The 57,671-nt window shown below is 40.5% G+C and carries 56 protein-coding genes (2 of these 56 cut by a window edge); 27 read left to right on the top strand and 29 right to left on the bottom strand.

Annotation, left to right across the window (positions count from 1 at the left end; genetic code table 11):
- From BLT30_RS13940 to BLT30_RS13905, 8 genes are all read right to left on the bottom strand, one after another.
- Positions 1-1,314 carry the 5' portion of an acetoacetate--CoA ligase gene (locus BLT30_RS13940; RefSeq protein ID WP_089874139.1) on the bottom strand. 669 nt of this gene lie to the left of the window's left edge, so only the first 1,314 of its 1,983 coding nucleotides appear in the window; the start codon lies at positions 1,312-1,314; its stop codon lies beyond the left edge, outside the window.
- Between the two features lie 23 nt (positions 1,315-1,337).
- On the bottom strand, positions 1,338-1,625 hold the full coding sequence (locus BLT30_RS13935) for a YciI family protein (protein ID WP_089874138.1): 288 nt from the start codon (positions 1,623-1,625) through the stop codon (positions 1,338-1,340).
- 51 nt (positions 1,626-1,676) lie between these two features.
- On the bottom strand, positions 1,677-2,273 hold the full coding sequence (locus BLT30_RS13930) for a VOC family protein (RefSeq protein ID WP_089874137.1): 597 nt from the start codon (positions 2,271-2,273) through the stop codon (positions 1,677-1,679).
- A gap of 72 nt (positions 2,274-2,345) precedes the next feature.
- Positions 2,346-2,759: a nuclear transport factor 2 family protein gene (locus BLT30_RS13925; RefSeq protein ID WP_089874136.1), complete on the bottom strand. Its 414-nt coding sequence runs from the start codon at positions 2,757-2,759 to the stop codon at positions 2,346-2,348.
- Positions 2,760-2,878: 119 nt separating this feature from the next.
- Positions 2,879-3,586 carry an EthD domain-containing protein gene (locus BLT30_RS13920; protein WP_089874135.1) on the bottom strand — a complete coding sequence of 236 codons (708 nt, stop codon included), beginning with the start codon at positions 3,584-3,586 and terminating at the stop codon, positions 2,879-2,881.
- A gap of 30 nt (positions 3,587-3,616) precedes the next feature.
- Positions 3,617-4,018 carry a nuclear transport factor 2 family protein gene (locus tag BLT30_RS13915; protein ID WP_089874134.1) on the bottom strand — a complete coding sequence of 134 codons (402 nt, stop codon included), beginning with the start codon at positions 4,016-4,018 and terminating at the stop codon, positions 3,617-3,619.
- A gap of 10 nt (positions 4,019-4,028) precedes the next feature.
- Positions 4,029-5,819, bottom strand: coding sequence for an FAD-dependent monooxygenase (locus tag BLT30_RS13910; protein ID WP_089874133.1), 1,791 nt, complete (start codon positions 5,817-5,819; stop codon positions 4,029-4,031).
- A gap of 50 nt (positions 5,820-5,869) precedes the next feature.
- Positions 5,870-6,718 (bottom strand): fumarylacetoacetate hydrolase family protein, encoded by an 849-nt coding sequence (locus BLT30_RS13905; RefSeq protein WP_089874132.1) that lies wholly within the window; start codon positions 6,716-6,718, stop codon positions 5,870-5,872.
- A gap of 878 nt (positions 6,719-7,596) precedes the next feature.
- Here BLT30_RS13905 and BLT30_RS13900 point away from each other — a divergent pair.
- The 3 genes from BLT30_RS13900 to BLT30_RS13890 are packed head-to-tail and all read left to right on the top strand — an operon-like array spanning position 7,597 to position 10,016.
- Positions 7,597-8,355 carry an SDR family NAD(P)-dependent oxidoreductase gene (locus BLT30_RS13900; RefSeq protein WP_089874131.1) on the top strand — a complete coding sequence of 253 codons (759 nt, stop codon included), beginning with the start codon at positions 7,597-7,599 and terminating at the stop codon, positions 8,353-8,355.
- 55 nt (positions 8,356-8,410) lie between these two features.
- Complete coding sequence (locus BLT30_RS13895; protein ID WP_089874130.1) at positions 8,411-9,205, top strand: glucose 1-dehydrogenase; 795 nt, start codon at positions 8,411-8,413, stop codon at positions 9,203-9,205.
- Positions 9,206-9,248: 43 nt separating this feature from the next.
- Complete coding sequence (locus BLT30_RS13890) at positions 9,249-10,016, top strand: SDR family NAD(P)-dependent oxidoreductase (protein WP_089874129.1); 768 nt, start codon at positions 9,249-9,251, stop codon at positions 10,014-10,016.
- A 43-nt stretch (positions 10,017-10,059) separates the two neighbouring features.
- Here the strand turns inward: BLT30_RS13890 and BLT30_RS13885 are convergent, their stop codons facing one another.
- Complete coding sequence (locus tag BLT30_RS13885) at positions 10,060-10,839, bottom strand: helix-turn-helix domain-containing protein (RefSeq protein WP_317040539.1); 780 nt, start codon at positions 10,837-10,839, stop codon at positions 10,060-10,062.
- 177 nt (positions 10,840-11,016) lie between these two features.
- A complete protein-coding gene (locus tag BLT30_RS13880) occupies positions 11,017-12,057 on the bottom strand; it encodes an NAD(P)-dependent alcohol dehydrogenase (RefSeq protein WP_089874127.1) in 1,041 nt (346 codons plus the stop codon).
- Positions 12,058-12,307: 250 nt separating this feature from the next.
- On the opposite strand from BLT30_RS13880, the gene BLT30_RS13875 reads away from it, so the two are divergent.
- Complete coding sequence (locus BLT30_RS13875; protein WP_089874126.1) at positions 12,308-12,745, top strand: MarR family winged helix-turn-helix transcriptional regulator; 438 nt, start codon at positions 12,308-12,310, stop codon at positions 12,743-12,745.
- Complete coding sequence (locus BLT30_RS13870; RefSeq protein WP_089874125.1) at positions 12,742-13,164, top strand: organic hydroperoxide resistance protein; 423 nt, start codon at positions 12,742-12,744, stop codon at positions 13,162-13,164. The genes BLT30_RS13875 and BLT30_RS13870 overlap by 4 nt, the downstream gene beginning before the upstream one ends.
- 94 nt (positions 13,165-13,258) lie before the next feature.
- Here BLT30_RS13870 and BLT30_RS13865 read toward each other — a convergent pair whose 3' ends face one another.
- From BLT30_RS13865 to BLT30_RS13855, 3 genes are all read right to left on the bottom strand, one after another.
- Positions 13,259-14,005 carry a glucose 1-dehydrogenase gene (locus BLT30_RS13865; protein ID WP_175487196.1) on the bottom strand — a complete coding sequence of 249 codons (747 nt, stop codon included), beginning with the start codon at positions 14,003-14,005 and terminating at the stop codon, positions 13,259-13,261.
- A 64-nt stretch (positions 14,006-14,069) separates the two neighbouring features.
- Entirely contained in the window at positions 14,070-14,840 is a 771-nt protein-coding gene (locus tag BLT30_RS13860) for an SDR family NAD(P)-dependent oxidoreductase (protein ID WP_089874123.1), read from the bottom strand.
- A 75-nt stretch (positions 14,841-14,915) separates the two neighbouring features.
- Positions 14,916-15,818, bottom strand: coding sequence for a helix-turn-helix domain-containing protein (locus BLT30_RS13855; protein WP_089874122.1), 903 nt, complete (start codon positions 15,816-15,818; stop codon positions 14,916-14,918).
- Positions 15,819-16,653: 835 nt separating this feature from the next.
- Between BLT30_RS13855 and BLT30_RS13850 the strand changes: the two genes are divergently transcribed.
- On the top strand, positions 16,654-17,379 hold the full coding sequence (locus BLT30_RS13850; protein ID WP_089874121.1) for an MBL fold metallo-hydrolase: 726 nt from the start codon (positions 16,654-16,656) through the stop codon (positions 17,377-17,379).
- A 12-nt stretch (positions 17,380-17,391) separates the two neighbouring features.
- Here the strand turns inward: BLT30_RS13850 and BLT30_RS13845 are convergent, their stop codons facing one another.
- Complete coding sequence (locus tag BLT30_RS13845; RefSeq protein ID WP_089874120.1) at positions 17,392-18,285, bottom strand: helix-turn-helix domain-containing protein; 894 nt, start codon at positions 18,283-18,285, stop codon at positions 17,392-17,394.
- A 136-nt stretch (positions 18,286-18,421) separates the two neighbouring features.
- On the opposite strand from BLT30_RS13845, the gene BLT30_RS13840 reads away from it, so the two are divergent.
- The 17 genes from BLT30_RS13840 (at position 18,422) to BLT30_RS13765 (ending at position 36,886) form a co-directional block, all read left to right on the top strand.
- Positions 18,422-19,471: an efflux RND transporter periplasmic adaptor subunit gene (locus BLT30_RS13840; protein WP_037369485.1), complete on the top strand. Its 1,050-nt coding sequence runs from the start codon at positions 18,422-18,424 to the stop codon at positions 19,469-19,471.
- 9 nt (positions 19,472-19,480) lie between these two features.
- Positions 19,481-22,585, top strand: coding sequence for an efflux RND transporter permease subunit (locus BLT30_RS13835; RefSeq protein ID WP_089874119.1), 3,105 nt, complete (start codon positions 19,481-19,483; stop codon positions 22,583-22,585).
- Positions 22,582-23,361: a patatin-like phospholipase family protein gene (locus BLT30_RS13830; RefSeq protein WP_037369488.1), complete on the top strand. Its 780-nt coding sequence runs from the start codon at positions 22,582-22,584 to the stop codon at positions 23,359-23,361. The genes BLT30_RS13835 and BLT30_RS13830 overlap by 4 nt, the downstream gene beginning before the upstream one ends.
- Positions 23,358-24,704, top strand: a complete 1,347-nt coding sequence (locus BLT30_RS13825) for a TolC family protein (RefSeq protein ID WP_026752407.1) — start codon at positions 23,358-23,360, stop codon at positions 24,702-24,704. The genes BLT30_RS13830 and BLT30_RS13825 overlap by 4 nt, the downstream gene beginning before the upstream one ends.
- 12 nt (positions 24,705-24,716) lie before the next feature.
- A complete protein-coding gene (locus tag BLT30_RS18100; RefSeq protein ID WP_037369490.1) occupies positions 24,717-24,956 on the top strand; it encodes a hypothetical protein in 240 nt (79 codons plus the stop codon).
- A complete protein-coding gene (locus BLT30_RS13820; protein WP_317040537.1) occupies positions 24,910-25,950 on the top strand; it encodes a beta-ketoacyl-ACP synthase III in 1,041 nt (346 codons plus the stop codon). Before BLT30_RS18100 ends, BLT30_RS13820 begins: the two co-directional genes overlap by 47 nt.
- Positions 25,951-26,012: 62 nt before the next feature.
- Positions 26,013-26,633 (top strand): hypothetical protein, encoded by a 621-nt coding sequence (locus tag BLT30_RS13815; RefSeq protein WP_139166666.1) that lies wholly within the window; start codon positions 26,013-26,015, stop codon positions 26,631-26,633.
- Positions 26,634-26,666: 33 nt separating this feature from the next.
- On the top strand, positions 26,667-27,158 hold the full coding sequence (locus BLT30_RS13810) for a hypothetical protein (protein ID WP_026752410.1): 492 nt from the start codon (positions 26,667-26,669) through the stop codon (positions 27,156-27,158).
- Positions 27,159-27,253: 95 nt separating this feature from the next.
- Positions 27,254-28,360 (top strand): adenylate/guanylate cyclase domain-containing protein, encoded by a 1,107-nt coding sequence (locus BLT30_RS13805; protein WP_089874118.1) that lies wholly within the window; start codon positions 27,254-27,256, stop codon positions 28,358-28,360.
- 17 nt (positions 28,361-28,377) lie between these two features.
- A complete protein-coding gene (locus tag BLT30_RS13800) occupies positions 28,378-28,899 on the top strand; it encodes a hypothetical protein (RefSeq protein ID WP_026752411.1) in 522 nt (173 codons plus the stop codon).
- 72 nt (positions 28,900-28,971) lie between these two features.
- On the top strand, positions 28,972-30,231 hold the full coding sequence (locus BLT30_RS13795) for a cation:proton antiporter (protein ID WP_089874117.1): 1,260 nt from the start codon (positions 28,972-28,974) through the stop codon (positions 30,229-30,231).
- A gap of 330 nt (positions 30,232-30,561) precedes the next feature.
- On the top strand, positions 30,562-31,410 hold the full coding sequence (locus tag BLT30_RS13790; protein ID WP_089874116.1) for an RteC domain-containing protein: 849 nt from the start codon (positions 30,562-30,564) through the stop codon (positions 31,408-31,410).
- A 266-nt stretch (positions 31,411-31,676) separates the two neighbouring features.
- Complete coding sequence (locus tag BLT30_RS13785; RefSeq protein WP_089874115.1) at positions 31,677-32,030, top strand: helix-turn-helix domain-containing protein; 354 nt, start codon at positions 31,677-31,679, stop codon at positions 32,028-32,030.
- 26 nt (positions 32,031-32,056) lie between these two features.
- Positions 32,057-32,338: a helix-turn-helix domain-containing protein gene (locus BLT30_RS13780; protein WP_089874114.1), complete on the top strand. Its 282-nt coding sequence runs from the start codon at positions 32,057-32,059 to the stop codon at positions 32,336-32,338.
- 99 nt (positions 32,339-32,437) lie between these two features.
- A complete protein-coding gene (locus BLT30_RS13775) occupies positions 32,438-33,991 on the top strand; it encodes a DUF3945 domain-containing protein (protein WP_089874113.1) in 1,554 nt (517 codons plus the stop codon).
- A complete protein-coding gene (locus BLT30_RS13770; protein WP_089874112.1) occupies positions 33,921-36,005 on the top strand; it encodes a type IA DNA topoisomerase in 2,085 nt (694 codons plus the stop codon). Before BLT30_RS13775 ends, BLT30_RS13770 begins: the two co-directional genes overlap by 71 nt.
- Positions 36,005-36,886, top strand: coding sequence for an ORF6N domain-containing protein (locus tag BLT30_RS13765; RefSeq protein WP_089874111.1), 882 nt, complete (start codon positions 36,005-36,007; stop codon positions 36,884-36,886). The genes BLT30_RS13770 and BLT30_RS13765 overlap by 1 nt, the downstream gene beginning before the upstream one ends.
- Before the next feature lie 145 nt (positions 36,887-37,031).
- On the opposite strand, the gene BLT30_RS13760 is transcribed toward BLT30_RS13765, so the two are convergent.
- The 3 genes from BLT30_RS13760 to BLT30_RS13750 are packed head-to-tail and all read right to left on the bottom strand — an operon-like array spanning position 37,032 to position 40,505.
- Positions 37,032-37,970, bottom strand: a complete 939-nt coding sequence (locus BLT30_RS13760; protein ID WP_089874110.1) for a DUF4346 domain-containing protein — start codon at positions 37,968-37,970, stop codon at positions 37,032-37,034.
- A gap of 4 nt (positions 37,971-37,974) precedes the next feature.
- Entirely contained in the window at positions 37,975-38,595 is a 621-nt protein-coding gene (locus BLT30_RS13755; protein ID WP_089874353.1) for a nitroreductase family protein, read from the bottom strand.
- Positions 38,595-40,505, bottom strand: a complete 1,911-nt coding sequence (locus BLT30_RS13750; protein ID WP_175487195.1) for a heavy metal translocating P-type ATPase — start codon at positions 40,503-40,505, stop codon at positions 38,595-38,597. The genes BLT30_RS13755 and BLT30_RS13750 overlap by 1 nt, the downstream gene beginning before the upstream one ends.
- A 96-nt stretch (positions 40,506-40,601) precedes the next feature.
- Between BLT30_RS13750 and BLT30_RS13745 the strand changes: the two genes are divergently transcribed.
- A complete protein-coding gene (locus BLT30_RS13745) occupies positions 40,602-41,462 on the top strand; it encodes an AraC family transcriptional regulator (protein ID WP_089874109.1) in 861 nt (286 codons plus the stop codon).
- Between the two features lie 136 nt (positions 41,463-41,598).
- Here BLT30_RS13745 and BLT30_RS13740 read toward each other — a convergent pair whose 3' ends face one another.
- Positions 41,599-41,988 carry a RidA family protein gene (locus BLT30_RS13740; RefSeq protein WP_089874108.1) on the bottom strand — a complete coding sequence of 130 codons (390 nt, stop codon included), beginning with the start codon at positions 41,986-41,988 and terminating at the stop codon, positions 41,599-41,601.
- Between the two features lie 75 nt (positions 41,989-42,063).
- Positions 42,064-42,555, bottom strand: coding sequence for a Crp/Fnr family transcriptional regulator (locus BLT30_RS13735; RefSeq protein WP_245707183.1), 492 nt, complete (start codon positions 42,553-42,555; stop codon positions 42,064-42,066).
- 227 nt (positions 42,556-42,782) lie between these two features.
- Between BLT30_RS13735 and BLT30_RS18375 the strand changes: the two genes are divergently transcribed.
- From BLT30_RS18375 to BLT30_RS13720, 3 genes are all read left to right on the top strand, one after another.
- Positions 42,783-43,175: an MT-A70 family methyltransferase gene (locus tag BLT30_RS18375; protein WP_245707182.1), complete on the top strand. Its 393-nt coding sequence runs from the start codon at positions 42,783-42,785 to the stop codon at positions 43,173-43,175.
- A 309-nt stretch (positions 43,176-43,484) separates the two neighbouring features.
- Positions 43,485-43,922, top strand: a complete 438-nt coding sequence (locus BLT30_RS13725; protein WP_089874106.1) for a DUF1896 domain-containing protein — start codon at positions 43,485-43,487, stop codon at positions 43,920-43,922.
- A complete protein-coding gene (locus BLT30_RS13720) occupies positions 43,909-49,329 on the top strand; it encodes an N-6 DNA methylase (RefSeq protein ID WP_089874105.1) in 5,421 nt (1,806 codons plus the stop codon). Before BLT30_RS13725 ends, BLT30_RS13720 begins: the two co-directional genes overlap by 14 nt.
- Positions 49,330-49,412: 83 nt before the next feature.
- Here the strand turns inward: BLT30_RS13720 and BLT30_RS13715 are convergent, their stop codons facing one another.
- From BLT30_RS13715 to BLT30_RS13670, 10 genes are all read right to left on the bottom strand, one after another.
- A complete protein-coding gene (locus tag BLT30_RS13715) occupies positions 49,413-50,813 on the bottom strand; it encodes an MFS transporter (RefSeq protein WP_089874104.1) in 1,401 nt (466 codons plus the stop codon).
- Between the two features lie 16 nt (positions 50,814-50,829).
- Positions 50,830-51,831: an NADP-dependent oxidoreductase gene (locus BLT30_RS13710; RefSeq protein WP_089874103.1), complete on the bottom strand. Its 1,002-nt coding sequence runs from the start codon at positions 51,829-51,831 to the stop codon at positions 50,830-50,832.
- Positions 51,832-51,842: 11 nt separating this feature from the next.
- Entirely contained in the window at positions 51,843-52,775 is a 933-nt protein-coding gene (locus BLT30_RS13705; protein WP_175487194.1) for an alpha/beta fold hydrolase, read from the bottom strand.
- A gap of 11 nt (positions 52,776-52,786) precedes the next feature.
- Positions 52,787-53,554, bottom strand: coding sequence for an SDR family oxidoreductase (locus tag BLT30_RS13700; protein WP_089874101.1), 768 nt, complete (start codon positions 53,552-53,554; stop codon positions 52,787-52,789).
- A 4-nt stretch (positions 53,555-53,558) separates the two neighbouring features.
- Positions 53,559-54,059: a DinB family protein gene (locus BLT30_RS13695; RefSeq protein ID WP_089874100.1), complete on the bottom strand. Its 501-nt coding sequence runs from the start codon at positions 54,057-54,059 to the stop codon at positions 53,559-53,561.
- Positions 54,060-54,146: 87 nt separating this feature from the next.
- Positions 54,147-54,563 carry a DUF4345 domain-containing protein gene (locus BLT30_RS13690; protein ID WP_089874099.1) on the bottom strand — a complete coding sequence of 139 codons (417 nt, stop codon included), beginning with the start codon at positions 54,561-54,563 and terminating at the stop codon, positions 54,147-54,149.
- A gap of 14 nt (positions 54,564-54,577) precedes the next feature.
- Positions 54,578-55,462 carry a 3-hydroxyacyl-CoA dehydrogenase gene (locus BLT30_RS13685; RefSeq protein WP_317040536.1) on the bottom strand — a complete coding sequence of 295 codons (885 nt, stop codon included), beginning with the start codon at positions 55,460-55,462 and terminating at the stop codon, positions 54,578-54,580.
- An 85-nt stretch (positions 55,463-55,547) separates the two neighbouring features.
- Complete coding sequence (locus BLT30_RS13680; protein ID WP_089874097.1) at positions 55,548-56,282, bottom strand: SDR family oxidoreductase; 735 nt, start codon at positions 56,280-56,282, stop codon at positions 55,548-55,550.
- Positions 56,283-56,313: 31 nt separating this feature from the next.
- Positions 56,314-57,408 carry an alkene reductase gene (locus tag BLT30_RS13675; protein ID WP_089874096.1) on the bottom strand — a complete coding sequence of 365 codons (1,095 nt, stop codon included), beginning with the start codon at positions 57,406-57,408 and terminating at the stop codon, positions 56,314-56,316.
- 98 nt (positions 57,409-57,506) lie between these two features.
- A protein-coding gene (locus BLT30_RS13670) for a GNAT family N-acetyltransferase (RefSeq protein ID WP_089874095.1) crosses the window boundary here: on the bottom strand, positions 57,507-57,671 show its 3' portion. 315 nt of this gene lie beyond the right edge of the window; 165 of the gene's 480 nt are visible here — the last part of the coding sequence; its start codon lies beyond the right edge, outside the window; it ends in the stop codon at positions 57,507-57,509.

Raw genomic sequence — 57,671 nt, 5'->3', positions numbered from 1 at the left:
AAGCATCGGGTTTCCTGCCACAAATCCACTGCATATATCCGTACCTCCGCTTACAGAAGCCAGCCATACATCTTTTTTTACGTGTTCGTAGATCCATTGAGCACCGCTTAGAGAAAGAACTGAACCGGTAGAACCAATACATTTCAGTGAAGATAAATCATGCGTTTCCTTTGGGCTGATGCCTTTTTTCATACAGGAATGAATATACGATGCACTGACTCCAAAAGTAGTGAGCTGAACAGATTCGGCTAAATCCCACAACTTACTCATTGAAGGGTAGGAGACACTGCCTTCGTACAGTACTGCCGTTGCTCCTAAAAGCATGGAGGACTGCAATATATTCCACATAACCCAACCCGTTGTAGAATACCAGAAATACCGGTCGCCTGGTTGTACATTTCCATGCAATCCCAAAAATTTAAAATGCTCCAGTAAAATACCTCCATGACTTTGTGTTATGGCTTTAGGAATACCGGTGGTACCCGAAGAATACAGCACCCAAAGCGGAGAACTAAACGGAACTCTTTTAAAATGGAGTACGCAATCATGTTCTGTATTGACCACTTCTTCCCATACAGAAACGGGTATAGAAAACGATTGGGGAGCTATTGTATTGTCTTGACCCGTAAGAAGCAAATGTTTTAGAGAGGGGAGCTGTTGTGCGATTTCCGTAACAGCTTCCGATTTGTTGTAGTTTCGACCGTTGTAAGAGTAACCTGTGGTGGCAATCAAAACGGTAGGCTCTATCTGGTTAAACCGATCCAGCACGCTGTGTGTTCCAAAATCGGGAGAACACATCGACCAGACTGCACCGATGGAAACGGTAGCCAGCATTGCGATGGTAGCTTCCGGTGTGTTGCACAAAAAAGCCGCCACCCGATCGCCTTCCTGCACTCCTTCTTTGAGTAGAAAATGTTGTAAGGTAGCCACTTTGCTTTTTAACTCCCTCCAACTCATTTCATGGATTTCGCCCGCTTCATCACTGTAGATAAGTGCAGGTCTGGTATCGGCAGCATTTCTGAAAATATGTTCTGCGTAATTCAGGATTGTACCCGTAAACCAGTTGGCTCCGGGCATACTGTCAGTTGTTACAACCTGTTCTATTACTCCTTCATAAATCACTTCGTAGAACTCCCACAGGGAAAGCCAAAACTGATCATTACTGTCTACCGACCACTGCCATAAAGATTCATAATCATTAAAAATGAGTTGCTTTTCAGATTTGAGCCAATCAATAAAACGAGCCATCTCAGAACCATTATTGAATGACTCTGTAGCTTCCCACAAAATATTGTTTTCCCTGTTTAAACTCATTATTCCTAAAATCGATTAATTTATTATTTTATAAATTGTTCAAATTCTGCTGCATACTTAGTAGGGTTATACTCTGTAATATTGTACTCTACCACATCGTGTACAGCCAACGGATCTTCCTGTAGGAGGTGCTCCAATTCAATGCGGCTGCAATTATAGGCAATGATGAATCCCTGGGCTGGAGACCCGATTCTTCCGGATGCTACAAACTTTTTTTTCTCATAGCACTGATCCAAAAACTCCCGGTGTTCTGTTATATATTTTTCAGCTTCTTCAGGAGCTTTTTTGTTAATGACGTTAATTAAAAACATAATTCGTTTAATTCGTTATAGACTTACAAATGTTCTGTCAATCCGGATTGGTTACAATGCGGTGGTCAGGTGGCTAAAATCAAAAGGCGTTTCAGGCTTGTAAGCTCCCGCATAGGATTTTTTATGAATTTCCTTTAAACTTAAGCCTGAATCCAAATCAGCTTTCATTTCTTCCGGCACAAATTCTACTCCAATAGGATTTGCTCTGAAATCCTCAGAGGTTTGTAAAAAAATGGTAGATGCAGCCCAATCTTCGTGATTATCAATTTGCAGCTCGACCATGTGCCTGTCAGGATCTACATAATACATAGAAGTGGTCAATCCGTGATCTAAATTGAATAAGGGAACAATTCCGTGTTCTTTTAGTCTAAAGTAGGTATCTAACAAATCATTGAGTGAGTCGTATTCGTACGCGTGGTGTTGAAACGAAATGTGCTGGTATCTGTTGGGATCATCATCTAATTGCGGCGTGTTTATCATTGCAATCCTGTGATTTGATTCGTCATTGGAAAGGAATGCTGCCGCAGAACTTTGAAAATTTGCTTTCATGCCTAATACTAAGGCATACCAATCGATCATTTCTTGTAACTTATTGGTATTGAAGTTTACATGATGAAGTTTTGGTTTGATTATTTTATTGCTTGACATACTACTTGGATTAAATAAATTTATAACTGTTTTAATTGTTGATTTCGCTCGTTCACTTAAAGTTTTAGCTGATTAAGATGGAAACTGGCTTACATATTCCAGTACTTCAAAAGGGTCGAATCGTTCTCTTACCGTATGAATTTTCCCGTTTTTGATAAAGAAAATCAGTAAGTAATTGTTTTTGTAGGATGCCGAACCCGGTCCTTTGCCCTGTGATTCCGCTTCCATTACCACGCGGTCTTCTTCCGCCGTCAGATTTTTAATTTCAAATTTAAATTCGCTGAATCCGCCCAGAAATCCGCTGATGATTTCCCTGAATGCTGCCTTGTCTTTGAAACCGCCAAAGGAAAATTTGTCAGAACGGAATGGAATAGACCACGAGCCTTCCGCATCGCCAAGCAGATCCAATAATTTATCTACCGATCTGTCATTGAGGTACTGTGCCGCTTTGCGGACGATTTCTTTGTTTTTTTCTATATCAGCCATTGCTTTACGTTTTGAATTATTAATTATTTAGTTTTTTTATTGCTCTACCGAATGGTATGTAATGATGGACTACTGATTAATTCAATTTGATTCATTCGGTTTTCTTTATTGAACACTAATTACCGCCATCTTTCTGCCTGTGCCAACAAGATATGGCAGCCTTCCGTTTTTTTAATCAGCTTTTCAAAAGCCTCTTTATCTGCCTCGACGCCTTTTTGAAACGCGGTTCGGGTCGGCCACCATAGCTCACGTACTCCAATGAAAGCAGCGTTTTCATCTAAGACGTCTGCAGTAGGTATGCACCTTACGTGGCGCAGGGCTCCGATTCTTAATCCTAAACTTTCATCTTCATCAGAAATCCACTCTGTGTGTTCTTTACCAATGAAGTGCAATAGTTTAGTAGATATTGGCCTGTTTTCCGGAGAAAATAGCATATCAGCAGCCGATAATCCGGTTCCTGCTTTAGGATTTGAATACACAACGTCTTCCTTGGTGAGCAGAAACTGCAGGTTATCCAGATCTACGAAATTGGGTTCGTCATCAATAACGTGGTCTACCATAATGGGGTGTTCTCTGAAAGTAGAAGCATCATTCAGGCTATCAAACCACAATTCGGCTACTGCTCCGTATTTAGACTGAGAATTGTCTAAATAATCGGTATGGATCTGGTGGCTTTGCACATACCGCCTCATCGTGGAAATCGGATTTCCCAACGTACCGTGCGGATGACGATAGTAGTCATGAAAGGCTTCGTCGGTAAAATCTTTCCTTTTGGGAATGAGTGCCAGTACTTTAGCTGATCCTATATATTCATTTTGCGTGCTCATCGTTTTATCTTTTTAATGTTGAACTAAATGTTATGCTAATCGTTTCCATACTTCACCGAACTGTGAAGCATCAAAATATTCATCAATTTCAGTTATGAGACCTTCCTGATTTACCTTTACTACCAAGCATGCTTCCAACGAAGGCATTTCGGTACCGTCTTTAAATGTTCCTACTAAGGTATGTTGCTGCACCGCACCTCCATCAATTGCATGTCTTTTAATGTTTATATATTCGATGTTATTAGCCAAATCGAAAACGTTGGAGAGAAATGCTACATTATCTTCTCTATCCTGCGACTGTCGAGTACTACCATGCCATATTCTTACGTCATCATGATAGAGTTGTTTAATTTTTGCTCCATCTTTTTCTTTGAATGCAGTAGAAAATTTTTCAAGCGTTTGAATTCCTGTATTTTTTATTACTTGTGTCATGAATTCGTTTTTAGGCTTGAGCCGTTTCGGAAACAGAAATTCCCAATAATCGGGCAAATGCTGATTCTAAAGTTTGATATGGATTTTCGGAAATACAAGCGGTACGGAAAGCAATATGATTATCCGGTCTTACGATTACGACCCCGTCATCGTTGATGCCGCCATATAGTGCCCAATAACCGGATTTATCATTCCAACCTGTATCTTTTCCTATTTTTACGGTCTCAATATTCAGATCTGTTTCTTTAATTAACTTCTGAGCTGCGTCTATCCATTTATCACCTTTTTCACCTGTTATCAATACAAAATTCTCAGATGCTCCGGTAAAATCGTGGGTAGAAACTTCTTTTTCCGAAGATTTCAGCCAACTGTGCGGTAATCTGTGTCCCGGTCTTGTAGTGGGGATGTATTCACAACCCATCGGATCACTCAGAGGGGTATCCGTTCCATCCGGAATAACAGCACCATCTTCATATACAAAACCCATTTCCAAGTCGTGTGCCTGGCATTCGGTACGTTGTGTATCAAAGGTTTCTTTTACGCGTTGTCTTCTGGTTCTTCCCATCGGGGTATCGGAAAAAAGGACTTCGAATGCTACTTTATTTTGTTCTACAGGTGCTCCGGGTACCAAGCCTATTCCGGCATCCATTACAAAGTGATTCAAGAAAGTGAACATGGCCCAGTCTACATTACGCATGCCAATAGGTCTTCTTTCTTTTTCATAGGTATCCAGCAATGATTTATCAGCTTTGTTTTTCAATACCAGTGCTAATTTCCAAGCCAGGTTGTGGGCATCCTGAATGGCTGTATTCATTCCCAAACCGGTCGTAGGCGGATGGCGGTGTGCAGCATCTCCGGCTATGAAGATTCTGTCGAACTGATACCTGTCTGCCAGAACACCCTCTAATATCCAGCTGCTTATGGCATGTACATTTATTTCTAAATCGTCAGGTACTTTCAGTAATTGACGTACTCTTGGCACCATATTTTCTTTTGTGAATTCGGTTGGGTCATCTGGTCGAAACATAAAATGAATCACATATTCTTCTGATTTATCCCAGCTGGGACCCATTTTAGCCATGGCACCACTGCTCCATGAGTCACCACCCTCTGGATTAGTCAGGAAGGTAAGCAGTGTTTCCTCGTCCCAATATTTGTGCAATTCCGCTGAAAAATGGGTACTGACCATATTCAATATATTGGTTGGACCTTCCATTTTTACACCCAGTTTTTTTCCTATTGTTTTTCCACCGTCGGCAGCAATCATATAATCTGCTTTTACCACAAAGGTTTCATTTGTTTTTTTATTGGTAATGGTAGCGGTTATACCATTATCATCTTGATTAAATTCTATCAACTCGTGACTAAACAACAGCTGACCATATTTTCTATCTTCTGCGTGTTTTCTCAAAAGCGGTTCAAATCTGAATTGAGGATAGTTATTGGAAAGAATGGGACCGTCTTTGGCATATTTTTCTTTCAAGCTTCTTCCCCCGAATGCGTCTAACTCATAAATCACTTTACCGTCTAAGGTTCCGTCACCTCCAAAAGAAGTGCGGAATACAATTTTTCCCATATTGTCTATCGGGCAACCGACTTTCACCACGTCATCTGCGACTCCGTGCTGGCGGAGAATTTCCATGGTGCGTTGGTTGAGATAATGTGCCTTGGGTAAATGTGATGTACTTTCGTGTCGCTCTACTAAAAGGCTTTCAATTTTCAAGTCGGAAAGTAAAAGGGATGAAGTTAGGCCACATGCACCACCTCCGACAATAAGAACAGGTACTTTTATTTCTTTCATAATTTTGATTGTTTGCTTTTTATTAAGAATTTATTTTGTCAGAATATTGCTTAGGTTTCATCCGTAATATTGTTTTCCAGTACTCCGATTTTTTCAATTTCTACCTCACAAGTATCTCCGGGTTTCATCCATAACTGGGGTTTTCTTCCCCAGCCCACGCCAGATGGAGTACCTGTAACAATGATGTCTCCCGGTTCCAGTGTAATACCTTCACTGATAAGCGAGATTAAATACGGCACGTCAAAAATCAAATCTTTCGTGTTGGCAGATTGTACGACCTGTCCATTGAGCCGTGTCTCTAATTTCAAATTAGCTGCTCCATCTGGTATTTCGTCTGCCGTAACGATGTACGGACCAAACGAACCTGTCCGGTCAAAGTTTTTCCCCATAGTGAGCAAGGGCATCTTTAACTGATAGTCTCTTATCGAAGCATCGTTAAAAATAGAGTAGCCAAAAACGTGATCTAACGCTTTTTCTTTTGGAATATGTTTCCCTTTTTTACCTATAACAACGACCAGTTCCCCTTCAAAGTCCAACTGTTCGGAAACGGAAGGACGAATAATTTGCCCTTTATGGGCTGTCAGACTTGAACTGAGCCTTACAAACAAGGTTGGATACTCTTCCTTGTTATCTCCTCCAGCCTCAGCTACGTGTTCGGCATAGTTCATCCCTACGCAGATTATCTTTCCCGGATTCACCACAGGAGGTGTTAATGTTAAACTGTCAAAATCTAACGGCTTACTATCTGGCGATAATACTTTCGATATACTATCTTTATCGAAGTAGTTTTTTTCAATCAATTCTTTCAGGGATTGATTTGTATTTACCGCATAAGCTTTACCTTCAACAAGCACACCTAACCCTATTTTATCCTCACTTTTGTAGCTAAATACCTTCATTTTATTTTTTGTTTTTTATTAAAGTAAGTACTTACTTTTTACAAAAGTATAATAATAGGTAGATGGAAAAATGTACAAAAGCGGACTGTTAATGTACAAAAGCGGAAAGTTTCTTTTTATTTATAAGAAATGTATAATTTTAGTAAACCTGTAATCCTTGTTAAATTATCATAGATAACTAAAAAAATATAAATTGATAATTTAACAATATGGCATAACCATTAGTAGAATCGCTCAATAGGATTTTCTCAATGAGTATTTAATTTAAAGGTGTGGTGGTTCTTAATCTTTGACAGAAACAAAGGAGAACACTGAAAAATTGTGGGTGAATTACAGTGAGTACAGGTCTGATAGTTCTTTGGATAACATGACATATCTGGAATATAGGAACGGGTAAGATAGCGAGCCAATGAATGTTTTACCGGATTTGCAGAATGAAAAAATCACCCACTGATATTGGAGTTCAGCTATTTTATAAATTTTGAAGATAATTGGTTGTTATATAGGCTAAAAGATAAAATAGGCTTCACTATATACTTTGTTATTCAAAACGGCATTCTGGTCTTGCAGATGAATGACCATGTATTACAAAATCATTTTTTTGGATACTTATTTCTGAGATTTGGATAGTTCCAGTTCTATCCCTTTACGGAATTTTGTATAGTGGAGAATTATTACTATGACAGAACCCCAAAAAATAAGTTGTGAAAAATCCAAATGCCCGGAACCGGCATCTTGGACTATGATGTAAATATGGAAAAGTTGTATTGCTGTGTTTGTTCCAAAAAAGATTTATGGGAAAATTATCATCAAAATACAGGACAGAGATTAGTAACAGATTTTTGAAAAATCATTTATAGGGGATTAAAAAAAATAAAATGGCAGAAAGATTAGACAATACGGTTGCACTTGTTACAGGTGCTTCCAGTGGAATTGGAAAAGCAACGGCAATCCGTCTTGCTTCGGCAGGTGCAAAAGTGGTGCTGGTAGCACGAAGAATTGAACGGCTTAAAGAATTGAAACAACAAATTGAAACAATCGGCAGCGAGGCACTCCTAATCGAAGCAGACCTTACGTCGGCAGAAGCAGCTTCCGAAGCAATTGCTAAAACCCTTGCCCAATTTGGACGACTGGACACACTTATAAATGCGGCGGGCGTCATGCTAAACGGCCCCTCCCTGACATCACCATTGGCAGAGTGGGAACAGATGGTGGACATCAATCTAAAAGGGCTGATGTACATCACCAAAGAAGCCTTGCCACACCTTATCGAAGCGGTTGCAACAAGTCCGCGTGAGGTTGCGGACGTGGTAAATATTTCATCCGTTGGAGGTCGTTTTGCTACTTCACAGGTTGCTATTTACAACGCTACTAAGTTTGGCGTAACGGCAGCCTCCGAAGCGTGGAGACAGGAGTTCACCAAACAGTCCGTGCGTTTTTCAGTCGTTGAGCCTGGCGCAACTGACACGGAACTTTTTGAGCAGAAAGAGGGACAATGGGAAGGTTTTAAGACTATGTTCGGTGAAGTTGAACGCTTGCATGCGGCAGACGTTGCAGAGGCTGTTGCCTACATAGTTACCAATCCAAGACGTGTAGCTATCAACGAAATCGTTATAAGGCCAACAGATCAAGTGTAAAAAAAATAGATGGTAAGTAAAACATTGAGACTACGTTAAATTTTAGGTTATAAATATGAATAAATTATTTGAAAACAAAGCAGGCTTCGTAACGGGAGCTGCAGGCGGGATAGGAAGGGCTACAGCTATTGCATTTGCTAAAGAAGGCGCTAAAGTCGTTGTGAGCGACTTGGAGTCTATGAGGGAAAAATCGGAAGAAACCGTTCGGTTGATTACAGATTTTGGCGGGGAAGCATTATTCTTCCCTACAGATGTATCTGATGAGGAAAGTGTAAAAGCATTGGTCCAATTCACCGTAGATAATTTTGGGAGTCTAAATTTTACGCACAATAATGCCGGCATTATTAAAACGGGATTTACGGCGGACGTAGAACTCAAGGATTTTCAGCAGATACTAAATGTAGACTTAATCGGCGTATGGCTGTGCATGAAACATGCTATTAAATACATGCTTAAAAACGGTGGTGGAACTATCGTCAATACCGCTTCTGAAGCCGGATTGGTAGGATCACCTTTGGCAAGTCCCTATGTAGCGGCCAAACACGCCGTAGTAGGATTGACAAAAACAGCGGCTGGGGAATATGCTAATCTCGGTATAAGAATCAATGCCATCGCACCCGGTTCAATAGAAACGCCAATGGTATCGGCTTTGCCAAAAGAAGAGCAGGAAATGTATATGGCCCCTCAACCGATGCATCGCTTTGGAAAGTCGGATGAAGTAGCTGATGCGGTACTATTCTTGTCTTCAGAAAAATCAAGCTTCATTACAGGAATTACACTTCCAATTGATGGTGGTGCAGTTTCCAATGCACAATCTTATGATCCAAGTACAAGCCCAAGCGCCTTGTAAGTAAATACGAAACAAAAAATTTAATTAATAAAGAATAGAAAGCATGAACAGATTAAAAAACAAAGCAGCAATTATCACAGGTGCTGCATCAGGAATAGGTAAACAACAAGCCCTTCTTTTTGCAAAGGAGGGAGCAAAAGTAGCTCTTGGAGATTTGAACGAAGAAAAAGTGCAAGAAGTCGTTAAAGAAATTAAAGACAATGGAGGCGATGCAATAGGTTTTAAAATGGACATTACCAATAATGTAGATATAGATAATCTGATAGCACATACATTGTCTGCATTTGGAAAAATTTCTATATTATGTAACACAGCTGGTATGTACGACCAATTTCGGAATTTATTAGATACAGACGAGGCTTTTTGGAATAAAATTTTAGAAATTAATATTACTGGACTATACAAAGTTAACCAAAGAGTGTTACCTCACATGATTGAAAATAAATATGGAGTTATTGTAAATATTGCTTCTGGTGCTGCTGTAATCGGTGGTGGTGGTGGTATTGCTTATACATCTTCAAAACATGCCGTGGTTGGTTTTACCAAACAATTGAACGCAGAGTGGGGTTTAAACGGAATACGTGCCAATGCAATTGTTCCCGGATTAATCAATACACCAATGGTAAAAGGGGTTATCATGGATGATCCTAATTCGCCTATTATGGATACTCTAAAGAAAATTCCTGCTGGAAGATACGGAGAACCAAAAGAAGTAGCTGATTTGTCATTGTTTTTAGCATCTGATGATTCTAAATACATTTATGGTGCCATAGTGCCGATAGATGGCGGTATGTTTTCTACTTTAAGATAACTATTAGTGCTTTTTTATAGAAAGGAATACAGAAACACCCTGCTTAATTAGGATTGAGCAGGGTGTTTCTGTATTCCAAGGGTGTTTGCCGGGTCTTGTTTTTAAACAACTTATAAAATGAAGGTGCGTATTCAAATCCTAATTGATAGGCTATCTCATTTATGCTCAATGAGGTTATGGAAAGTAATTCTTTGGCCTTTTCAATGAGCTTATCTTGTATGAATTGCTGTGTCGTTTGTCCCGTGGTTCCTCGCAGCATATCACTTAGGTAATTGGACGATACATGTAATTGCTGCGCTACATATTGTACAGTGGGCAATCCTTTTGACAATTTGTTTGTATCCCGGAAGTAATCATTTAGGATTGCTTCCAAACGGGTTTGCAATTCGCTGTTGGCAGGTTTCCTGGTGAGAAATTGGCGGTTGTAAAACCGTTTGCTGTACTGTAACAACAATTCCAACTGAGCCATTATGACATCCTGGCTGAACTGATCGATATTGGTATTGAATTCAGTCTGCATCTGATGCAAAATACCTACCACCAGATCTTCCTCCTGTTTAGAAAGATGCAAAGCCTCGTTGATTTCGTAAGCAAAAAAACCATATTCCTTTATTGTGCCGGAAAGGTTATAGCCCAATAAAAAATCGGGATGAAAACACAGGCAAAGGCCTTCCGGCATAGCATCATCCGACCGGATATAGGAGAGCAATTGCTTTGGAGATACAAAAGACATCACACCTTCATCAAAATCATAAAAGCCTTGACCGTACTTTACTTTTCCCGGACAATTTTGTTTCACGGCGATCCAGTAAAATTCAAGCACAAAATTTTCCAAATTTTCAAGTGCATGGTTTGAAATATCCTCAAAATGGAATATGCTAATCATCGGGTGGCGAGGTTCTCTAAGCCCGAAAAAATTATGCAATTCAGAAATGGAACGGACAATATGCGGGGTGTTTTCTTTTTTCATTCTTTACAAATTTAACCTAAAAACAGCAGATTATAATGTTGCAATATCAATCACAAACCGATACCGGACATCTCCCTTTTCCATTCTTTCAAAAGCTTTATTTATGTCCTGAATGGCTATTAATTCAATATCTGCGGTGATGTTATTTTCAGCACAAAAATCCAGCATATCCTGTGTTTCTTTTAATCCACCTACACCCGATCCGGTAATTGCTTTGTCGCCCCAGGCCAAAGCGAAAGAGGAAATCTGCCAAGGGGTTACGGGTAGCCCCACGTTAATGTACACACCGTTGGTACGTAGTGCGGGAATGTAGGGATTAATATCATGATCGTTGGCAACGGTATCCAAAATAAAATCGAAACTGCGAAATACAGACTGCATTTGCTCTTTGTCTTTTGAAACGATAAAATGATGCGCTCCAAGTTCTTTTGCCGCCACTTCTTTGTTGGGCGACGTACTTAATACTGTTACCTCCGCTCCCAATGCGACGCCAAATTTTACGGCCATGTGACCCAATCCTCCAAGACCAACGACCGCCAGCTTGTGTCCTTTACCCACATGCCATTTGCGCAAGGGTGACCAGGTAGTAACACCTGCACACAAAAGAGGTGCTGCCCCTGCAAGATTTAACTTTTCAGAAATGTGTAACACAAATTCTTCTTTTACTACAATCGTATCGGAGTAACCTCCATAGGTCACTAAACCATCTCTTCCTTTACTATTATAAGTCTGCACCGCTCCTTCGTGGCAGGTTTGTTCATGCCCGTTTTCACAATCTTCACAATGTCCGCATGCGTCTACAATGGTGCCCACACCCGCCAGATCACCGGCTTTAAATCGGCTAACTTCATCGCCAACACCCACTACTTTCCCCACAATTTCGTGTCCTGGCACCATCGGAAAAACACCCGGTGCCCAGTCATTTCTAACTTGGTGCAGATCCGAGTGGCAAACCCCACAATACCAAATCTGAATTTGAACATCTTTCTCACCAAGGGAACGTCTTTCAAAGTCCCAAGGTGCTAATTTCTTATTGACATCTTGTGCCGCATAACCCCGTGATTTTATCATATTCTTAATATTTATAAGACAAAAGTAGACAAAACAGCAACGAATGTGTCTATCCAAATCTCGGATTATCGTATCCAAAATTTGTTTGAATAAAAACATTTACGCGATTTAATCTTTGGCTATCAGTTAATTAAAATATGTTTTTGAGTTACTTATCACTCATTTATTTGTATTTTAATTTTTATCAATTAAGTTGTGTGCAATTTAATTGATAAAAATATTTACCTTTGTTCCAAATAACAGAAATAAAATGGAGGACTCTTTAAAATTAGAACAGCAACTATGTTTTCCGCTTTATGCAGTTTCAAGGCAGATTACACAAGTATATAAGCCACTATTAGACGATTTGGACATTACCTATCCTCAATATTTAGCTTTAATGGTATTGTGGGAAAGCGGAAAGCAAACGGTCAATCAAATCGGCGAAAAGTTGCTGCTGGACAGTGGAACGTTAACCCCGTTGCTAAAACGCTTGGAGCAAAAAGAACTGGTCAGAAGGAAAAGAAGTGCAATAGATGAACGGATTGTGGAGATTGCTTTGACTTCAAGCGGGATCAAACTCAAAAAAAAAGCAGCGTGTATTCCTGTGAAGATGTTTGAACAATTAGGCATTTCTATGAAAGAAGCGGAAGCCCTAAAAAATATTTCTCATAAAATTTTAAATCAAATAAATAATCATTCAAAATGAAAGCAATGTACACAGCCGTAGCAACGGCAACAGGAGGCAGAAACGGACACGTAAAATCAGATAATGGCGTGCTGGACTTACAAGTAAGAATGCCTAAAGGATTAGGAGGCGCAAACGACGACTTTACCAACCCTGAACAATTGTTCGCCGGAGGATATGCAGCCTGCTTTGACAGTGCGCTGAACCTGGTTATCAAACAGGCGAAAGCCGCCACAGGCGAAACATCAGTTACTGCACAAGTAAGTATCGGACAAATAGAAAACGGGGGCTTCGGACTTGCCGTGGAGTTGGCGGTTAATATTCCGGGAGTAAGCATTGAAGAGGCACAGCAATTGGTGGAAAAAGCACACCAGGTTTGTCCTTATTCCAATGCAACACGTGGCAATATCGAAGTGAAGCTAAGTGTAACAAACAATTAATTCGCGTTAAGGCAATTTCACAAAACAGGCAGGGTAGTTATACCCTGCCTGTTTTCCTTATTCCGTATGTCCCGGTTCTTTTAGAAAGATGCTATCACTGGATGCTCATACCGCCATCAATAACCTGTTCTGTACCGGTAAGAAAAGAGGATTCGTCAGAAGCTAAAAAGATAACCAAATCACTTACTTCTTTTGCATCGGCCATTCTTGCCAACGGGATAGCATCTGCTGCTCCACTTCCATCTTCGTCTGTTGCTTCAACCATCATTGGTGTTTTGATATAACCGGGATGTACTGAATTGGCACGGATGTTTTCTTTGCCATATTCTACCGCGGCAGCTTTAGTAAGCCCTCTCACTGCGAATTTACTGCCCATGTACGCTAAACTCGGATACCCTGGAATAGCTACAATTCCTGCTACAGAGGAAATGTTGACAATAGAACCAATACCCGCCTTCTGCATGGAAGGTATCGTGTATTTCATACCATAAAATACCGAGTTTTGGTTGATTTCGATAACTTTAAGATATTCAGCTTCTGAGATTTCGGCAATGGTTTTAATTGGCCCCAATATACCTGCGTTGTTCACCAATACATTGACATATCCGAATTTGGCTTCGGCCTCTGCAACCACTTTTTTCCAGTCTTCAACGTTAGTCACATCCTGTTTTACAAAAAGGGCATTTTCACCCAGTTCCTCGGCAATTGCTTTCCCTCTTTCTTCATTCAGATCCGTGAGCACTACCTTTGCGCCTTCGGCAACAAATGTTCTTGCGTGCGATTCTCCCATTCCTTGTGAAGCTCCTGTTATGATGGCTATTTTTCCTGTTAAACGTCCCATAATAAATTTTATTTAAATAATTACTTTTTCTGTTCTTATAATGACAAGAATATATTGCTATAGTTTACCGCACCGACACTAATCCTCCATCTACCGGAAATAATTGACCTGTAATAAAATGGGATTCGTCACTAGCCAAAAATACCATTACAGGAGCAAGGTCTTTTTCGGGATCTCCGAACTTTCCTCCCAGCGGTATGGACAATTTTGTTTCATGATCGTGTGCCACCAAATCTTCGGGAGATAATGCGTCTCGGAATTTCTGGTACATAGGAGTAATCATATAGGGTAATACTGCATTTACACGAATACCATCAGGTCCCCACTGCTTTGCAACGGTACGCGTCCAAGTGTGTACAGCACCTTTTGTTGACCCATATAATGCATTGTTTATCTCGCCGGTAAACCCGGCTTCTGATCCGAAGTTTACGATGGTACCTTTACCATGTGGTTTCATAAGATGGTAGGCAACGCCATTTGTATTAATGGTACCTAATACATTGATGCGATACAGGAGCTCAAACAAACTTTCTTCCACATCCTCTGGTGCCGAATGTTTTTGAATTCCAGCAACGTTGACCAATACGTCCAATTTATTGCCAGACGCTTCAAGGGATTTTTGAAACACTTCTTCTACCTCAGTTCTTTTTGAAATATCACAACGAAAGTATTTTACGTTCCCATCGGATTCCTCGGCTACTTTTTGTCCCAATTCATCGTTAATATCAAGTGAGATGACATGTGCTCCTTCTGCTGCGTAAGCTTTAACAATAGAGGATCCAATCCCTTGGGCACCTCCTGTAACAATAATTGTTTTTCCTGTTAAACGTCCCATATTTTCTATATATTATATCAAAGATAAAGTTACGCCAAACAACCTCGTTTTTACTTACCCAAATATTGAAATTAATTACCCCTTTGTTGATTTTTGAGTAGGTAATATCTTTTTTCTGAACAGAGAAGGCGATATGGCAGTATGTCTTTTAAAGTATTTACTAAAAGATTGAATGCTTTCAAATCCCATTGCTTCTGCAATCTCACTTATCGTATGCTCTGAATAGGACAACAGTGATTTACTTTCGGACAACACAGCACTATTAATGATTTCAACAGGCGTTTGGTTGCACTGGTTTCTTATTAGCTTATGAAGGTAGTTGCGACTTATATTTAATTTCCCCGCATAAAAATCGATATTTCTCTCACTTATGTAATTTAATCCTACCAATTTTTTGAACTGATTGGAAAGCTCGGCTTCACGATGGCTTAATTCATACATATTGGGTTTATATTTCTCTAAAACGAAATCGGTTTCATTAATCAGTGCCAAAAGAATACTCTTGGCAGAATACGTCCATCGATCAGTTTTAGTCGCAGAAGCATCTAAAAAATCAATGGTTTTGCCAAAAAGGGAGACCATCTTATTATGGTCAGCTTTTGACAGGACAATATGTGATCCGAACTGACTTTTGAGAAAAGAGTGTGGAGCGATCGAAAAGAAACTTTCGAAAAGATAATCAATAAATTTTCTTGTAAAAAGTACAAATGCCCCCTTGGTCCCGGGAGCAAGATCCAGTATTTTCAATGTCTGATCAGGACGGTAGACAAGCAGAGAACGTGAGTCTATATGAAATTTATTACTATCAATTTCTATCAGCATACTGCCTGATTTTATTAATCCGTATGAAAAATAATCAGGTTTCATAGTAAATGGTTCGAAAATTTCAGGAATATCTGTGAGATACAAAAAATCCTCCGAAATATTCCAATCCAACTGTCTGTATGTGATAATGTTTTTAATGGAATAATTGTTCATAGTTTTAAATATAAAAAAATAAATATTTACACATCATTCCAAATTGTTAGATCAATCATTCTGAAACTCTACTATGGCTACAAGCCTTTAGCTATCATCTGCTCAGAGATAAGCCGGAATTTTGTAAAAACTGAATGAATCTCAAATAGAATTCATAAACGGATTGCAAAAACCTGTACTCCAAATTTAAACTAGATTATCAGCCTAATTTTTTTTGTATTCTTCTGATTGGTAGGTATTTATTTTATAAATTTGTTATATAGTAAAAGAAAATTTATTGACTAAACCGAAACAATAATATGCATTTGTCACAAAGTTAGACAAATAGAATATGAAAAATTAAAAACGGTCGTGGGATCCATACTTATTAATAATTTTGAAAGCACAGTAGAATTTTTATGAGAAGATTACTGGTCAAGAAATAAATGTTTCAGTTTTCCAAGATGATTATCAATTGAAAATGATCAACCATTTTGCGATTTTGAGAACTGTTGACAATCCTTAAGCTTTGGAAATTCCAAGGCTAATGAATGCCATCTTTTTTTGAAGATAAGCTTCAGTCTCATTAGAAAATTCTTGAAAAAGAATCCAGTGAAGTAATCATTCCTATCAACATGGTAAGCACTTGTAATCGCTTATAATAGAGTAAATTATCTTCAGCGTAATGATAAACAAACCTGTATGCAATTAAAAGATAATACCTTTTCTCGGTTGAAATCTTTCTTGCATTAAGATGTATAAAATTATATTGTTCCCAACCAAGTACCATTTAATGTTATATTAAATTTTAGCAACTTTAATATATAATAACATATATTATCATATAAATTAAGATATGAAAATTATTATAGTAAAAGAAGGTGATTTTATCGTGAATAACGAGCAGATTCTACCTCTAAAGGATGACTCAAATAATGGTAGGGAAAAGTTTGCCATTCAGTTTTTTGTGATTATTCTTGACAATGATTATATATTAATGGACACTGGAATAGGTAAAATTAATAATACTACCGCTGAGTTATTACGGCTTCGTGAAAATATAAAACCAAATCAAATTACTAAAATATTGATTTCGCATTTACACAAGGACCATATAGGAGGAATAGGATTCTGGAAAAATGAGGTTTTTAATTTCAATTTTCCTAGTGCTAAAATTTTCATTCAACGCAAAGAACTGGATTATGCATTGGAAAACAAGGATGATAACAAATATGATTATACTTTACTAAATCAATTGTTGGCATCTCCAAATGTTGTGTTCCTCTATAGTGATAAAGGAAAAATTGATGAAAATATTTTTTATCAGGTTTCCGGTGGTCATACGCCTTATCATCAGGTATTCTGGATCAAAGATGATGAAATCATTGTCTTTTATGGTGGTGATGATTTACCTCAAAAATCTTACTTGGATAGGAATATAATATTTAGAGAGGATTATGACGGGAAAAAAGCTTCGCTATTAAGGAAAAGATGGAAAATAGAAGCTCAGGATAATAAATGGACAATCCTATTTTATCATGATAAAGAAATTCCTGTTTTTAAAGTAAAAAAAGACAGATGATCTCTCTAAAACCTATTTCTCTCTGTACTGTAGCGGTGTCATACCAACCCTTTTCCTGAAATAGGAGCCGAAGAAAGAAGCGTTGGCAAATTCCAGTTCAAAGGCTATTTGACCCACTGTCATATCTGAACTTTTGAGCAATGCCTTGGCTGCCATAATAACCATTTCATCTATCCACTCCAGTACTGGCTTTCCACTTGTTTCTTTGATAACCTTTGCAAAATGTTTTGGTGTCAGGAACAACTTATCGGCATAGAACCGCACACTGCGCTCAGTTCTGTAATTTTCAAAAAGCAAGGCCATAAACCGCATATGAATATCTTCATTCCTATTTTGCGCTTTAGTGGTACTATCCATACTGCTGGCGTACAATTGCAATATCTGGTAGATAAGTGCATACAGCAAATTCTTGATTACTTCTTCTCTGTACGCGACATGCTGTTTTTGATACTGTTTTACAATAAGCTTGTGCACATCCAGCAAATTCCCGAATGAATCATCGTTCAGATGCAGGCAGGCTTGCTCCTCTACTGCCTTAACTATATACCCTAATTGGGTGGACAGCCTGATGTTGGAAATAAAATCGAACGTAAAAAACAGAAACTCCACTTTCAGGTCATCGCTCTGTTCCAGTATCTGAACAATGCTATTTGGCACAGCAATAAGCACGGTATTTTGACACACGTGATGTTCCGTAAGGTTTATCCTCACCTTGGCATTTCCCTTTACACAAAACACAAAGGCAATTCCATCCAGTATATGTGGGTGGTCCAGATCAAATGCATGCTCCCGCAAATCATTGGGGCTTTTGGAGACAATAAAATCTTTTGTTTCTGCTATCACATTTACGTGAAGTTGCCGGGCAAAGTGTTCTATGGAGATTTTACCGTAATCTTCTTTTTTCATCTTTATTTCTGATAAATACAAGCTACAAATATACAAAAACCGACCTTTTGAACATCATTAAGGAAAAATTGATTTAATCAGAGGTGCTTTTTGTTCAGAACTTTGCAACAGTTTAAAATTAAAACAGCAAAGAGATATGTATAAAACAGCGTTTCCCCTGGCAAAACACATCGGCGTCTTATCCTGTGTGTTCATCCTTTTTTCCTGCTCTTCCAAGGAAGAGAAAGCCGAAACCAAAGCAGTTCCGGTAAATGTGCAACAGATTAAATCAGATAACAATGCATACCCACAGGAATACATTGGCACTGTGGAAAGCGAGAATGCAGTCGATGTCAGCTTTCTTGTAGTGGGGACTATAGAACAACTATATGTGACTGAAGGACAAAAAGTTTCCAAAGGACAATTATTGGGAAGGTTAAATACCATTTCGCTGAAGAACGCACACGAACTGACATTGGCAACGCTCAAACAGGCAGAAGATGCCTACAAAAGAATGTCGGCAATGTATGAAAGCAAGAGCCTGCCTGAGATTAAGTTTATCGAGATAAAAACTCAGGTGGAACAGGCAAAAGCAAACGAAGCCATTGCCCGTAAAAATCTGCAGGACGGTAATCTATATGCTCCTCAATCCGGTGTTATCGGTACGCGCTACCTTGAACCGGGAGCCAATGTAATGCCCGGAACACCTGTGTTCAACATTATGGACATCAGTAGCGTAAAAGTAAAAACGGCTATCCCCGAAGGCGAAATATCAGGTATCCTTACAGGAAGTAAATGCGAGGTTAAAATCTCTGCACTTAATGATGAAACATTTGAAGGGCAGGTCATTGAAAAAGGCGTTGCCGCCAATCCGGTTTCACATACCTACGACATTAAGATAAAAATCAACAATACCACAGGGAAAATTATGCCCGGTATGGTATGCAGGACCTATTTGGGAAATAACAGGTATTCGGAAAGTGCCAGCATTATCGTTCCGATAAAAGCCGTGCAAGTAGACTATTCTGGCAAACGCTTCGTATGGCTCAAAGACAAGCAAAATAAAGCGGTATACAAAGAAGTAACGCTCGGTAATCTTTCCGAAAACGGGGTACGGATCACAAGTGGTCTGCAAGATGGCGACCAGCTGATTACCACAGGTTATCAGAACATCAGTAACGGAACATTGGTAACTGTAAAAAAATAATCCCGAAAAATGGAACATAAAAAAGAACATACAGGACTCATAGCCATGGCTATGAAGTATAACAAAATCGTACTGTTACTCATCAGCACGTTTGTACTTTGCGGTTTTTTTGCACTGTACAAAATGCCCAAACAGGAGTTCCCGATTTTCACCATCCGCCAGGGCGTGGTGGTAGGGGTATATCCGGGTGCTACGTCGGCAGAAGTGGAAGAACAGTTGACCAAGCCGCTTGAAAAATTTCTCTTTACCTACAAAGAAGTAAAGAAATCCAAAACCTACTCGCAATCGCGTGACGGCATTGTGTATGTGTTCGTGGAGTTGAATGATGATGTACAGAACAAAGATGAGGTCTGGTCGAAAATCAAGCACGGATTGTCCACCTTTAAGATGCAGTTGCCGTCCGGTGTTTTGGCACTCATTGCCAATGACGATTTCGGTGACACTTCAGCATTATTAATCGCACTCGAATCGGATACCAAAACCTATCGCCAGCTTAAAGATTATGTGGAAGCGTTGGAAAACAAGCTCCGCACGGTGGAATCGGTTTCTAACCTGCGACGATATGGTGTGCAGAACGAACAGTTGAGCATTTATGTGGACAAGGAAAAGGTAGCGAGTTACGGTATCAACATTTATAGTTTATATCAAACACTGCTGACCAAAGGAATGGTTGGGCCATCTGGGAATATAGATAATGACGAGATGGTGGTTCCAATCCATATTACACGGCCTTTTTCTTCCGAGCGTGATCTGGAAGAACAAATTGTTTATTCCGATCCGCAGGGAAATCATATCCGCCTCAAAGATGTGGCACAGGTAGTGCGTGAATACCCTGAAGCATCAAGCTATACGATCAGCAATGGCAAAAAATGCCTGATCCTTTCCACCGAAATGCGAGAGGGCTATAACATCGTGCAATATGGTAAAGATGTGGAAGTGGTGATGAAAGCGTTTGAGAAAACATTACCGGATGACGTCAAGGTGTTCCGGATTGCCGACCAGCCGGAAGTAGTAGACGCCTCTATCAACACCTTTTTAAAAGAACTGGCTATAGCCATTGCCGCAGTGGTATTGGTGGTCATGTTCTTGTTGCCTATCCGTGTGGCAGGTGTTGCTGCTTCCACCATTCCTGTTTCGATTTTTATATCATTGGCATTGATGTATGCTTTCGGAATAGAGCTGAATACCGTTACGCTGGCGGCATTAGTAGTAGTCTTAGGTATGATCGTGGACAATTCTATTGTGATTGTCGATAGTTACCTGGAAAAGCTGGATGAGGGAATCCCGAGATGGGATGCTGCCATAGAGAGTGCACAGGAATATTTTAAAGCGATATTGTCGGCAACGCTGGCTATCGGGATTACGTTCTTCCCTTTTCTGTTCACCCTTACGGGGCAGATGTATGATTTCGTCCTGGCGTTCCCATGGACGATACTTATTACCCTGGGGGTATCCCTTGCCGTTGCAGTACTCTTCGTACCCTACCTGCAATATTTGATTGTTACCAAAGGATTGCATTCGGAGCAGACCAAGGTCAAAAAGAACAAATCGTTCCTCGACTATGTACAGTTTGTGTATGATAAATTACTGGAGAAAGTATTTCAATTCCCCAAAACATCATTTCTCATAGGTGTATTGTCAGTTATCGGTGGCGTTGCCATGTTTATCAACCTGCCACTGAAACTTATGCCTGTTGCCGAGCGCAACCAATTTGCGGTGGAAATCTATCTGCCTCAGGCAAGTTCATTGGAGCAAACCGAAAAGGTAGCAAACGACATGAACCAGGTACTTGGCAAAGACAAGCGGGTAAAATCCATTACCGCGTTTATGGGTAGTGGGTCCCCACGTTTCCAGACAACTTATGCCCCTAAAATCGGTGGCTCAAACTTCGCACAATTCATCGTCAATACCGAGTCAAGCGAAGCAACAGAGGAAATCCTGGATGAATATGCTACCAAATATGCCCATTATTATCCCAATGCCTTTGTAAAGTTCAAGCAATTGGATTACCAGATTGGCGTGGATGCCGATGTGGAAGTGCGACTAAGCGGCGACAACATAGCCGACCTGAAGGAAGTTGCCGGAAAGATTCAATCAGCAGCCGGGAAAATGGACGAGCCGATACGGATCTATACCAACTACGAAGAAGTTTTGCCCGATATCCTCGTTGCATTGAATCCTGTAGAATCTAACCGTTTGGGCATAAGCGAAGGCATTCTGGGTGTAGGCTTGGCTTCACGTTTCGGCGGATTGCCCATTACCACCCTTTGGGAAAACGATTACCAGATACCTGTGGTGCTCAAATCGAAATGGGAACACAAAGATGCCGTGGCGGGAGACGTGGAAAACGAATACATTTCCGGATTGTTCTCTCCTGCCGTACCGTTAAGGCAGGTTGCCAAGGTAACTACCGAGTGGAACGAAGGGCAGATTGTTCGCCGTAATGGTGTACGTACCCTATCGGTTTACATTGATTTGAAACGTGGCGAAAAAGTAGGTGCCATGCAGACCAAAATCGAAAATCTGGTAAATGGTATGCAGGACGAAATCAAAGATAAAAATATCACGGTGACCTATGGTGGCGTAAAAGATTTTAACGATGAAACCATCCCTAAAATAGTATCGGCTTTAATAATGTCCATTGCTATTATCTTTTTCATTCTGGTATTCCACTTCAAAAAAGTAAGCCTGGCTTCGCTGGTATTTGCCTCTACCGCGTTCAGTATTTTCGGGGCGGCTTTCGGTATATGGGTCATGGGATTGGATTTCAGTGTTACGGCGGTGTTGGGCTTGGTAAGCCTGATCGGTATCATCGTGCGGAACGGTATTATTATGTACGATTATATCGAAGAATTAAGGCACAAACACAATATGCCTGTTTTGGAAGCCTGTATAGATGCAGGGAAACGCAGGATGCGTCCTATTTTACTGACTTGTCTGGCAGCATCAATGGGGGTTATTCCAATGATTATCAGCAAAAGTCCACTGTGGGCACCAATGGGAACCGTCATCTTTTTCGGAACGCTGATATCCATGGTTTTTATTCTTACCATGCTCCCGCTCATTTATTGGCTGGCGTATAAAAATGAAGGCCCTAAAAATGCAACGATATGATTGTGAACAATAAAATAGGCGTTACACTTTCCGGTGGCGGTTTCAGGGGCATAGCTCATTTGGGCATACTACAGTATATGCTGGAGCTGGGTATAGAACCTGATGCCGTTTCCGGCGCAAGTGCCGGGGCACTGGTCGGAGCGTTTATAGCAGCCGGATATTCGCCGGAAGAAATTTTCCAATTTGCCAAAAAGGAACATTTTTTCAACTATAAGAGCGTATTAAAAGGTGGAGGATTAAGTACGGACAGTTTTGAAAAGATTATTCGCACCCATATTCCACACGATAGTTTTGAAGGCTTAAAAATACCACTTTATGTATCAGTTACCGACCTTACGAATGCGCAATCCCTGATTTTCAACCATGGTAGCTTGTCTTTTGCCGTCAAGGCTTCCTGCTGCTTCCCATTGGTATTTCAGCCGGTTCTGTATGGTGAAGATACTTATCTGTGCGATGGTGGTTTGCTGAATAATTTCCCTGTGGAGCAAATAAGGGCTTCCTGTAATAAAACCATCGGCATCAATGTCAATCCGCTTAACAAACATCAGGGAAAATTCAGTTATACGGGGGTGGTGAGCAGGATTATCCGCATGGCCACATCCGGTATCACGGTAGATGGAAAAGCAGATTGTGATGTGTATATACAACCCGATGAATTAAACGGCTACAGTACGTTTGACATAAGAAAGATTGATGAATTATATCAATTAGGATACGCTCACGCTCAGAAATTCGAAAAAGAATTTTTAACACTTAAAGAAATTAAGCAAGAATGAAAAAGGTAATCATAGCAATATTTGCATTGGGTTTTTCGCTTAGCGGATACGCCCAAACACACCTCACACTCGAACAAAGCAAATCGCTGGCTTTGCAGAACAACAGCAAAGTGAAAAACAGCGAACTAGAGGTAGGTGCCGCTCAGGAAATAAAGAAAGAGGCCTATACCAACTATTTTCCTAAAGTGAGTGCCACGGCAATGGGAATGCAGGCAATCGACCCGCTGCTGGAAATGAAAATGCAGGGTGGCAATCTGCCTGTTTACGATGGAAACCCTGCCAACCTGGGCAACGCTACACAATTTGCCTATATGCCCGATGTAAATATTGGTTTGTTCAACCAGATGGCATTAGGCTATATCAATGTTTTACAGCCTGTGTATGCAGGTGGGAAAATCAAGACAGGCAATAAGATGACCGACCTGAATATTGAAGTAAAGCAAAAGCTGCAAAAATTGTCCGAGAACGAGGTGTTGCTTAAAACAGAGCAACAATACTGGCAGGTCATCGCTATTCAGGAAAAGCAGAAGACGCTCGATAACTATATCAAATTTCTGGACACGCTCTATAACCAGACCAATACGGCGTACAAAAATGGTGTCATCATCAAGAATGATGTATTGAAAGTGACCATTAAGCAAAGCGAATTGAAGGTCAATAAAACCCAGTTGGAAAACGGAAAAAAATTATCCCTGATGCAGTTATGCCAGACCATAGGAATGGAATATGACCCCGAAATCATCTTGGATGATAATCTCAATGACCTTTCCGTTCCCCAAACCTATTTCGTGTCCAATAGCGCGGTATTGCCCAACCGTGTTGAATACCAGCTTTTGGAAAAAGCGGTAACGGGTGCAAAGCTGGAAACACAATTGAAAAAAGGTGATTATCTGCCCACTTTCGGCGTAGGCTTGTCTGGCTATTACCTTGACCAGTTTGAAAGTAACCAGAAAGGCGCTTTTAACGGAATGGTGTATGCTTCTTTGTCTGTTCCCATCTCTGATTGGTGGGGCGGAAAACACAAACTAAATGAGCTGAAGTATAAAGAAAAAATCGCGCAAAATACGTTGAACGATAACAAAGGACTGCTTAACCTGCAAATGGAAAAAGCGTGGACAGACCTGACAGAAGCCGATAAGAAAGTGCACCTGATTGAAGAAACCTTGGCACAGACCATTGAAAACCTGAAAGTAAACCAGGACAGTTACAATAACGGCTTAATCCAGCTTTCGGATTTGTTGGAAGCACGGGCTTTGAAAGCTGAAACCGAAGATAAGCTCATCGAAGCGAAAAGCCAGTACAAAACAGCAATAACCAATTACCTGCTGGTAACAGGACGATGAAACATTAAGGAAATGCCAGTCAATCAACATACCTATTGGTTCAGGGTTACATTCAAGGAAAAGCTGGATGAGTTTTGGTTTAGTGAAGACCTGCTGGAAATAAGCCCAAGATCAACGTGTGAATTTATCGAAAGCACTAATATTATTAAAATATCAAACACTTTGCTTTCCGTTCGAGAAATCATGAGAGTTTTAGAATATTACCGTGTCCAGCACGCACAGCTATCCGATTGGGGCGAAGTGGATTTATAGTATAATAAGAATGGATTTAAAAGCTAAAATTACGGCAACAGGTGGTTTTGTGCCAACGAACCGCAGAACGAATAACTACCTGGCTAACATAACAGATACCAGTAATGAGTGGATTATTAAACGTACCGGGATAAAAGAGAGAAGAATACTTGCGGACGAGTTGGCTACTTCGGATATGATTGTTCCGGCAATAGAAGATTTGATGAAAAATACGGATATGTCGTTGCAGGAAATAGACTGCCTTATCGTGGCTACCTGCACACCCGATATGCCTATGCCGTCCACGGCAAATATTGTCTGCCGCAAGCTGGGACTGAAAAATGTTTTCGGGTTTGATATTAATTCAGCCTGTACAGGATTTTTGTACGCCATTTCTTTGGGCGCATCGCTCATTGAGAGTAGAAAATACCGGAATGTGATTGTAGCAGGAGCCGACAAGATGAGCAGTGTGACCGATTTGCAGGACAGGAGAACCAATATCCTCTTTGGAGATGGAGCGGGTGCAGTGCTGTTGCAACTTTCTGATGATGAAACAGGCATACAGGACAGTCTGCTGTGCGGAAACGGAGATGGAGCGGAAATGTTGCTTATTGAAGGAGGCGGTTCTCTTTATCCTGCATCAATGGAAACATTGGGCAGCAGAAAACATTTTATCCGGCAGGATGGTCGTGCCGTATTCAGAAACGCCATTGAAAAGATGACAGCCGTTTCTAAAGCATTGCTGGACAAGAATGCACTTAGCATCGATAATGTTGACTGGCTTATTCCCCATCAGGCTAACATGCGGATAATTGAAGCGGTCGGGAAAGAATTGGGAATAGACGCAGGCCGTGTAATAAGCAATGTACAGTATTATGGAAATACAACGGCGGCCACTATCCCTTTATGTCTGTGGGATTATAAGGATAAATTCCAAAAAGGAGATTTGTTGCTTCTTACGGCATTCGGAGCGGGCTTTACCTGGGGCGCAACACTTTTAAAATGGGGAATGTGAGTTCAACAAGGAAATATTTTTTTAATCAGTTCATATATATTAATTATTTAAATTTTAAAACAATGGGAAATTCAAAAGAAAATCAGAGCCCAATCTTGGTAAAGATTGCCAATCAGCTACTTAAAGACCAGCAGGAGCTGGATTCTTTAGCAGTACAGTTGTCGCTTGGTAAAGCCGAAGCAAAAGACAAATTTAAAGAGGTGAAAACAGAGTTTAGGGAAAAGTTGCAGGATCTAAAACACACACTTTCATCTGAATATAAGGACAGTCAAGATTGGGTTAAGGAGACCAACGTTGCAATAGATGAATTTGAAAAAAACCTGGAGGAAAGTGCCGAAGAAGTTTTTGAGGAAAGTAAAGCAAATATCCTGAAAGCGGCAGAAAATCTAAAGGCACAAATAAAAAGAAATCCTACATCGGAGAAATTATTTCTTTTGTACACCACTTATTATGAGAAAGCGCAGTTACAGTTAGATGTACTGGAACAAAACATACAGAATAAAAAAGCAGAATTGACCGATTCTTATAAGCATAGCATAGAGGAAGCCAAAAAATCCGCAAAGGCAATCATCGATAAGCTCAATGACAAAAAAGAGGAAGCAGATTTTAAGACCGAAATCTTTAAGAAGGAAATAGGTCAAGTTTACGAGCATTTAAAAAAAGCAGTAAAAGCACTTGGTTAAGTTTCAAAAATCAACACTTTAAAAGTTTTAACAATGAAAAAAACATTCTATGTAGTGGCTGCTTTAAGTTTTATGGTAGCAACCACCGGTTGTGGCAATAATTCCGGAGAACATCTGGACAATGCGAAACAACATGCCGAAGAAGCGGGTAAAGAGGTTAAAGAGGCCGTAAATGATGCCCGGGAAGAATCTGCCACAAGAGCTACGGCCGATTGGGAAAAATTTAAAACGGAATCTGATAGTTCCATTGTAGAAACCCAAAAGCGGATTGACGAACTAAAACTAAAAATAGAAAAAGCGGATAAGTCCCAAAAAGAAAGACTGAAGGCAAAACAACAAAAGTTGCAGCATGAACTGGATGCCGAGAAAGAAAAGCTCAGCCTTCGGTATTCCAAATTTGAAACAAAATCACAGCAACTGAGTGACAGTACAAAAGCTGTGACAGCAGCATTCAAACAAGAGTTTGAACATGATATGGAAAGGCTTGACAAGGCCATAAAAGTTTTTTTTGAAGATAAGCAGTAAATAATATAGAAAAAGGCGGCAATGCAACTGTTTGCTTCGCTGCCTTTTTCATATTCTAAAAAGAACGTTCAAATGAAAAATGAGATGCATCCGGTATGAAAAGGTTACAATTAAAAAAATGGAACTATAATAAAAAAATGTACAATTTGAAGGAATTGTTACTGATTGCGTTCCTATGGATTGGAGCAGCTCTGCTATTTGTTTTCATTAAAATAAATGACCTTTCTGAATTTCGTCTTACAGAAGTCTATCAAGTGCAGCATTGGGTGTCCACTGTTCGTATTTATATCATTGCATTTCTGCTGTCAGGGCTGATTAGTATCCCTATGGGCATTATGCACCTTTTTGTTTATCCTGCCATCAATAAACAAAGTTTCGGTTTTATATTACGTATTAGATTGTTGAACATATTACTGCTAATAGTTTTTGTTTCATTTTTTTACTATTTCTTCATTTTTAATGGGAACCTGCACTCCTTTAATTTCTCCTTGATAATGTCTATAAGTGTATATGCAGTATTGATAGAAAGTTTCATCACTATCATTCTGTTGTTAAAAAGGAATCTGGGAGTAGGCTTTTTCTCCGATTTTTTTAAAAGTAATTACCTAAACCCGAGTAAGGAAGAACGGGTTTTTATGTTCCTTGACATGATAGATTCCACGCCATTGATACAACATTTAGGATCCTATGAATTCAGTAACTTAATGCAGGACTGCTTTGCAGACCTTTCCGATGCAGTGATGGAATACAACGGAATAATTTATCAATTTGTGGGTGATGAAGCTGTAATAACCTGGAAAACAAAACACGGATTCAGGTTTAGTAACAGCCTTGATTTTTATTATTCGTACCTGTGCATATTGGAGTCAAAAAAGGACTATTATACTCAAAAGTATGGTGTTTTGCCAAAGTTTCGGGCTGCTGTAAATAGTGGAGAGGTAACCATTGCCCTAGTCGGTGATATTAAAAGAGAAATAGCCTATTACGGAAATGTATTGAACACGTGTTCGCGCATCCAGAAATTGTCGGATAACGGCCAAAACCAAATCATCATATCCGAAAGTTTTTTTAAGCATGTGCAATACAGCGACAACTATTCCTTTCTTGCCTTAACTGATTTAAAACTGAAAGGAATCCCAGATATTAAAACGGCTTATGTGGTGAAACCCATCCGTACCAACTTCAACCGCTCTGTGTTATAACTAAAAAAAGAGGGAAGATGGAAAAACTAATCACAATCATCTTTGAGGCAGAAGAGCATGCTATAGAAGCATCAAAAGCAATGGAGCAGTTGGCTGAAAACAAGGATATCGCCGTCGAAGAGTTATACATCCTTTATAGGAATGAACAAGGTAATATTATCATCAGAGATGCCCAAAATCAGGAGATACCCCAATCTGTTATAAACACATTTGTCGGAGGTATCATTGGGATATTAGGCGGACCTCTAAATGTTTTATGGGGTTTGACCAACGGTGCAGTAGCCAAAAGGATAAGCAACCTGCTCCGTTACAGCAAAACATCAAAGATGCTGGAAAGGGCATCCAAAACTATTACAAATGGGAAGACAGCTATCGTTGCCCACATTGATGAATACTGGGAAATTCCCTTGAATATGGCAATGGAACCGTTTAATGTAGCTATCAAAAGGCTGAGCATAGATGAGGAACTGGGAAAATATATTCTTTGGAAGCAAAAGGCAATTGAGAAGAAAAATATAGCAAGCAAGAAAAAAGAGTAATTGTAATCTCGAAAGAAACTATGTATTGGACAACGCTCAAAGTTTATTAATGAAATTTAGAAAAAAAATCCGATGGAATTATACTATACTATTTCTGTTTTTATCGTATTGGCTTCTTTGTTTGCCTATTTAAATTACAGATTTTTAAAGCTGCCCGGCACGATAGGGATTATGATTATTGCGATGTTGGTTTCTATGGGCATACGCTTATTTGGCGATCAATATTTTCCGGATACGACCAAAGACTTTTTTGAATTGATCCAACAACTTGATTTCAATGAGATGTTAATGGGGGCAATGCTTAATTTTCTCTTGTTTGCGGGAGCTTTACATGTGAATGTTTCAGATCTCAAAGAACAAAAATGGGCTATCGTGACCTATGCAACAGTTAGTGTCGTGTTATCGGCATTTATAATTTCAGGGTTGCTGTATTATATAGCTCCTTTTTTAGGACTGAAAGTTCCTTACATCTATTGTTTGCTCTTTGGAGCTCTTATATCTCCGACAGATCCTATTGTGGTTTTAGGAGTTCTTAAAGAAGCAAAAGTTCCGAAGCATATTGAAACTAAAATTACCGGAGAATCCCTCTTCAACGATGGTGTAGCGGTGGTGCTGTTTGCTGTTGTTTTGAAAATGGCGGTAGACACAGAATTTCACGCTACTTTCGAAAACGTATCGTGGTTGTTTCTAAAAGAAGCCGGAGGCGGTATTATCTTAGGATGCCTGTTGGGGTTGACGTCCTCCCGGATTATGAAGAAAGTTGATGATTACAAAGTTTGTGTTTTAATCACGATTGCCATAGTTATGGGCGGTTTTTTGATTGCCAAGCAATTTCATGTATCCGCCCCATTGGCAATGGTTATCGCCGGATTGTTGATAGGAAATTATAGCCGGAACGATCTGAAAAATGAGGAAACAAGAGATTACTTAGGCAAATTTTGGGAACTTATCGATGAAATAATGAATGCGATTTTGTTTCTTTTTATAGGCTTTGAATTGCTTTTGTTACCTGATTTACAAAAAAATCTGTTCTTAGGTTTTGTTGCCATTTTTATTGTATTAATTTCAAGACTATTGTCGATTTTAATTCCGCTCAAATCCATACTGAGAAAAAACACTTATACCAGAGGTTCTGTTATTACGATGGTTTGGGGAGGAATCCGTGGAGGTGTTTCGATTGCTTTGGTAATGTCCATACCTCAAAATGAATACAAAAATTTGATGCTGGAGATTACATACATCGTTGTACTGTTTTCCATCGTGGTCCAGGGGCTGACTGTAGGCAGAGTTGCAAAGAAGGCACTTGGAAAAGAGCCTGAAGAAAGTGTTTGAAAATATTTCCTTAGGCTAAAACTGATATTGGTCATATTGATAAATACTGGGAAATCACCCTTACAGTTGTTTAAGGTCAAAAAGTTGAATATAAATGATGAAATTTAGGGGTATATCATCGAAAAAGAAATAGAGTGAAAAAATAGTAGGCAAGCAACAGGCTAAGTACGTAATTTCTGTTTGAAATTGCTTACTGAATAGATAACAAAATTGCCCAAGTTCAAACCAACTTGGGCTAAATTTTCGATTACAATGCCAAATTTTGCATAAGAATTGAAGGGCTGTTACATCTCCAACAGGTAAGAAGCATTCCTTAATAAAATTGTCGCTATGAAACTTTCACTAAATAACATCATCTCTGAAATACACCGCAAGGAGGCTGATATTTCATCCCGAACATCCCGTCTGATAGACGAGGCATATCAAATGACATGTTACTTACAAGAACTTCTGAGCCTAACCAAGGAATATATTTCAAAAGAAGGCTTTAAGGATGAGGCCGAAGAAACCGGTTTCTTTCGCAACATAAAACCTCAAATTCTTGGTAAGCTGATTTATTACAACAAAGTATTTCGCATAGAAACATCTTGCCCGGTACATAACGGAAAAATGTACCGAACTTACTTTTCAAATCAATTGCACGAACTGAAACAGGAATATATAGAACATATCTGTAATTCAGAATTTTACAGATACTATCGTTCGGGAAGAACAGACCGGGACGATACCTACTTCAGATTAGGCAGAATAAATTACCATGATGGGTTGAATAGCTTTGTATTTGAAATTGACCCGAAGTTTTCTACCTATTACGATTACAAGATCGCACACATTATAGCAAATGAGCTACTTTACACTTATTTACTGACTAAAATAAGTCCCGAAGAAAATAGCACTAACCTTGGATTACACAATATAGAAAATACAAAGGATGTTTTTTGGACGGATTCAAAAAATGCACTCATCGAATTAATTTATGCATTATATGCTGCCGGGGTTATTTCCCACGGCAAGGTGGGCATCCGTAAAATTAGCTTAATCGCCCAAGTCTTGTTCCGTATTCCATTGAACGATTTACATCACGCTTTTCATCGGATGAAAGACCGGGCAGGAAGTCGCACGACGTTCTTGGACCAACTCAAATTATCGCTTGAAGAATATATGGACAAGACTTTGTAGAGTTTTTTAATCTTTTTCGAAGCAGTACATTTTTGTGTACTGCTTTTTTTTATGCCTTTTACACACTTTGCCCATATCTGCCAATTGGTATAACCAGCAAATTTGAACTTCTTTGTTTTGCCAACTTTCACAAAACCCTTAATTCATAAGGGATTACACGAATTGCAAAAATTTTCAAAAAAACCACCAAACCAATTGGCAAGACTTGGCGGACAAACTCTGCCACCCTTAGCAACTTTGCATAGTGAACATTAAAAAGCTATGCAATGCAAATAATAACTATCGAAGAAGAAGCGTGGAAACAGCTAAACAGCCGTATCAGTGCTATCACTGACTATCTGAAAAGACTGGAAGATACCAGCTATGATGACCTGTGGCTCAATAACCACGAGGTATGCCAATACCTGCACATCAGCGAAAAGACCTTGTGGCGTATGCGTACCAAAGGAGAGATAGCCTATTCCAAAATTTATGGGCAATACTTCTATACCATCGGTGCAATTAAGGATATGCTCAATGCCAATGCCGTACAGAGCAGTGACGAGTATGTGCAGGAGCTTATGGAAAAAGGCAAAAGCTATATTGAAAAAGGCAGAAAGCTAAAGACAGACAAAAAATAGGTATGACCCCTTAAAAGTATATCCCTATGAATATTGACAGAATGGACTTTTTGGCGTGGATGGAACGCATAATGAACCGCTTTGATATGCTTAGCGACCATATTGATGATTTACAAAAGAAACGCAATACCATTGACGGCGAAGAATTGCTTGACAACCAGGATCTGCTCCAAATGCTGAAAATCAGCAACCGCTCCCTGCAACGCTACCGTTCCATCGGGAAGCTGCCTTATTATACGATAAGTGGAAAACTGTATTACAAGCTGTCCGACGTACATCAGTTTATCAGAGAAAGTTTTACCAAATGAACGCCAATGAACGCCAAATACTGCCTTTGAGTGCCACATAGTGCAAAGCAGTGAACGCTTCTCTTACTTTCGGCACAAAACTTTAAAATTTTTCAAGTTATGAGTGAAGAAACAACAAATAAACAGGAAATGCCAGAACAACTATCGGACATATTGTTGGTGCTGGATAAAGAAAAAAAGAAAATTCAGGCAGTAAAAAGCATTGATGAAAACGGAAAAATGGAAACCGTTGACCCCACAAAAAAAAACCAAAATCAGTTTATGAGGGTGGATAAGTCCGGCGATATCTTTTCCAATTTCTTCTCCAACTTCTTCAGCCAGTTAAAGAACCCTACCAACTTCTCCTTTTTCAAAGTGCCAGCACCTATTGCCATCGATACGGCAAATGAGATGCAGAAGCAGGTGGATAGACCAACTCCCGAAGGCGAAAAACTGATGAAGGAGCACGAAGTAAAAATAGATCCTCAACAGGAGCAAAAACAAGAAAATAAAAAAGATATGGAAACAACACAAGCAACACCGGAAACAGGCGAATACCGCTTTAAGCCGGAACAGATTGATTGGGAAACAATGAACAATCTCGGATTGGGCAAAGAACGCCTTGAAAAAATGAATTTGTTAGACCCTTTGCTAAGGGGCTACAAGACTAACGAGCTTGTGCCGGTTAGCGTAAACCTGGGCGGCGCCATTGTCCGTACCGATGCCCGTTTGTCTTTACAGCCTACCGAAGACGGACAGGTTGTAGCAGCGATACACGGTATCCGTAAAGAACCCAACCTGAATTTTGAGTTTTTCGGACACAAGTTTACAGAGGAGGATAAAAAAAACCTGCTTGAAACAGGAAATATGGGACGTATAGTTGATTTGAAAAACTCCAAGACAGGTGAAATGATGCCCTCCATTGTGAGTGTGGACAGACTGACCAATGAGCTTATTGCTTTAAGGAAAGATTTAATAAAAATCCCCGATGAAATTAAAGGTGTGAAATTAGATGATGCACAAAAGCAAACCTTACTGGAGGGCAAGCCGCTTCAATTGGACGGAATGATTTCTAAAAAGGGAACCGAATTTTCTGCAACGGTACAGTTCAATGCAGACAAGCGTTATGTTGAGTTCCTGTTTGACAGGAACAACGCTAACAGGCAAACGCAAAGCAACGGGCAGAACAATCAACAAACCAATCAGCAAAGCCAACCGCAGGAAGCCCCAAGAACTTTCAGAGGCAAAGAATTGGACGATGAACAATATGGTAAATTCAAAGCTGGACAAACGGTTTATGTTGATGGACTGATTGATAAAAAGGGGCAAAAATACCAGGGTTATATCACGCTCAACAAAGAAACGGGAAAAACAGATTTCTCTTTTCAAAACCCTGATAAGCTCAAAGCACAGGCAAAACCTGTTGAAACCCATAAAACCCAAACAGCGGTTAATTCGGAGGGTAAAACCAATGAAGCGACCAAGAATATCAATGAGCCTTTGAAAACAGGACAGAAAAATCCTGACAGCAAAAAGCAACAAGAACAACAGGAAAAACCCGAAACTCCTGCAAAATCCAAAGGAAGAAAAAATGTAGTACAATATGAAAACAATCATTGCAGAAAAACCAAGCGTAGCAAGGGAAATAGCCGGACTTGTGGGAGCATCCGATAAAAAGGACGGCTACCTGACAGGGAACGGCTATTTTGTTACGTGGGCATTCGGTCATTTAATCGGATTGGGAATGCCCGAAGATTACGGGATTTCGGGGTTTGACAAAGCTGCTTTGCCGATACTTCCCAACCCTTTTTTACTGACCGTGCGGAAAGTAAAAAAGGACAAAGGTTATACAGTCGATGCAGGTGCATCAAAGCAACTGAAAGTCATCGAACAACTATTTAACCGTAGCAACAGCATTATTGTTGCTACCGATGCAGGACGTGAGGGCGAATTGATATTTCGCTATATCTACGAATACCTGAAATGTAACAAGCCCTTTGAACGCCTTTGGATTAGTTCACTTACCGAAAAAGCTATAAAACAAGGCTTTGATAATCTAAAAGACGGGGCAGTATTTGACGGATTGCATCAGGCGGCACAAGGCAGAAGCAGAGCCGATTGGCTTGTGGGTATTAATGCTACACAGGCGTTGAGCATTGCCGCAGGCAATGGCATCTATTCGCTCGGAAGAGTACAAACGCCTACACTGGCTTTGATATGCAAACGCTATCTGGAAAACAAGAATTTCAAGGTTAAGAATTATTGGCAGGTACAGTTGTTGCACAACAAAGAGCTGATAGATTTTAAAAGCCTTTCCAAAACCAAATGGGAAGATAAAAAGCAGGCTGATGATACCCTTAAAGCCATTCAGCGAAATGGAGCGGCAACTGTTATATCAGTAGAAACCAAAAGCGTTACAGATCAACCACCCTTATTGTTCGACCTTACGGGCTTGCAAAAGGAAGCCAACAAAAAATTGAACCTTTCTGCCGAAGAAACCCTCAACATTGCCCAAAGCCTTTACGAAAAGAAGTTTATCACTTACCCACGCACCGGAAGCAAATACATTCCTGAAGATATGTGGGCAGAAATTCCCAATCTCGTGAGAGCTTTGCAGGACAGGGAAGCCTGCAAGCAAACCGTATCAAAAATGAAATGGGGACGTTTCAATAAACGTATCGTGAACGATTTGCGTGTTACAGACCACCACGGATTATTGATTACAGACAAAATTCCTTCAGCACTGAACGCAAAGGAAAATGCCGTTTATGATATGATTGCCTTTCGATTGCTCGAAGCCCTTTCACAAGCCTGTATCAAAGAGCTAACCGATGTCGGTTTACAGGTATTGCATTACGATTTTACCGCAAAAGGCTGTAAGGTTATAGAAGCTGGCTGGCGTTCCGTTAAGGGAAGTTTCACGGACGATGATACCGAACCTTTACAGGATTTGCCCGAACTGAAAAAAGGCGATGAACTTAAAATAAAAGAAGCCTCCGTTCTCGAAAAGAAAACTAAACCCCCTGTGCTTTATACCGAAGCAGGGCTTTTGTCGGCTATGGAAAGTGCCGGAAAGGAAATCGAAAATGAAGACGAACGGAAAGCCCTGCAAAATATCGGTATCGGTACTCCGGCTACAAGAGCCGCAATAATCGAAACCCTGTTTACCCGAAATTATATCCAAAGGGAAAAGAAATCTTTGATACCAACCGAAAAGGGATTGCAGGTATATGGATTGGTCAAAGACCGTAAAATTGCAGATGTGGCAATGACTGCTGAATGGGAATTGGCTTTGCAAAAAATCGAAAACAACGAAGCGGATGCAGGTGCGTTCCAAAAGGAAATGGAACATTACGCTTCATCTATTACCGATGAATTGCTGCAAACTTCCATTGCCCGAAATAACCTGCCCAAATTGGTTTGCCCGAAATGTAAAAGCCAGCATTTGATTATCCGTGATAAGATTGTTAAATGTCCTGATGAAGTTTGTAGTTGGGTGCAGTTCCGCAATGTGTGCGGGGTTAAAATCGGTATCGCAGATATTGAAAACCTTGTCAATAAGGGTAGGACCAATCTCATCAAAGGAATGACGAGCAAAGCCGGAAAGAAATTCGATGCCTATATCGTATTAAATGAAGATTATAAGACTTCCTTTGAATTTGAAAAGAATAAACCTAAACAGAAATAATGGATAACAATATCATTACCCAAAAAGAAATCGAAAGCCAGATTTTCAGTATCAGAGGAAAGCAGGTAATGCTGGATACTGACCTCGCCAATATCTATCAGGTAGAAACAAAGGTTTTCAATCAGGCAGTAAAACGTAATAGCGAACGTTTCCCCGAAAATTTCTGTTTTCAGCTTACTCCCGAAGAGTGGGAAGTTTTAAGGTCACAAATTGTGACCTTAAACGCAGGAAGAGGTCAGCACCGAAAATACCTGCCCTTTGTATTTACGGAACAAGGTATAGCGATGCTTTCCGGTGTACTAAAAAGTACGGTTGCTATCAGCGTAAGCATAGAGATAATGAATGCTTTCGTGGAAATGCGAAGAATGCTTGTCAGCAATTCTGCTTTATTTCATCGTTTGGATAAGATTGAACTGAAACAATTGGAAGCCGACCAAAAATTTGAGGAAATCTTTAAAGCCCTCGAAAGCGGTAAACTGCAAAGCGAAAAAGGTATTTTTTATGATGGTCAAATTTTTGATGCCTATGCCTTTGTTTCCGATATTATCCGACGTGCCAAAACCACCATTATCCTGTTGGATAATTATGTGGACGACACGGTACTGACTTTGTTGGGGAAACGGAATGCCAATGTAACTGCCACTATCTATACCAAAAACATCAGTAATCAACTACGGTTAGACTTGCAACGCTACAATAGCCAATATCCGCCTATTGAAGTCGAGCTATTCTCGGATGCCCATGATCGTTTTTTAATTATTGACCATACAGAACTCTATCATATAGGGGCTTCACTCAAAGACCTGGGCAAAAAATGGTTTGCCTTTTCAAAGATAAATTCGGAGATAGGTAAAATGCTTAGTTTTTTGAACGGATTATAGCGTGAGGGATAGAAGCGGCATCCTTTTGTCGTGTTTTTGCGAACAAAAGATATAGCGGATAGCCTGACCCGTTCGCTTTTTTGCCACCACACAGCGGTTAATCAAAAAATACAAAGGGACACGCCCTGATTATTCATAGTGAAATTCAGCCTTTCTTTAACGATTGGTCTTGTGTGTATTTTAACCCAAGTTTTATAGCGGTTTCCGCTTTTGCCAATTCTGCACCCAAATAACCTGCGTGGCTCATTTGTGATACCAGGTCATTGTCCAATATTGCTAAAAGGATAGCTTCAGAAGAATGCCCTTTAATCATAAATCCTGCACGGTTATCCTTGTAATAATGTTTAACCGTAATTTCTCTTTTGGGATTATCAACGGTAATCACAAAAAAGCCTTTTTGGTCATAATCTAAGGGTATTCTTCGCCCACCCGGTTTAATTTCGGAAATGACCTCTTCCTTTAAACCCTCGCTGCCGCCAACTGTAAAATCTTTAAATATTTCTTTTTTACCTTTTATGTCATCAATAGCCTGCAAAATTACGTGCCCTTGCTTCTCATTTGTAAGGTTTATAAAATGGACCTGTTTTAGAAAATGGTTTATTTTCTGCATCGGCAAATTGTTCAGTACAGGAAAATAACCATCAGCATTTATAATACGCTTGTCTTTATCTACTCCGTAATGAAATAAACAGTCGAATGCCTGTCCTACTTTGAAAATCGGGCTTTCTTTTCCGCAAAGCAAAAAATATCGGATGTGGGGATTGGAAATGATGTTGAGGATAATTTTCTCGATACCCAAATTGGAGGTCATTACCGTGCCGATTATGGCGACGTTTTTAGAGAGTAAATCCTCGGTAGCAATCAGATTTTCTGAAGTTAGTGTGCAAACAGCAATATTTGCCTGTGCATTAATCACCGTATAACTTCCTGGATATAGGGGCCACTGATTACCTGCTTCCGTTCTTCGGCTTTTAAATCGTTCTTTAACCTTAGTCATCAAGTGAAACATCTTTACGGCAGCAGGATTTTCCCCCGCTTCATTGCTGGGGAAAATCCTGGCTAAAAAGTGCATCAGTTTTTTCATTCAATCACAAGGGCATTTCTATCCCGTTTATGCTGTTAATCCATTTTACCTTATTGCTTATCGGTTGCCGTTTTGAGATGGCAGTTACCCGTTTTTCCACATAACCGATATACAAAAATCCCAATAACCTGTCTTCGGTACCTAAACCGAAATGTGGTTTTGCTTCCTCAAAATAGGTAATGCCCGCTGTTGTCCAGTAACACCCTAAATCGTAAGCGGTAACACTAAGGAACATATTCTGAACAGCGCAGGCTACGGCTTCTATTTCCTCTATTTCGGGAAGTTTATGTGCAGCATTTCTTTTCATCCCGATAGCAATAACGTGTGAGGACATTAACGGGTATTCAATGAGTTTTTTGTACCTGTCCTCTTGGTAATTGTCGCCTGCAAACTGCCTGTAAATATCAGCCTGTAACTGTCCGAAAAATTTTAGTCCATCGCCTGAAAAAACGGAAAACCGCCACGGCTCTGTCTGTTTGTGGTTAGGTGCTCGGTTGGCATTTTCGAGTATTTGCCAAATAACTTCATCGGGGATGGCTTTCCCCTTTATGTACTGATAAGGATATATGCTTCTCCTACGTAAAAGAATATCATTGAACTGATCTACATTATATTTCTCCTGCATCATCTCAATAGTCTTAACCCGCTTAAAATAACCAAAACCGTACTTCCCTCGTGACCCACAACGCCCTCCGGAAGCGTTATCTGACCTTGCCCTATAAAATTCAGGGTAATCAGCGTCAACGCAACGGCAACGGCAAATACAATGTTTTGTTTGATGACACGGCTTGCCCTGCGGCCAAGATTGATGGCAAACGGAATGTTCTCAATATTATCGGCCATTAAAATAATGTCCGCCGTTTCCATTGCCACGTCGGTTCCACCACTGCCCATTGCTATGCCCACAGATGCCGTAGCCAAGGCTGGGGCATCATTCACACCGTCGCCCACCATTGCTACCTTTCCGTATTTTTTTTCCAGTTGTTTAATGGTATCCACTTTTTGTTCAGGCAACAGTTCCGCATATACTTCGTCTATGCCTGCCTGCTTTGCTATCGCATTGCCTGTTGTGCTTGTGTCGCCCGTCAATAAAGCGATTTTAATGCCTTTTGATTTCAGTTCCTCTATTACTTTTTTAGCCTGTGGACGTATGGTATCTTCAACCGATATTAAGCCAATGGCGTTTCCGTCGGCAGCTATAAAGATGACCGTTTTACCTTGCTCTTCAAGAAAAGTGGCATTTTTCAGGTCTTTGTCGCTGACGGAAATATCGGCAAGCATATCTCTTTTGCCGATTTTATATTCCTTGCCATCCAGATAACCGTGAACCCCCAAGCCGTGGACAGCCTGTAATTCTTCCGGTTTGGAAAGACTTAGTTTCTGATTGTTCGCCTCACGGACTATGGCTTTTGCTATGGGGTGTTCGGATAATGTTTCTACCGAAGCGGCAAGGTGAAGTAATTCCTGTTCGCTCATTTCTGTGAATGGTACAACATCTATTACTTTGGGCCTGCCAAACGTCAATGTCCCGGTCTTGTCAAAGGCAACCACTTTCACTCCGCCTATATTTTCAAGGTGAACACCTCCTTTGAACAGCACGCCTTTTCTCGCTGCATTGGATATTCCCGAAAGCATAGCCGGCATAATGGAAGACACGAGGGCACAGGGCGAAGCTACCACAAGAAAAATCATTGCCCGGTATATGGTGTCGTTCCACGTCCAGTTGAACAAGTAAGGTGGCAAAATCATTAACAATACCGCGACCGTTACCACAACTTTTGCATATATGCCCTCAAAACGTTCGACAAATTGCTGGCTTGGCGGTTTTTCATTCTGTGCTTCCTGTACCAGATGGATTATTTTGGAAAGCACGGTTTCCTCGGCGGGCTTGCTGACTTCAATTTCCAAAGCCCCCTGACCGTTAATGGTTCCCGAAAAAACCTCGTCGCCCGTTTTCTTATCCGCAGGAATACTCTCTCCGGTAATGGAGGCTTCATTAATAGCCGAATATCCTCCGACAATGATACCGTCTGCAGAGATGCGTTCTCCCGGACGGACCAATATCACATCACCTTTTTTAAGGTCTTCCACCTTTACGTTTTTTTCCATTCCGTTTTCAAGCAACACGGCTTCTTCGGGGCGAAGTTTCATAATGGATTTAATATCCTTGTTCGTTTTTTCCATCGTGTACTCTTCCAGTGTTCCACTTAGGGAAAAAATGAATATCAATATCGCACCGTCCATCCAGTAGCCTATCGCTACCGCACCGATAGCGGCGACAACCATTAGGAGGTCAACATCAAGATCCTTTTCTTTGAAAAGTGTGCTTAGTCCCTCAATGGCTTTCTGATAGCCTCCTATCACATAGGCTAAAAGAAAAAAGATAATTTCAACGGTGGACATATTTTGTTTGCCCGCCCACCAAGCCAGTAAAATGAACAGCAAACATAGTGCTGTCAGGATAGCTGATTTATGCTTTTCCCATATATCAGTATAGGACGATTTTATTTTGGTATCTACGGTTAATTCTGTCATCAGTTTTATTATGCGCTTTAAAAATTTATGCAAAGTTACCTTTTATATATAGGTAAAAACAGGTAAAAAAACGATATTTTTCAGTAGCTTTGCTGTATGAAATCATTGCAGTTATTTACCGATAAAGAAATTACGATCAAGGAATTAGCGTACAATAGTTCCGGCTTGCATAAGCACAATTTCTTTGAACTGATCTACGTGCTGGATGGTTCCGGAATACATAACATCAATAGCAACCGGTTTGCGTTTTCAAAGGGTGATGTTTTCCTGCTTACACCCGATGATGAGCACACCTTTGAAGTAAATACGCCTACCAAATTCTGTATCGTGGATTTTACCAAAGGTTTTTTTGTAAGGAACCGCAGGATAGATGATACAGAGGCTGGTGTGGGCAAATTGTATAAGCAACTGGAATACATCTTTCATAACCATCACAACATTAAGGGCAGCGTTATATCCAGTTCGGACAGAAGCATATTCAAAGCATTGATCGGCCAGCTTATCAAGGAAAAAAATAAAAGGCAGTTCTTCGATGAAATCATTATTCAGGACATTATTTTCCTCTTGCTCCATTTTATCGCAAGGAACATCCAGGAGAATATTTCTATATTCTCAAAGAGGGAAAATCCCAAAAGCAGGGTTCACGAGATTACCGCTTATATACAGCAGCATATATACGATAACGAACTGCTAAAAGTAAGCAGCATAGCATCGCATTTTGGCAAGTCTTCCGACCATTTAAACCGGTATTTTAAAGATGAAACAGGCAGTACCATCAAAGAATACATTATCCGCTATAAACTAAATCTGGTCAAGACTAGGCTTAAATTCAGCGATTTGACCATTTCAGAAATCGCTGGTGAACTGAATTTCACAGATGAAAGCCACCTGAATAAGATGTTTAAGGGTGCGTTCGGAAAAACTGCCAGGCAATATAAAAATGAGCTGAAACATTGATAATACGAAAACTTTGATCTATCAAAATCTTATTAAATAAATGACTTGCCTTTTCAAGAATGAATATTGAGATTGAATTGATAAGATATAGTTTTTACTCAAAGGTAAAGATTAGCCTTATTTAAGGGTACGAAAATTATTTTACAACTATAGCTTCTAACTCAACTTTCAGGGTTTCAAAAAGACTTTTTACTTCTAAAACTGTTGAAGATTGCTTTATTTTATTTTGAACAACCCAGTTTTTAATAATATCAAAATTTTGGAATAATTCTGAAGCCGAAGTTGTGTAGATGTTTAACCTAACGATATTTTTTAGTTCATATTCCGCTTGATAAATCACCTTTTCTAAATTTTCAATTGTTTGTTTTAGTTGCGACCGCATATCTTCATTACTTGATATTCCGTCATCGCTTATTGCTGTTTGTCCCGAAACATACAGTGTGCCTGTTGCATTTTTTACTTCTACGGCCTGCACATAATTTCTGGCATCTTGCCATTTCCAGGGATTGATGATTTTTTTCTCCATTGCTGTTATATTCAAAAAATTAATTACAGCACAAAATTCATCAATATGTTTGAGAAACAGCTGTGACGGAAATCACTATTTATGTTGCTTATATAACCTGCTCAAAGTCTCTCTGGATACTCCAAGATAGGAGGCAAGTACAGATTTAGAAATTCTTTGGCTTAATGATGGATAAATCTGTAAAAAGAGTTCATATCTTTCTTTTGGATTTAAAGTAAGAAGTGATAAAATTCTTTTTTGGTTGGCAATGTGACCTCTTATTGATTTAGCCAAAAAGTAATCGGTTAATTGGGTGAAATTTTGGCAAGCGGCAAAGAAATCATCATAGCTTAAACTGTAAGCCTCAGTATCTTCAATGCATTGAAGTGAGAAAACCGCCCTCTCTTTATTGTAAAATGCTGAAAAATCGGTTTCCCACCAATCTTCAAAAGCAAAAGACAGTATATGCTCTTTGCTATCATAATCTGTATAAAAAAGTTTTACCAGTCCGGATGAAATTAAGTAAACATCCTGCACATAATCATTTTCTTTTATAATAAAATCTCCTTTGGAAAACTTTTTCAACACAAGGCTTCCTTTAAGTTCAAAAAATTCTTGCTCTGTAAAAATATTAGTTCTGTTCATAAATATCTTGGCCGTAATTTAAATATGTTCCATTTATTGTTGCAAAAATAGAAATTAAAACCCTCGTTATCAACTTGCTTACGTCAAATCCTACCACTCAAAGCCAAACCCTGCCACTTTAAAATCCCTGCGTACTCTGCTTGATACTTTAGCAAAAAAGTACAGATCAAGTGAAGGAGAATGCTAAGAAATATGACATCATTTATGCAGATCCGCCCTGGCAATATAAAGTCTGGAGCAAGAAAGGTGCAGGCAGAAGTGCGGAAAGTCATTATCAAACCCAAAAACCTGATTTTCTAAAAAGGATGAACATTGATGTACTGTGTAAACCAAATTGCGTACTGTTGATGTGGGCTACTTTTCCTTGTTTGGAACAAGCATTGGAACTCGGAAAGTCTTGGGGCTTTACCTATAAAACAGTTGCATTTACATGGATAAAAACTAACATGAACAATAACAGGATTTTTGTTGGGATGGGATATTACACCAGGGCAAATGCTGAAATAGTCTTACTGTTTACCAAAGGGAAACCATTAAAAAGATGTGCTAAAGATGTTCCGTAAGTAATTATAACTCCCCGTGGCAGACATTCTGAAAAACCTGATGAGGTAAGGAAACGTATTGTTCGCCTGTTTGGGGATGTAACCAGAGTAGAACTCTTTGCAAGGAAAAATCCTATAGCCTGCAATAACGAAAACATTTTTAAGGGATGGGACGTATTCGGTAATGAAGTAGATAATTCAATAGAGATCCCCGAAGAGTAAGTTACGCCAAATCCTGCCTCCTAATGCCAAACCCTGCCACTTCTGCAAAGGCTTTTATCTACTGCTATAATTTTAGATTTCAAGTGAAATTCTAAACAAAATTATAGTATGGATACACAAAAAAAAGACCTGTCGTATTTCAGGTTACGACTGCAAGAATTATTAAATACCAGCTTTCCCGAAAAAGCAAACGACCAAAAATTTGTTGAGCAACGTTCCTCGTGGGCAGCCAATGCCTATGAAGGTGCTTTCAGTTCGGGAAATGCTATCGAGCAATGCAATGAAATTGCGAATTATATTCTGTTTGAAAACCTGCACTTCTCCAAATTCGACACCATATTTCAGGTAGTCTGCAACGAGTTCGATACCATAATGGCAGACGAGGAACTGCGACCGTTCGCCTTGAAAATGTTCCGTGTTTGCGAGCCTGTTTTCGCACGATATGAACTAACCGATGACTTCGCTTATCACACAGAGTACGACCTGCTCTATACTGAAATAACCGGAACTATCGCCATATGGATAGAGGAAAATGGGCTTCAGTAAAAAGCAACATCTCCAACAGAACATTGATGCCCTGCGAATTGCCTTTAAACTGGAAAAGGAGAACCGGCAAGCCACCGTAGGCGAAAGACTGCTCATGCTGCAATACAGTGGATTTGGCGGTCTTAAATTCGTGCTGAACCCCATAGCGAATGAAATAGACATCAACCATTGGAGAAAGACAGAACACGACCTATTCCCGCTTACGCAGGAACTCCACCAACTACTCAAAGAAAATTCAGCAGACGATAAGCAATACCGCAGATACGTGGATAGTATGAAAAGCTCTGTATTAACGGCTTTTTATACACCGCCGCAGGTCATAGATGCGATTTCCGAAACGTTGCGTGAAAGCGGTTTGAACATTGATACATTCCTTGAACCCTCAGCAGGTACCGGCTCATTTATCCAATCTTTTTCGGAAAATCAGAAAGCCAATGTTACTGCTTATGAAAAGGACTTACTCACGGGCAAAATCCTAAAACAGCTTTATCCCGAAAGCAATATCCGTATAAGCGGTTTTGAAGAAATCCCCGAAAAGGAAAAAAATAGTTACGATGTAATCGCCAGCAACATTCCGTTTGGCGATACTTCCGTCTTCGACCTTTCTTATTCCCGAAGTAAAGACCCTGCAAAAGTGCAGGCAGCCCGAAGCATACACAATTACTTTTTTCTGAAAGGAACCGATATGCTCCGTGATGGTGGTGTACTGGCGTTCATTACTTCGCAAGGGGTATTGAACAGCCCTTCTAATCTTGCCATTCGTGAAGCATTGATGAAAGAGCATAAGCTGGTATCTGCCATCAGGTTGCCCAATAATCTTTTTACAGAATATGCAGGTACGGAGGTCGGAAGTGATTTGATCATCCTCCAAAAGCGTATCGGAAAAAAAATGCTATCCAAACGGGAAATGCTTTTTTGTGATACCCGCACCAATTCGGAAGGAATATCAACCAATTCCCTGTTGGACAATCCTGTGCTTGTCGTTCATACAAAGTCCTACACAGGAACAAATCCTTATGGAAAGCCTACGCTTATTTTTGAGCACGAAGGCGGTGTAGACGGAATTGCCAAAGATTTGAAGCAAAAGTTGATGGAAGATTTTTCCATCCATTTAGATACACAACTTTATAAAGGCGAACGGAATGATAAACCCGTAATACAAAACCCTGTTACCCCACCGGTTCTGGAACCTGTAATCATTCCACAGGACATACAGCCTTTATCTGTTCCGGTAAGCAATCGGGAAAGTCCACAGGAATTAAAACAGCTAAGCATTTTTGATCTTTTTGAAAATGCGAACGAACCTGTAATGGTTCTTGCTCCGCCTAAAAAAACTATCCAAACCAAAACGCAAAGCACTAATAAAAGAAGAGGCACAATAGTTCGCCAGCCCGACCTGTTCAGTAGCGAGATGCAGCAACCCTATACGCCCCCTATTAGCAATCGAACAAGCAATGAAAACCCATCAGGCGATGGCGAAAAACAGGAAATTATCGGCGACCTGTTTTCAAGTATCAATGGAAACCAACAAGTTGAAAAACCAAATATAAGTAATACCATTCCCGAACCTGCTCCGTACAGCGACCTACTGCAAACGTTCCATAGAAATGATTGCCTGGCTGTGGATGGAGGTTTGGTAGGCCATCTTCAAAATGTGAATACATCAGACAGCACCGCAATGTTCCATCCATTGCAATTGCCATCCTTGCAGAAAGCAAGAGCCGAGGCTTACATTGCGGTACGTGATGTTTACCAGCAGCTTTACACAAAAGAGGCACAGCATCAGACCGAATACAAGGAAGAAAGGGAAAACCTTAACCGTTTGTATGATGCCTTTGTCAAAAGATATGGCAACCTCAACAGTGCCGATAATATTAAGCTCATTAAAACGGATAGTTCCGGTAAGGAAATACCTTATCTGGAACGTGTGGTTGGTGGTGTAACACACAAAGCGGATATATTCAGCCATCCTGTAAGTTTTTCGACCGTAACCGTAGCAACGGACAATCCCGAAGAAGCGTTGGCAGCATCGCTGAACAAATACGGAAGCGTGGATTTGGGCTATATGTCCGAAATCAGCGGTATGACCGATGATGCTTTGAAAAAAGCCCTGCACAGTCGTATTTACTATAATCCTCTGCAAAAGGAATATGAAATATCCGAACGCTGGATTGCGGGTAATGTAGTGGAAAAAGCCAGGGAGATACAAACCTACATTGAAAACAATCCCGACGATACCGAAGCCAAAGCAAGCCTTACGGTCTTGGAAGAAGCCCGACCAAGACGTATCGAATTTGAGGAACTCGATTTTAATTTGGGCGAACGCTGGATACCCACAGGCATTTACGCCCGATTTGCTTCACATCTTTTTGATACAGATGTACTCGTTCATTACTCTGAAAGCTCCGATGACTTTTCTGTAAAGTGCGACCGTAAGAATTTGCATATATGGGAAAAATACGCTGTCAAAGCAGAAAGCCGGACGTTTGACGGGATTGCCCTGCTCAAACACGCCCTTGTCAATACCACGCCTGATATTACCAAAAAAATTACGGTTGGCGATCAAGAGGTTAAAGTACGGGATATGGAAGCCATACAAATGGCGAACACCAAGATTGACGAAATCCGTACCGCCTTTACCGATTGGCTTCACGCCCAAAACGATGAGTTTAAAAACAGGCTGACCGACCAATACAACGATACGTTTAACTGTTTCGTTCGACCGAACTATGACGGCAGCCATCAGGACTTTCCGGGATTAGACCGTAAGGCATTGGGTATTGAAGACCTGTATTCCAGCCAAAAGGACACCGTTTGGATGATAAAGCTGAACAACGGGGCAATTTGCGACCACGAAGTAGGTGCAGGAAAAACGTTGGTAATGTGTACGGCTGCACAGGAAATGAAGCGTTTAGGGTTAGCTCATAAACCTATGATTATCGGGCTGAAAAGCAATGTTCACGAAATTGCGGAAGCCTATCGTACCGCTTACCCTCACGCAAAAATCCTGTTTCCGGGCAAGGAAGATTTCACGCCCCAAAAACGCCTGCGGATTTTTGGCGACATTAAAAACAACGATTGGGATTGTGTGATACTGACACACGACCAATTCGGAATGATACCACAATCGCCCGAAATTCAAAAAGAAATACTCCAAATAGAATTAGACAGCGTAGAGCGTAACCTCGAAGCATTGGAAGCACAGGGAAAGGAAGTGACCAGGGGGATGCTTGCCGGAGTAATCAAGCGGAAAGAAAACCTCGAAGTCAAGCTCAAAACCCTGCAACACGATATTGAAAACCGCAAAGATGATGTGGTGGATTTTAAGATGATGGGCATTGACCACTTGTTCGTTGATGAAAGCCACCAATTCAAAAACCTGATGTTCAACACAAGGCATACAAGGGTAGCCGGATTGGGCAATGTGGACGGAAGCCAAAAAGCATTGAACCTGCTCTTTGCTATCCGTACTATTCAGGAACGCACAAATGCGGATATGGGAGCTACCTTTCTGTCAGGTACAACTATCAGCAATTCGCTTACCGAACTATATCTGCTGTTCAAATACCTGCGACCACGGGCATTGGAAAAACAAGGCATTCATTCCTTTGATGCGTGGGCAGCCATCTATGCAAGGAAAACTACTGATTATGAATTTTCGGTGGCCAACAATATCGTAGCCAAAGAACGCTTCCGCTACTTTATCAAAGTGCCGGAACTGGCTCAATTCTATTCGGAAATCACAGATTACCGGACGGCAAAAGATATAGGCATTGACCGCCCGAATAAAAACGAAGTGCTGTATAACATACCGCCTACGCCCGACCAGGAAGTATTCATCAAAAAGCTGATGGATTTTGCCAAAACGGGCAATGCGGAACTGTTGGGAAGACCTGCTTTATCAGCAAGTGAGGAAAAGGCAAAGATGCTCATCGCTACGGACTACGCCCGTAAGATGTCGCTCGATATGCGAATGGTAAGCGGCAGGTACGAAGACCATCCCGATAACAAGGCTTCACATTGTGCGGCAAACATTGCCAAGTATTACAATCAATACAACGCACAGAAAGGAACACAGTTCGTTTTCTCCGATTTGGGGACCTACAAGCCGGGCGAATGGAATGTGTACTCCGAAATCAAACGCAAGCTCACAGAAGACCACGGCATACCAGCACACGAAGTCCGCTTTATACAGGAAGCTAAAACCGATAAGCAGCGTAAGGAGCTTATCAAAGGTATGAACGAAGGGAGAATTCGTGTGCTGTTCGGTTCTACAAGTATGCTGGGAACGGGCGTAAATGCACAGAAAAGAGCCGTGGCCGTACATCACCTGGATACACCGTGGCGACCAAGCGATCTTGCCCAACGTGATGGCAGAGCTGTAAGAAAGGGCAATGAGATTGCCAAGTTCTTTGCCGATAATAAAGTAGATGTGATTATCTATGCCGTAGAAAAATCATTGGATAGTTACAAGTTCAACCTGTTGTACAACAAGCAACTTTTTATAGACCAATTAAAAACCAACAATCTCGGCAAACGTACCATTGATGAGGGTAGCATGGACGAAAAATCGGGAATGAACTTTTCGGAATACGTGGCCATCCTTTCAGGAAATACGGACCTTCTGGATAAAGCCAAACTGGAAAAACAGATTGCCGGGCTGGAAAGTGAAAAGCAGGCGTTTAACCGTTCCAAATTCAGTGCGAAATATAAACTGGAAGACTATACGGCAGAATTGGATAAAACCCAATCCCGCTTTGACCGAATGAGCCTTGATTGGAATAATCTGCAGGGGCGTATCCAAAAACATTCGGACGGAACAATCGTAAATGCCGTAAGGCTGGACGGCTTACCACCCAATGCGGATATAAAACAGATTGGCGCAAAACTCAACCAGCTTACGGAAAAAGCCCGCACAGGCGGAGATTATGAGGAAATCGGAAGCCTTTACGGTTTTCAGCTTTTGGTAAAAACGGAAATGTCGCAAAAAGACAGTAGTAGCCTTGTAGAAAAGAATAACCGTTTCTTTATTCAGGGCGAGGGCAATATCAAATACACCTACAATAACGGTATCATCGCTAAAGATGAAAAATTGGCGGCTATGAACTTCCTTAACGCACTGGAGAAATTGCCCGGCTATATCGAGCAGGAACAAAAGAAAATTGCGGAGATGCAAAAAGACCTGCCCATTCTTCAGGAAGTGGTAAACGGTACGTGGTCTAAAGAAAGCAGATTGAGCGAACTTAAAACGGAACTGGCTGCCGTTGAGCGAAAGATACAGTTATCCATTACGCCGGAAACTAAAGGAGAACCTTCGGAGCAGGTAGAAAAGCAGAAAGAAACGCCAAATAATTCGGAGAATATTGTACGGACAAAAGGTATTCATTTGCCAAGAGGCGTACTGTAATCGTGTAAGCTCAATTTCTCCCTGTTCGTCCATTCTCCTGATTAGCGCATCACGCAAGCTGTCAATGAATTTTGTTTGGAATTTTATGCAGTGACCTTTTTCTTTTTAAAATCTTCAATGAAATAGAGTATCACAAAGGCAATGAGCAGGCAGAATATTTCAGCATATACGCTGTAATGGTATGCTGAAACGAAATCATTTGTCGCTTTGGAAATGCTGAAAAACAAACCGCCTATCAAACATATACCTAATGAAGATGCCGTTTGCTGTGCTGTGTTGTATGTACCCGAAGCGATGCCCACAAATTGTGGCGGTACGTTTTTTAATGTAAGGTTGATTAAAGACGGCAGCACTAAACCGCCACCAAAACCAAGCAATGGCAAGTTGGTTAATAGTGTTATCTGGCTTACTTCGCTATCAAAATAAATAAGTTGATGCAGATACACCAATATCATTAATGCTACTCCAAATTGTATGGGCCTTTTGCCATAGGCATTGACCAAACGAATGGAAAGAAACGAAGCTACCGTAAAACAACTGCCCCAAATGGCAAAGTATATTCCCGTTTGAAATGATGTAAGATGCAACCCATTCTGAAAATAGATTGTGGACACCAGCAAATAGGACGTGTGCATTGCGAAATAAAAGGTAAGCAATACCAAGCCTAAATTAAAATCCCTGATTTTGAACAAGCGTATATCCATTAGGGGATGCTGTTTTTTTTGTAATTTCTTTTTTTGATTGACGATGAAGATGTAAAACAGTATCAGCGAAAATGCAATCATTGCAACACTCCACAAGGGATAACCTTTTTCCCTGCCCTCTGTGAGCGGATATATCAGACTGCCTAATGCCAGCGTAAACAGCACTACGCCCGAATAATCAAATTTTTCTTCGGAATTGAGTTTGGTATTGATGAGGTATTTTTTTGCGGCGGCAAAGGCAATAATGCCGATGGGCAAATTGATGAAAAAGATAAACCGCCAGCCCTCAATAAATGTCTGCAAACTTGAAAAATAGCCACCTAAAAACTGCCCCAATACGGAAGCTGTACCCAAAGTAATACCCACATAGCCGATTGCTTTGGTGCGTTCTTGTGGTTCGGGAAAAAGTACCTGAACGTAAGCCAATGCCTGCGGCATCATAAATGCCCCGCTTACTCCCTGAAAAAACCTTGCTGCAATCAGCATTTCTGCACTCGTTGCCATCCCGCACAAACAGGAAGTAAGCACAAAGAGAAACATACCCCACAGGAAAATCTTTTTTCTTCCAAATATGTCACCAGCCCTGCTTCCTGTAACCATAAAGGAAGCATATCCTAACAGATAGAACGCAATTACCAATTCCACCTCGCTGTCTGATGCGTTCAGGCTTTGCTTAATGGACGGTATGGCAATGTTCACGATAAATACATCTATTACCGTTAGCAATGGCGCTGTAAGCAAAATGAGGTGCTGTAACCACCTGTTAGAATTTTGTGCCATAAATGATGTGATTTTACTATTGAACCTTTATCACTACTTTTCCTTTTGCCCGTCCGCTTCCTACGTAGGAGAATGCTTCATTGGTCTGTTCAAACGGAAAAACTTTGTCTATAACGGGGCGGATAACACCGGTTTCAATCAATGAGCTGATTTGTGCCAACTGCTTGCCGTTGGCTTGCATAAACAAAAAAGAATAATCTACATCGAGTTTTTTTGCCTGGTTTTTGACTTTTCTACTCAAAAAGAAAATAACGGTTTTCATCAACCAGGACAGACCGATTTCTTTTGCAAAAGCCGTATCAGGTGGTCCGGAAATCGAAATGACTTTTCCTCTTTCTTTTAGAATATTTAATGATTTTTCGAGCGTTTTAACATCTTGACTATTCAATACCAAATCATAATCTATCAATACATTTTCAAAATCTTCTTTCCGATAATCTATGACAACATCGGCTCCAAGACTTTTGACCAATTCAAAATTACTGGCACTTGTGGTTGTGGCTACGGTTGCCCCCAAATGTTTTGCTAATTGAATGGCAATAGTTCCGACACCGCCGGAACCTGCCTGTATAAATACTTTTTGCCCTTTTTGAAGTTTTGCTTTTTCAACAAATGCCTGCCAAACCGTTAGTGCAACCAACGGGATGGATGCCGCTTCTTCCATTGAAATAGTTGCGGGCTTTAGGGCAACATCGCTTTCATTGATGGCAATGTATTCCGCAAAAGTGCCGATACGGAAATCAGCAGGACGGGCAAACACTTCATCTCCAACTTTGAAACGGCTGACTTTGGAACCCACTTTGGTTATTATACCTGCTACATCGTGTCCTAAAATCAAAGGGAACTTGTATGGAAGTAATAATTTGAACTCGCCACTTTTTATTTTCGCATCTAATTGATTGATGCTTGCCGAATGGATTTTTACCAACACGTCATTTTCTTTAACGATAGGCTCGGGAACTTCAACCAATTGCAATTTATCTTCCTTGCTGTAACGGTTTATTGTAAATGCTTTCATCCTCTTTTTTATCAATTATTTGAGTTTAAAAACCGGTTTATATCACTACCGACAATTTCAGGATATTGGAACAAAAATCCGTGTCCTGCATCGGGATATAGATTAAGCTGGGCATTTGGCAGCAGGTTATACAGGTCAACCGAATTATGCGTAGGCATCTGGACATCTACTTTTCCATTGGCTACTAAAACAGGGTTGGTTATGTTTTTGTAATTGATAGTGTTTAGTGTATCATTTCCCCAATCTAACCTGGCTTTGGCTTGTGCCTTGGCAGCTTCTTTACTCACTACCACATCTTTCGGGTATTTGCTGTTTTGTTTACGTTCCCAAAATGCCTTTCCCAATTCACGGCTTTTGTCGGAAGCATTGAAAAAGAGTGCTAAAAACTCGTCCAGTCCCAATGTAGGTCTTGTCACCATTTCAGCAATTTTAGGGTCACGCTGGTTGATGCTTGTTGCTCCTTTGGGCGAAGTTCCCGCCAATATCGCATTGCGTACAATTTCATTGTGTGATACAAGTAATTCCTGTGCTACGCAACCGCCTATTGAAAAACCAAGCACATCCACTTTATCATAACCAAGTGCCTTGATGAATTGATAACCGTCTTCCGCCATTAACGCAAAACTTTCGGGCGTTTGTCCGCCTGAACTTGCCACACCACGATTATTGAAAGTAATAACAGTACGTTCCGATGCCAATTTTTCAATCAATGCGCCATCCCAGCTATCCAAGTTGCCACGGGTATGTATGAATAAAATAAGCGGAATGGCTGTTTTGGTATTTGTTCCTGTCTTTCGATAAGTGAAATAATTGCCATTCACTTTAACGCTGTCGGTTTTGTATTCAACCCGATTTACAGGTGTTTTTGCATTTTCATTCCCTGTGCAGCTTGCCAACAGGAAAATGCCACAACCAAGCAAAAGGGCGTTTCTTATTTTATTCATAATATTCATTTTTATGGTTTTAATTGTTCGTCCGTCTTTTTCGGGTTAACCAGGTTAAACGCCAGTTTTGGAAAAAGCCTGTTGATGAAATAAACTGCTTTTGTATCGCCCACACGAATGGTGTACTGGTCGTTTTCCAATCCGCTTATCAACCCTTGTACTAATTTTTCAGGACTTAACTTCTTGTCGTTTCTTCCTGCCGTCATTTCGGTAGCAACCAATGGCGGTAACAGTTCAAACACTTTTACATTGCTGTTTGCAATCCGTAAATGTTCCCGAAGCGATTGGGTATAAAATTTCAAAGCAACCTTTGAAGCCGAATAGGTAGCTTCAAGCAATGAGGGGACATAACTAAGTATGGAAGTTGTATTGATGATAGCACTCTCTTTTCTTGATTTCAGTATATCCAAGAAAAGATTGTTCAAACGGATAACACCCAGGTAATTGATGTTTATCTCATATGTAGCATTTTCCAAATGCCTTTCATCGGCAATACCTAAATTTAACGGTGGAACGCCTACGCCTGCATTGTTATAAAGAATATCAATACCGCCCAGCTCCTTTACCTGTTTGAAAAGGGAAACGGCATCTTCTTCTTTGGCGACATCGCTCTTTATGGCAATCAAATTCGGGTACAGCTTTTTTGCTGCATTCAGTTTGTCCTGATTTCTGCCCGTGATGATAACCTTTGCTCCGATTTCTAAAAACTGTCTGGCTGCTTCAAGCCCTATGCCTGATGCTCCACCCGTTACCAATATTGTTTTTTCTTTTAAATTCATAAGTTTATTTAAGTAGTCTAAGTTGCCCCAGGTGATAAGCCAAGTGGCTGATGCGGCTCACTAAGACATTAAGTTTGTTGCGAGTGGGGTCTTTTTTAAAATCCTCATCGGTCATTGCCTCGTGCCTTTGATACCATTGTTCTGTCGGAAGAACTTCGAGTTGTTCGGCAATATGCTTATGCACGTCCTCATACAGGGCTTTTAGTTCAGCGTAGCCGGGCATTTCCAAACCGGACTTGTCCGCAGCTTCAATAAAAATTGGCTGCAACTGTGGATACTTTCGTTTTCCATAACCAAGAATTTCGCCCATCAGGTCGTGGTAAGCAATAATGTGTCCCACAATGTAGATACCCCTGTTTTTTCCCGGAGCAACTTCTTTCATTATTTCATCTTCGCTAATGCCGTCAAGAAGCACTTTGCCACGCTTTACCTGTAAAAGCCAGTTTTTGAGAATGATCGTGATGAATAAATCCTGTTCGTGAGTTGTTTTTTCCCTTAATTCCATAGCACCTTATTTGAAGTTTTTTTTTGCTGCACCAACAGGATATCAAACTGCCCTTATTTGATGATGCGTTCCTTTGTCGTCCTAAATTTATAATCCTATATCCGGTCTTTTGGAATAAACACTAAGACTTATCAGTCCCCATATTCCTAATAACAGTTCAAGCACGATACCGGAAAGCATACTTGGGGTTGGAAAACCGTCTATTGCCAGACTGGTTATTCTTCCTATAACCAGACTGAACATAAAGAATATATTGACCAGCGTAGCGGACTTCCAAAATTGGGAACGTGCAATACCAAGTGCCCAAAAAGCGGCTATCCCCAAATACAAACCCATAACGGCTTTAAAAGCATTGCTAAGGTCATTGCTATCCGTTCTGATGTCTGCCAGAGCCGGAATGATTTTTTCAGGAAAGAAACCGTAAGTCAATGCAATTGCAAATACAAGCACTACTGAAACCAACAAGTGCAGATTTTTCAGACCTGTTTGTTTTCTATTTTCCATTTTTTATTTTCACTTTAAAACTGTTCATCCAGATAGGCGGGGTTAGGGTACTTGTAAAATCCCTCGCCTGTGGAAACGCCCAGCTTGCCCTTTTCAATATAATCCTCTTTAAGCCTGTTAGCACCTTTTTCAAGTATGCTGTCATTTTGCTGTTCGGACAGATTTTTCATAATATTATAAGCTGTGTTCAAACCAACCGCATCAATAAATGCAAACGGAGGGAATTTAGTGTTCATACCGATATTCCACGTCTTATCTATTGTTTGGAAGTCGGCCACATCATCTGCCCATAATCTCAAAGCTGCCGCAACCCACGGAACACTTAATGAGTTGGTAATGTATCCTGGCTGTTCTTTGCGTAATTGCAAAGGGGTTAAACCAATGGATTTGGAAAAGGCGACTATTTCCTCAAATACAGCGGGGGCGGTTCCCTGATGCCTCATCACTTCCACTATGGTATTCTTCCATACTCCATTCAAAAAATGCAGTGCCAAAAACTTTTCAGGCCTGGCTGTTTCTGCTGCAAACTGGCTTGGCAATAATGTGGAAGAATTGGTACAGAAGATGGTTTTATCTGGTGCTAAAGCTCCTAACTCGATGTAGAAATCCTTTTTGATTTGTATGTTTTCAGGAATTGCCTCAATAACAATATCGGCATCTTGTACCGCTTCCCGGAGAACTGATGAGTAAGAGATCATTGTGAATGCAGCATCCAATTGTTCCTGCGTGGCATTTAGATCCCTTTTATAATCATCGAAAAGAAGCCGTATTTTTTCCTTTCCTTTCTCAAGAAATTCGTCCTTTAAATCATATACTACCACCTGATGATGATGGAACGCTGTTTGAAATGCTATTTGTGAGCCTAAAACCCCACTGCCTGCTACAACTACTTTTTTCATAAATATTGTTTTCTGTTTAACGATTAAATTATTGGTACAACTACTGCCGGTATTGTTGCCGGCAGTAGTTCATTACCATAGAAGTTTATCCTCTGGTACGGGAAAGGTTTGCAAATGCTTCCTCCAATGCCGCCGCGTATTTTTTTGTTTCGCCCACAGGAACCTCAAACTGATTTTTTTCCAGTGCAACAAACAGCTCGTCTGCAACTTCTGACGGTGGAATACCGTTTGCACCGCCTATTTCCGCAGAAAATTCAGTGTTTACCAATGGCGGATATACTTCGTAGACCTGAACATTTTTTTGTTCTTCGTAAGTCATTCGTAATGCGGATGTATAACCGTGCAAAGCCGCTTTAGTTGCTCCGTAAGTTGGTAAAAACTTATGGCTGCCATAAACAGCAATAGAAGAAATATTGACTACTGCGGCTTCTTCTTTTTGTAGCAAGTGGGGCAACAACAATTCCGTGAAATGGATTACAGAAAAATAGTTTGTATTCATTTCTATCTGCGCCTTTTCGTGTGCATTGGTGGTTTCGCTTAACAAATACCCGAATGCGGCTCCTGCATTGTTGATGATGATGTTTACATCTGGGTACTGCTCTTTTAGCTGTGCCGCAATGCGGAGCCTGTCGGCTTCTACCGATAAATCGCCCTGAATGGCAATGGCATTATCCAATTCTTTCAACGCCTTTTGTAAGCGTTCTTCACTACGCCCGTTGATGATAACTTTGTTGCCTGCGGCACTTAGTTTTTTTGCGATTGCCAAACCAATTCCGGCACTTCCGCCACTGATGAAGACGGTATTTCCTGTTACTTTCATTGTATTGTATTTAAAATTAAACGATTGTTGATTATTTGTTAATGGCCGGATAATCGGTATATCCTTTTTCTCCCGGTGTGTAAAAGGTTTCCTCATCGGGCTGATTAAGCGGTGCATCGGTTTTGAAACGCTCCACCAAATCGGGATTGGCAAGAAGCAGTGTTCCAAATGATACTAAATCGGCATCGCCATTATTCAAAACTTCGTTGGCTGTATCTTTGGTAAAGCCTCTGTTGATGATGATGGTACCTTTGTATATTTTGCGAAAATGCTTTGCTACTTCCTGTATGGCATCTGCGTTGTCGGTAACGTCTGTAAACGGCTCCGTCAAGTGGATATAAGCCAAGCCGTAATCATTCAGCCTGTTTACGATATAATCGTACAGGGCTACAGTTTCATCGTCAACCAAGATGCCCATAATGCCGTTCAGAGAGGGATTAAAACGGACGCCTACTTTTGCGATATCCACTGCTTGTTTCAGTTCATCCAGGATTTCAAAAAGAATACGGGCACGGTTTTCAATAGATCCGCCGTATTCATCGGTTCGGGTATTTGAATTTTTTGAAAAGAATTGCTGCAACAGATAGCCGTTTGCTCCGTGTAATTCTACACCATCAAACCCTGCTTCAAACGCATTGATTGCTGCTTGCTTAAAATCTGCCACTGTTCTTTTTATATCTTCAATGGTCATTGGCTGGGGGTCTTCGGAAGGCTTGAAGCCTGATGCCGTAAACACCTGTTGATTGGGATTGACGTTTGATGGTGCTAACGGTTTTTTGCCGTTGTGCAGGTCAGCGTGTGAATACGCTCCCGTATGCCAAAGCTGTGCGAAGATTGTTCCGCCTTTTTGGTGCACGGCTTGGGTAGTTAATTTCCAACCTGCTACCTGTGCCTGTGTGTAAATACCGGGAACATTTACTACGCCTATGGCCTCTTCGCTGATGGTGGTTCCCTCCGTAATAATCAGCCCTGCGGAAGCCCGTTGTTGGTAGTATGTAGCAGTTAGTTCTGTTGCTACATTCCCTTCATTGGCAGAGCGTGAACGTGTCATCGGTGCCATTGCGATACGGTTACGGAGTTGCAAGCCGTTTTTGTTGTAAGGCTCAAAAATTTTTGAATTTGCCATTGTTTTTATGTGTTTAAAAATTAGACTGTTTATTATTCTGTAATTATGTAATTAATGGATGGCTGGGTAATCGGTGTAGCCTTTACTACCCATATTTTTCAGTTGATTGTTCGTGTGTATATTTTGGAATTTCTGTCAGGATATACATACCCTTGTGGTAAGTTTGTTTTATCTGCCGGCCGAAAGCCGTTACGTTCATAAAACTTGTGGGATGCTGTTGCAATGCCCGGCGTGTCTAACCAGATATTTTTTATTTCATTGGC

The organism is Epilithonimonas hungarica (genome assembly GCF_900102265.1).
GTDB lineage: Bacteria > Bacteroidota > Bacteroidia > Flavobacteriales > Weeksellaceae > Epilithonimonas > Epilithonimonas hungarica.
The sequence above is the reverse complement of the archived record's forward strand: the minus strand, read 5'-3'. Positions and strand labels throughout refer to the sequence as shown.

Bases quoted from the DNA above. Each gene is read 5' to 3' on its own strand.
- BLT30_RS13935 (WP_089874138.1), bottom strand. From the start codon at position 1,625: ATGTTTTTAATTAACGTCATTAACAAAAAAGCTCCTGAAGAAGCTGAA.
- BLT30_RS13930 (WP_089874137.1), bottom strand. From the start codon at position 2,273: ATGTCAAGCAATAAAATAATCAAACCAAAACTTCATCATGTAAACTTC.
- BLT30_RS13925 (WP_089874136.1), bottom strand. From the start codon at position 2,759: ATGGCTGATATAGAAAAAAACAAAGAAATCGTCCGCAAAGCGGCACAG.
- BLT30_RS13920 (WP_089874135.1), bottom strand. From the start codon at position 3,586: ATGAGCACGCAAAATGAATATATAGGATCAGCTAAAGTACTGGCACTC.
- BLT30_RS13915 (WP_089874134.1), bottom strand. From the start codon at position 4,018: ATGACACAAGTAATAAAAAATACAGGAATTCAAACGCTTGAAAAATTT.
- BLT30_RS13910 (WP_089874133.1), bottom strand. From the start codon at position 5,819: ATGAAAGAAATAAAAGTACCTGTTCTTATTGTCGGAGGTGGTGCATGT.
- BLT30_RS13905 (WP_089874132.1), bottom strand. From the start codon at position 6,718: ATGAAGGTATTTAGCTACAAAAGTGAGGATAAAATAGGGTTAGGTGTG.
- BLT30_RS13900 (WP_089874131.1), top strand. From the start codon at position 7,597: ATGGCAGAAAGATTAGACAATACGGTTGCACTTGTTACAGGTGCTTCC.
- BLT30_RS13895 (WP_089874130.1), top strand. From the start codon at position 8,411: ATGAATAAATTATTTGAAAACAAAGCAGGCTTCGTAACGGGAGCTGCA.
- BLT30_RS13890 (WP_089874129.1), top strand. From the start codon at position 9,249: ATGAACAGATTAAAAAACAAAGCAGCAATTATCACAGGTGCTGCATCA.
- BLT30_RS13880 (WP_089874127.1), bottom strand. From the start codon at position 12,057: ATGATAAAATCACGGGGTTATGCGGCACAAGATGTCAATAAGAAATTA.
- BLT30_RS13875 (WP_089874126.1), top strand. From the start codon at position 12,308: ATGGAGGACTCTTTAAAATTAGAACAGCAACTATGTTTTCCGCTTTAT.
- BLT30_RS13870 (WP_089874125.1), top strand. From the start codon at position 12,742: ATGAAAGCAATGTACACAGCCGTAGCAACGGCAACAGGAGGCAGAAAC.
- BLT30_RS13865 (WP_175487196.1), bottom strand. From the start codon at position 14,005: ATGGGACGTTTAACAGGAAAAATAGCCATCATAACAGGAGCTTCACAA.
- BLT30_RS13860 (WP_089874123.1), bottom strand. From the start codon at position 14,840: ATGGGACGTTTAACAGGAAAAACAATTATTGTTACAGGAGGTGCCCAA.
- BLT30_RS13855 (WP_089874122.1), bottom strand. From the start codon at position 15,818: ATGAACAATTATTCCATTAAAAACATTATCACATACAGACAGTTGGAT.
- BLT30_RS13850 (WP_089874121.1), top strand. From the start codon at position 16,654: ATGAAAATTATTATAGTAAAAGAAGGTGATTTTATCGTGAATAACGAG.
- BLT30_RS13845 (WP_089874120.1), bottom strand. From the start codon at position 18,285: ATGAAAAAAGAAGATTACGGTAAAATCTCCATAGAACACTTTGCCCGG.
- BLT30_RS13840 (WP_037369485.1), top strand. From the start codon at position 18,422: ATGTATAAAACAGCGTTTCCCCTGGCAAAACACATCGGCGTCTTATCC.
- BLT30_RS13835 (WP_089874119.1), top strand. From the start codon at position 19,481: ATGGAACATAAAAAAGAACATACAGGACTCATAGCCATGGCTATGAAG.
- BLT30_RS13830 (WP_037369488.1), top strand. From the start codon at position 22,582: ATGATTGTGAACAATAAAATAGGCGTTACACTTTCCGGTGGCGGTTTC.
- BLT30_RS13825 (WP_026752407.1), top strand. From the start codon at position 23,358: ATGAAAAAGGTAATCATAGCAATATTTGCATTGGGTTTTTCGCTTAGC.
- BLT30_RS18100 (WP_037369490.1), top strand. From the start codon at position 24,717: ATGCCAGTCAATCAACATACCTATTGGTTCAGGGTTACATTCAAGGAA.
- BLT30_RS13815 (WP_139166666.1), top strand. From the start codon at position 26,013: ATGGGAAATTCAAAAGAAAATCAGAGCCCAATCTTGGTAAAGATTGCC.
- BLT30_RS13810 (WP_026752410.1), top strand. From the start codon at position 26,667: ATGAAAAAAACATTCTATGTAGTGGCTGCTTTAAGTTTTATGGTAGCA.
- BLT30_RS13805 (WP_089874118.1), top strand. From the start codon at position 27,254: ATGAAAAGGTTACAATTAAAAAAATGGAACTATAATAAAAAAATGTAC.
- BLT30_RS13800 (WP_026752411.1), top strand. From the start codon at position 28,378: ATGGAAAAACTAATCACAATCATCTTTGAGGCAGAAGAGCATGCTATA.
- BLT30_RS13795 (WP_089874117.1), top strand. From the start codon at position 28,972: ATGGAATTATACTATACTATTTCTGTTTTTATCGTATTGGCTTCTTTG.
- BLT30_RS13790 (WP_089874116.1), top strand. From the start codon at position 30,562: ATGAAACTTTCACTAAATAACATCATCTCTGAAATACACCGCAAGGAG.
- BLT30_RS13785 (WP_089874115.1), top strand. From the start codon at position 31,677: ATGCAAATAATAACTATCGAAGAAGAAGCGTGGAAACAGCTAAACAGC.
- BLT30_RS13780 (WP_089874114.1), top strand. From the start codon at position 32,057: ATGAATATTGACAGAATGGACTTTTTGGCGTGGATGGAACGCATAATG.
- BLT30_RS13775 (WP_089874113.1), top strand. From the start codon at position 32,438: ATGAGTGAAGAAACAACAAATAAACAGGAAATGCCAGAACAACTATCG.
- BLT30_RS13770 (WP_089874112.1), top strand. From the start codon at position 33,921: ATGAAAACAATCATTGCAGAAAAACCAAGCGTAGCAAGGGAAATAGCC.
- BLT30_RS13765 (WP_089874111.1), top strand. From the start codon at position 36,005: ATGGATAACAATATCATTACCCAAAAAGAAATCGAAAGCCAGATTTTC.
- BLT30_RS13760 (WP_089874110.1), bottom strand. From the start codon at position 37,970: ATGAAAAAACTGATGCACTTTTTAGCCAGGATTTTCCCCAGCAATGAA.
- BLT30_RS13755 (WP_089874353.1), bottom strand. From the start codon at position 38,595: ATGCAGGAGAAATATAATGTAGATCAGTTCAATGATATTCTTTTACGT.
- BLT30_RS13750 (WP_175487195.1), bottom strand. From the start codon at position 40,505: ATGACAGAATTAACCGTAGATACCAAAATAAAATCGTCCTATACTGAT.
- BLT30_RS13745 (WP_089874109.1), top strand. From the start codon at position 40,602: ATGAAATCATTGCAGTTATTTACCGATAAAGAAATTACGATCAAGGAA.
- BLT30_RS13740 (WP_089874108.1), bottom strand. From the start codon at position 41,988: ATGGAGAAAAAAATCATCAATCCCTGGAAATGGCAAGATGCCAGAAAT.
- BLT30_RS13725 (WP_089874106.1), top strand. From the start codon at position 43,485: ATGGATACACAAAAAAAAGACCTGTCGTATTTCAGGTTACGACTGCAA.
- BLT30_RS13720 (WP_089874105.1), top strand. From the start codon at position 43,909: ATGGGCTTCAGTAAAAAGCAACATCTCCAACAGAACATTGATGCCCTG.
- BLT30_RS13715 (WP_089874104.1), bottom strand. From the start codon at position 50,813: ATGGCACAAAATTCTAACAGGTGGTTACAGCACCTCATTTTGCTTACA.
- BLT30_RS13710 (WP_089874103.1), bottom strand. From the start codon at position 51,831: ATGAAAGCATTTACAATAAACCGTTACAGCAAGGAAGATAAATTGCAA.
- BLT30_RS13705 (WP_175487194.1), bottom strand. From the start codon at position 52,775: ATGAATAAAATAAGAAACGCCCTTTTGCTTGGTTGTGGCATTTTCCTG.
- BLT30_RS13700 (WP_089874101.1), bottom strand. From the start codon at position 53,554: ATGAATTTAAAAGAAAAAACAATATTGGTAACGGGTGGAGCATCAGGC.
- BLT30_RS13695 (WP_089874100.1), bottom strand. From the start codon at position 54,059: ATGGAATTAAGGGAAAAAACAACTCACGAACAGGATTTATTCATCACG.
- BLT30_RS13690 (WP_089874099.1), bottom strand. From the start codon at position 54,563: ATGGAAAATAGAAAACAAACAGGTCTGAAAAATCTGCACTTGTTGGTT.
- BLT30_RS13685 (WP_317040536.1), bottom strand. From the start codon at position 55,462: ATGAAAAAAGTAGTTGTAGCAGGCAGTGGGGTTTTAGGCTCACAAATA.
- BLT30_RS13680 (WP_089874097.1), bottom strand. From the start codon at position 56,282: ATGAAAGTAACAGGAAATACCGTCTTCATCAGTGGCGGAAGTGCCGGA.
- BLT30_RS13675 (WP_089874096.1), bottom strand. From the start codon at position 57,408: ATGGCAAATTCAAAAATTTTTGAGCCTTACAACAAAAACGGCTTGCAA.